General features: G+C 62.6%; 55 protein-coding genes and 1 pseudogene. 36 read left to right on the top strand and 20 right to left on the bottom strand.

The window, feature by feature from the left end; all coding sequences use genetic code 11:
- Positions 1-154: 154 nt before the first annotated feature.
- Both F759_RS0126725 and argS read right to left on the bottom strand, forming a co-directional pair.
- Positions 155-976 carry an SPOR domain-containing protein gene (locus F759_RS0126725; RefSeq protein WP_027802553.1) on the bottom strand — a complete coding sequence of 274 codons (822 nt, stop codon included), beginning with the start codon at positions 974-976 and terminating at the stop codon, positions 155-157.
- A gap of 61 nt (positions 977-1,037) precedes the next feature.
- Positions 1,038-2,840, bottom strand: a complete 1,803-nt coding sequence (gene argS, locus F759_RS0126720; protein WP_027802552.1) for an arginine--tRNA ligase — start codon at positions 2,838-2,840, stop codon at positions 1,038-1,040.
- A 429-nt stretch (positions 2,841-3,269) separates the two neighbouring features.
- Between argS and F759_RS0126715 the strand changes: the two genes are divergently transcribed.
- Positions 3,270-3,596, top strand: a complete 327-nt coding sequence (locus F759_RS0126715) for a DUF1840 domain-containing protein (protein WP_036025324.1) — start codon at positions 3,270-3,272, stop codon at positions 3,594-3,596.
- 193 nt (positions 3,597-3,789) lie between these two features.
- Here the strand turns inward: F759_RS0126715 and F759_RS0126710 are convergent, their stop codons facing one another.
- From F759_RS0126710 to F759_RS0126680, 7 genes are all read right to left on the bottom strand, one after another.
- Entirely contained in the window at positions 3,790-3,996 is a 207-nt protein-coding gene (locus F759_RS0126710) for a hypothetical protein (protein ID WP_027802550.1), read from the bottom strand.
- Between the two features lie 172 nt (positions 3,997-4,168).
- Positions 4,169-6,886 (bottom strand): methionine synthase, encoded by a 2,718-nt coding sequence (gene metH, locus F759_RS0126705; RefSeq protein ID WP_027802549.1) that lies wholly within the window; start codon positions 6,884-6,886, stop codon positions 4,169-4,171.
- A gap of 107 nt (positions 6,887-6,993) precedes the next feature.
- Positions 6,994-8,064: a homocysteine S-methyltransferase family protein gene (locus F759_RS0126700; protein WP_027802548.1), complete on the bottom strand. Its 1,071-nt coding sequence runs from the start codon at positions 8,062-8,064 to the stop codon at positions 6,994-6,996.
- Between the two features lie 346 nt (positions 8,065-8,410).
- Entirely contained in the window at positions 8,411-8,668 is a 258-nt protein-coding gene (locus F759_RS0126695) for a BTH_I0359 family protein (protein WP_013337859.1), read from the bottom strand.
- A gap of 118 nt (positions 8,669-8,786) precedes the next feature.
- Positions 8,787-9,575 carry an alpha/beta fold hydrolase gene (locus F759_RS0126690; RefSeq protein WP_027802547.1) on the bottom strand — a complete coding sequence of 263 codons (789 nt, stop codon included), beginning with the start codon at positions 9,573-9,575 and terminating at the stop codon, positions 8,787-8,789.
- Between the two features lie 194 nt (positions 9,576-9,769).
- A complete protein-coding gene (locus F759_RS0126685; protein ID WP_027802546.1) occupies positions 9,770-11,038 on the bottom strand; it encodes a DUF3108 domain-containing protein in 1,269 nt (422 codons plus the stop codon).
- A 64-nt stretch (positions 11,039-11,102) separates the two neighbouring features.
- Positions 11,103-11,990 carry an IclR family transcriptional regulator gene (locus F759_RS0126680; RefSeq protein WP_027802545.1) on the bottom strand — a complete coding sequence of 296 codons (888 nt, stop codon included), beginning with the start codon at positions 11,988-11,990 and terminating at the stop codon, positions 11,103-11,105.
- 163 nt (positions 11,991-12,153) lie between these two features.
- Between F759_RS0126680 and F759_RS0126675 the strand changes: the two genes are divergently transcribed.
- From F759_RS0126675 to rfaE2, 6 genes are all read left to right on the top strand, one after another.
- Positions 12,154-13,137 carry a fumarylacetoacetate hydrolase family protein gene (locus F759_RS0126675; RefSeq protein WP_027802544.1) on the top strand — a complete coding sequence of 328 codons (984 nt, stop codon included), beginning with the start codon at positions 12,154-12,156 and terminating at the stop codon, positions 13,135-13,137.
- A 154-nt stretch (positions 13,138-13,291) separates the two neighbouring features.
- Positions 13,292-14,593: an ABC transporter substrate-binding protein gene (locus tag F759_RS0126670; protein ID WP_027802543.1), complete on the top strand. Its 1,302-nt coding sequence runs from the start codon at positions 13,292-13,294 to the stop codon at positions 14,591-14,593.
- Positions 14,594-14,630: 37 nt separating this feature from the next.
- Positions 14,631-15,482: an enoyl-CoA hydratase/isomerase family protein gene (locus tag F759_RS0126665; RefSeq protein ID WP_027802542.1), complete on the top strand. Its 852-nt coding sequence runs from the start codon at positions 14,631-14,633 to the stop codon at positions 15,480-15,482.
- A 119-nt stretch (positions 15,483-15,601) separates the two neighbouring features.
- Positions 15,602-16,459: a PhaM family polyhydroxyalkanoate granule multifunctional regulatory protein gene (locus F759_RS0126660; protein ID WP_027802541.1), complete on the top strand. Its 858-nt coding sequence runs from the start codon at positions 15,602-15,604 to the stop codon at positions 16,457-16,459.
- Between the two features lie 591 nt (positions 16,460-17,050).
- Positions 17,051-17,923 (top strand): ferritin family protein, encoded by an 873-nt coding sequence (locus F759_RS0126655; RefSeq protein WP_006048129.1) that lies wholly within the window; start codon positions 17,051-17,053, stop codon positions 17,921-17,923.
- A 241-nt stretch (positions 17,924-18,164) separates the two neighbouring features.
- Positions 18,165-18,647 carry a D-glycero-beta-D-manno-heptose 1-phosphate adenylyltransferase gene (gene rfaE2 / locus F759_RS0126645; protein WP_027802539.1) on the top strand — a complete coding sequence of 161 codons (483 nt, stop codon included), beginning with the start codon at positions 18,165-18,167 and terminating at the stop codon, positions 18,645-18,647.
- 176 nt (positions 18,648-18,823) lie between these two features.
- Here the strand turns inward: rfaE2 and F759_RS0126635 are convergent, their stop codons facing one another.
- From F759_RS0126635 to F759_RS0126625, 3 genes are all read right to left on the bottom strand, one after another.
- Entirely contained in the window at positions 18,824-19,063 is a 240-nt protein-coding gene (locus F759_RS0126635; RefSeq protein WP_027802538.1) for a hypothetical protein, read from the bottom strand.
- 117 nt (positions 19,064-19,180) lie between these two features.
- Positions 19,181-20,023 (bottom strand): type III pantothenate kinase, encoded by an 843-nt coding sequence (locus F759_RS0126630; RefSeq protein ID WP_027802537.1) that lies wholly within the window; start codon positions 20,021-20,023, stop codon positions 19,181-19,183.
- On the bottom strand, positions 20,020-20,937 hold the full coding sequence (locus F759_RS0126625) for a biotin--[acetyl-CoA-carboxylase] ligase (RefSeq protein ID WP_027802536.1): 918 nt from the start codon (positions 20,935-20,937) through the stop codon (positions 20,020-20,022). The genes F759_RS0126630 and F759_RS0126625 overlap by 4 nt, the downstream gene beginning before the upstream one ends.
- 106 nt (positions 20,938-21,043) lie before the next feature.
- Between F759_RS0126625 and F759_RS0126620 the strand changes: the two genes are divergently transcribed.
- The 10 genes from F759_RS0126620 (at position 21,044) to F759_RS0126570 (ending at position 29,990) form a co-directional block, all read left to right on the top strand.
- Positions 21,044-22,177, top strand: a complete 1,134-nt coding sequence (locus tag F759_RS0126620; RefSeq protein WP_027802535.1) for an MlaE family ABC transporter permease — start codon at positions 21,044-21,046, stop codon at positions 22,175-22,177.
- On the top strand, positions 22,174-23,052 hold the full coding sequence (locus tag F759_RS0126615; protein ID WP_027802534.1) for an ABC transporter ATP-binding protein: 879 nt from the start codon (positions 22,174-22,176) through the stop codon (positions 23,050-23,052). Before F759_RS0126620 ends, F759_RS0126615 begins: the two co-directional genes overlap by 4 nt.
- A 25-nt stretch (positions 23,053-23,077) precedes the next feature.
- Positions 23,078-24,040: an MlaD family protein gene (locus tag F759_RS0126610; RefSeq protein ID WP_027802533.1), complete on the top strand. Its 963-nt coding sequence runs from the start codon at positions 23,078-23,080 to the stop codon at positions 24,038-24,040.
- Between the two features lie 30 nt (positions 24,041-24,070).
- Positions 24,071-24,712, top strand: coding sequence for an ABC-type transport auxiliary lipoprotein family protein (locus F759_RS0126605; protein WP_027802532.1), 642 nt, complete (start codon positions 24,071-24,073; stop codon positions 24,710-24,712).
- 31 nt (positions 24,713-24,743) lie between these two features.
- Positions 24,744-25,901, top strand: coding sequence for a VanZ family protein (locus F759_RS0126600; protein ID WP_027802531.1), 1,158 nt, complete (start codon positions 24,744-24,746; stop codon positions 25,899-25,901).
- Between the two features lie 310 nt (positions 25,902-26,211).
- The gene (locus F759_RS0126590) at positions 26,212-26,535 is read left to right on the top strand and encodes a (2Fe-2S) ferredoxin domain-containing protein (RefSeq protein WP_013337877.1); all 324 of its coding nucleotides are present in this window, start codon (positions 26,212-26,214) and stop codon (positions 26,533-26,535) included.
- Between the two features lie 8 nt (positions 26,536-26,543).
- On the top strand, positions 26,544-27,188 hold the full coding sequence (locus tag F759_RS0126585) for an alpha/beta hydrolase (protein ID WP_027802529.1): 645 nt from the start codon (positions 26,544-26,546) through the stop codon (positions 27,186-27,188).
- A 334-nt stretch (positions 27,189-27,522) separates the two neighbouring features.
- Positions 27,523-28,752 carry a D-alanyl-D-alanine carboxypeptidase family protein gene (locus tag F759_RS0126580; protein ID WP_027802528.1) on the top strand — a complete coding sequence of 410 codons (1,230 nt, stop codon included), beginning with the start codon at positions 27,523-27,525 and terminating at the stop codon, positions 28,750-28,752.
- A 13-nt stretch (positions 28,753-28,765) separates the two neighbouring features.
- Complete coding sequence (locus F759_RS0126575) at positions 28,766-29,671, top strand: D-amino acid aminotransferase (RefSeq protein WP_027802527.1); 906 nt, start codon at positions 28,766-28,768, stop codon at positions 29,669-29,671.
- Between the two features lie 49 nt (positions 29,672-29,720).
- Positions 29,721-29,990, top strand: a complete 270-nt coding sequence (locus F759_RS0126570; RefSeq protein WP_020067087.1) for an HP0495 family protein — start codon at positions 29,721-29,723, stop codon at positions 29,988-29,990.
- 19 nt (positions 29,991-30,009) lie between these two features.
- On the opposite strand, the gene F759_RS0126565 is transcribed toward F759_RS0126570, so the two are convergent.
- Positions 30,010-30,987, bottom strand: coding sequence for a transcriptional regulator GcvA (locus tag F759_RS0126565; RefSeq protein WP_027802526.1), 978 nt, complete (start codon positions 30,985-30,987; stop codon positions 30,010-30,012).
- A 98-nt stretch (positions 30,988-31,085) separates the two neighbouring features.
- Here F759_RS0126565 and F759_RS0126560 point away from each other — a divergent pair, with 98 nt between their 5' ends.
- The 4 genes from F759_RS0126560 to F759_RS42380 all read left to right on the top strand — a co-directional run bounded on the left by F759_RS0126560 (position 31,086) and on the right by F759_RS42380 (position 33,500).
- Complete coding sequence (locus F759_RS0126560; protein WP_027802525.1) at positions 31,086-31,412, top strand: DUF2917 domain-containing protein; 327 nt, start codon at positions 31,086-31,088, stop codon at positions 31,410-31,412.
- A 74-nt stretch (positions 31,413-31,486) separates the two neighbouring features.
- Positions 31,487-32,212 (top strand): lipoyl(octanoyl) transferase LipB, encoded by a 726-nt coding sequence (gene lipB, locus F759_RS0126555; RefSeq protein WP_027802524.1) that lies wholly within the window; start codon positions 31,487-31,489, stop codon positions 32,210-32,212.
- Between the two features lie 13 nt (positions 32,213-32,225).
- Complete coding sequence (lipA, locus tag F759_RS0126550; protein WP_027802523.1) at positions 32,226-33,233, top strand: lipoyl synthase; 1,008 nt, start codon at positions 32,226-32,228, stop codon at positions 33,231-33,233.
- Positions 33,234-33,500 (top strand): hypothetical protein, encoded by a 267-nt coding sequence (locus tag F759_RS42380; protein ID WP_027802522.1) that lies wholly within the window; start codon positions 33,234-33,236, stop codon positions 33,498-33,500.
- Positions 33,501-33,689: 189 nt separating this feature from the next.
- Here F759_RS42380 and F759_RS0126540 read toward each other — a convergent pair whose 3' ends face one another.
- Entirely contained in the window at positions 33,690-34,373 is a 684-nt protein-coding gene (locus F759_RS0126540; protein ID WP_027802521.1) for a histidinol-phosphatase, read from the bottom strand.
- A 208-nt stretch (positions 34,374-34,581) separates the two neighbouring features.
- Between F759_RS0126540 and F759_RS0126535 the strand changes: the two genes are divergently transcribed.
- On the top strand, positions 34,582-36,249 hold the full coding sequence (locus tag F759_RS0126535; RefSeq protein ID WP_027802520.1) for a Na/Pi cotransporter family protein: 1,668 nt from the start codon (positions 34,582-34,584) through the stop codon (positions 36,247-36,249).
- A gap of 31 nt (positions 36,250-36,280) precedes the next feature.
- Here the strand turns inward: F759_RS0126535 and F759_RS0126530 are convergent, their stop codons facing one another.
- Positions 36,281-37,051 carry a DeoR/GlpR family DNA-binding transcription regulator gene (locus F759_RS0126530; RefSeq protein ID WP_027802519.1) on the bottom strand — a complete coding sequence of 257 codons (771 nt, stop codon included), beginning with the start codon at positions 37,049-37,051 and terminating at the stop codon, positions 36,281-36,283.
- Between the two features lie 315 nt (positions 37,052-37,366).
- Here F759_RS0126530 and ugpQ point away from each other — a divergent pair, with 315 nt between their 5' ends.
- From ugpQ to F759_RS0126490, 8 genes are all read left to right on the top strand, one after another.
- Positions 37,367-38,131: a glycerophosphodiester phosphodiesterase gene (gene ugpQ, locus F759_RS0126525; RefSeq protein WP_027802518.1), complete on the top strand. Its 765-nt coding sequence runs from the start codon at positions 37,367-37,369 to the stop codon at positions 38,129-38,131.
- A gap of 163 nt (positions 38,132-38,294) precedes the next feature.
- Positions 38,295-39,407 (top strand): ABC transporter substrate-binding protein, encoded by a 1,113-nt coding sequence (locus tag F759_RS0126520; RefSeq protein WP_027802517.1) that lies wholly within the window; start codon positions 38,295-38,297, stop codon positions 39,405-39,407.
- A gap of 108 nt (positions 39,408-39,515) precedes the next feature.
- Positions 39,516-40,454, top strand: a complete 939-nt coding sequence (locus tag F759_RS0126515) for an ABC transporter permease (protein WP_027802516.1) — start codon at positions 39,516-39,518, stop codon at positions 40,452-40,454.
- Positions 40,451-41,242: an ABC transporter permease gene (locus F759_RS0126510; protein WP_027802515.1), complete on the top strand. Its 792-nt coding sequence runs from the start codon at positions 40,451-40,453 to the stop codon at positions 41,240-41,242. Before F759_RS0126515 ends, F759_RS0126510 begins: the two co-directional genes overlap by 4 nt.
- Before the next feature lie 61 nt (positions 41,243-41,303).
- Positions 41,304-42,374 carry an ABC transporter ATP-binding protein gene (locus F759_RS0126505; protein ID WP_027802514.1) on the top strand — a complete coding sequence of 357 codons (1,071 nt, stop codon included), beginning with the start codon at positions 41,304-41,306 and terminating at the stop codon, positions 42,372-42,374.
- A gap of 377 nt (positions 42,375-42,751) precedes the next feature.
- Entirely contained in the window at positions 42,752-44,032 is a 1,281-nt protein-coding gene (locus tag F759_RS0126500; protein ID WP_027802513.1) for a dicarboxylate/amino acid:cation symporter, read from the top strand.
- A 60-nt stretch (positions 44,033-44,092) separates the two neighbouring features.
- Positions 44,093-46,138 carry a sensor histidine kinase gene (locus F759_RS0126495; RefSeq protein WP_027802512.1) on the top strand — a complete coding sequence of 682 codons (2,046 nt, stop codon included), beginning with the start codon at positions 44,093-44,095 and terminating at the stop codon, positions 46,136-46,138.
- A gap of 18 nt (positions 46,139-46,156) precedes the next feature.
- Positions 46,157-47,509: a sigma-54-dependent transcriptional regulator gene (locus F759_RS0126490; RefSeq protein ID WP_209440517.1), complete on the top strand. Its 1,353-nt coding sequence runs from the start codon at positions 46,157-46,159 to the stop codon at positions 47,507-47,509.
- Between the two features lie 102 nt (positions 47,510-47,611).
- Here F759_RS0126490 and F759_RS0126485 read toward each other — a convergent pair whose 3' ends face one another.
- Positions 47,612-48,145, bottom strand: a complete 534-nt coding sequence (locus tag F759_RS0126485) for a TlpA disulfide reductase family protein (protein WP_027802510.1) — start codon at positions 48,143-48,145, stop codon at positions 47,612-47,614.
- Between the two features lie 246 nt (positions 48,146-48,391).
- On the opposite strand from F759_RS0126485, the gene F759_RS0126480 reads away from it, so the two are divergent.
- Positions 48,392-49,078, top strand: a complete 687-nt coding sequence (locus tag F759_RS0126480; RefSeq protein ID WP_244438920.1) for a hypothetical protein — start codon at positions 48,392-48,394, stop codon at positions 49,076-49,078.
- Between the two features lie 334 nt (positions 49,079-49,412).
- Here the strand turns inward: F759_RS0126480 and F759_RS38685 are convergent.
- Positions 49,413-50,792 (bottom strand): annotated as a pseudogene (locus F759_RS38685) (YifB family Mg chelatase-like AAA ATPase); the annotation flags it as partial.
- A 213-nt stretch (positions 50,793-51,005) separates the two neighbouring features.
- Positions 51,006-51,239, bottom strand: coding sequence for a helix-turn-helix domain-containing protein (locus F759_RS41335; RefSeq protein ID WP_084534355.1), 234 nt, complete (start codon positions 51,237-51,239; stop codon positions 51,006-51,008).
- A 188-nt stretch (positions 51,240-51,427) separates the two neighbouring features.
- Here F759_RS41335 and F759_RS42375 point away from each other — a divergent pair, with 188 nt between their 5' ends.
- From F759_RS42375 to F759_RS43710, 4 genes are all read left to right on the top strand, one after another.
- Entirely contained in the window at positions 51,428-51,853 is a 426-nt protein-coding gene (locus F759_RS42375; RefSeq protein WP_152530714.1) for a hypothetical protein, read from the top strand.
- Between the two features lie 140 nt (positions 51,854-51,993).
- Positions 51,994-52,779, top strand: coding sequence for a metallophosphoesterase (locus F759_RS0126470; RefSeq protein ID WP_027802508.1), 786 nt, complete (start codon positions 51,994-51,996; stop codon positions 52,777-52,779).
- Positions 52,780-53,568: 789 nt separating this feature from the next.
- On the top strand, positions 53,569-53,826 hold the full coding sequence (locus tag F759_RS0126465) for a hypothetical protein (RefSeq protein ID WP_027802507.1): 258 nt from the start codon (positions 53,569-53,571) through the stop codon (positions 53,824-53,826).
- Positions 53,827-53,829: 3 nt separating this feature from the next.
- Positions 53,830-54,885 carry a hypothetical protein gene (locus F759_RS43710; RefSeq protein WP_063829673.1) on the top strand — a complete coding sequence of 352 codons (1,056 nt, stop codon included), beginning with the start codon at positions 53,830-53,832 and terminating at the stop codon, positions 54,883-54,885.
- 17 nt (positions 54,886-54,902) lie between these two features.
- On the opposite strand, the gene F759_RS0126455 is transcribed toward F759_RS43710, so the two are convergent.
- Both F759_RS0126455 and F759_RS38670 read right to left on the bottom strand, forming a co-directional pair.
- Positions 54,903-55,121 (bottom strand): hypothetical protein, encoded by a 219-nt coding sequence (locus F759_RS0126455; RefSeq protein ID WP_027802506.1) that lies wholly within the window; start codon positions 55,119-55,121, stop codon positions 54,903-54,905.
- An 81-nt stretch (positions 55,122-55,202) separates the two neighbouring features.
- Positions 55,203-55,574: an alpha/beta family hydrolase gene (locus F759_RS38670; RefSeq protein ID WP_244438919.1), complete on the bottom strand. Its 372-nt coding sequence runs from the start codon at positions 55,572-55,574 to the stop codon at positions 55,203-55,205.
- Between the two features lie 408 nt (positions 55,575-55,982).
- Between F759_RS38670 and F759_RS41325 the strand changes: the two genes are divergently transcribed.
- Positions 55,983-56,247: transposase (locus F759_RS41325; RefSeq protein ID WP_161633335.1), on the top strand; the 265-nt coding region annotated here is incomplete at its 3' end.

Raw genomic sequence — 56,247 nt, 5'->3', positions numbered from 1 at the left:
TAAACAGTGGCGCCACGCAAATGCCCGTCACCGTTTTCAAATCGGCGTTGGACGGTTCTATCGTCCGTCGTGCTCAATCGTGCTTGCGATTCTTGTGACATGCGCCGCGCACCGATAGTTCGGCGGCGGCGCATGCAGGTGGATCACTCGCTGTTTATTGTTTGGTGAAACGGATTACGGCTGTGTCCACGCCCGCATCCGACAGACGCTGACGGCTCGCGTTCATGTCCTCGAACTTCGAGAACGGTCCGATACGCACGCGATAATACGTGACGCCGCCCGCATCGCGCTGCGTGACCTTCGACTCGAAGCCCTGGAACGCGAGACGCGCGCGTTGCTGTTCGGCGTCGGCGGCGGTCTTGTAGGCGCCCACTTGCAGGAAGTAGCCGGTGTTCGCGTCGCCGGGTGCCGGTGCTGGCCCCGAACCCGGCTTGCCGTTCGCGGCTGTAGCCGACGACGTGCTCTTCGGCGCGGAACCCGCAGCCGTAGCAGCCGGCGCGTTGGTGCCCTGCGGTTTCTTCGCGGGCGCTGCTGCCGCGGCGCTGCTGCCGTTATCCTGCGCGGGCTTCGGCGCGACCGCCGTGCCGTTGCCGTTCGAATTGTTGCCGATGGTCGGCGGCACTTCGATGATCTGCGGCTGCTCCAGCATGCCCGATTGCGTCTGCGAATTGGTCTGGCCAGGCGCGGTGTTCGGCGGCGCGGGTTGCGCGGCCTGCGGCACCGGCTGGCCCGGCGTCTTGCCTTGCAGCGGACGGTTCGGATCGTATTGCGCCTGGCTCGCGCTCGAATCGGACGCAGCGGGCGGCGCGACCTTCGACACGAACGGCGTAGGCGCACGGGTGATATACAGCGCCACCACTACCGCGATCGCAAGGCCGACGATCAGGCCCAGCACGATGCCGAGAAAAGTACCCCCGGTTTGTTTCGATTGCTTTGTTGTGCGGCGTGGTTTTGCCATCGTATGAATCACCTGCAAAAAGAATCCTGGAACGGCCGCCGATTATAACGACGGCCGCGTGCATGTTGCGCCGGAGGACTTACATTTTGAATGGAGCGGAGACGCCGATGATCGCAAGACCGTTGGCGAGCACCTGACGCGTAGCCGCGAGCAGCGCGACGCGTGCCTTGCGTTCGGTTGCATCGTCGACCAGCACGCGCTCGGCCCTGTCATTGTAGAACGAGTGGAATTCACCGGCGAGGTCGCGCAGATAGAACGCGACCGCATGCGGCGCGAGTTCGTCGGCGGCATGCTGGAGCATGTCAGGGAATTCGGCGAGCTTGTTCAGCAAGGCCATTGAGCGCTCGCTCGTGAGCGGCGCGAGGTCGACACTGGCGAGCGCGCTCTCGTCCGCGTTTTGATCGGCGCCATAGCGTGCCTTGCATTCGGCGATGACCGAGCAGATCCGTGCATGCGCATATTGCACGTAGTGCACGGGGTTTTCGTCATTTTGTTTCAACGCGAGGTCGATGTCGAAGACGAACTCCGTGTCGGCCTTGCGCGAGATCAGAAAGAAGCGCACCGCGTCGCGGCCGCGGCGAATCGTCTCTTCATCGATCAGATCGACGGCAGCTTCGGAGCCCGGCGTTGCGCCGCCTGACCATTCGATCAGATCGCGCACGGTCACATAGCTGCCCGCGCGCTTCGAGATCTTCACCTCTTCGCCGTTGCGCATGACCGTGACCATCTTGTGCAGCACGTAGTCCGGATAGCCTTTCGGAATGCCAACGCCGAGCCCTTGCAGGCCGGCGCGCACGCGCGCGATCGTGCCGTGGTGATCGGAGCCCTGAATGTTGATGACCTTCGTGAAGCCGCGCTCCCACTTCGCAACGTGATAGGCGACGTCCGGCACGAAGTACGTGTACGTGCCGTCGCTCTTGCGCATGACGCGGTCTTTGTCGTCACCGTCGTCGGTGGTGCGCAGCCAGAGCGCGCCTTCCTGCTCGTAGGTCTTGCCCGCGGCGATCAGCGCTTGCACGGTTTTCTCGACGCGGCCTTCGGTGTAAAGCGACGACTCCAGGTAGTACTGGTCGAACTTCACGCCGAACGCCTGCAAGTCCATGTCCTGTTCGCGGCGCAGATACGCGACCGCGAAACGGCGGATCGCCTCGAGATTTTCGACGTCGCCCGCGCCTGTGACGGGCTCGCCGTCGCTAGCGGATACCGTGACGCCGTTCAGATAGTCTTTCGCGATGTCGGCAATGTACTCGCCGTTGTACGCCGAAGCCGGCCAGCCTTCGTCGCCCGGAGCGAGGCCGCGTGCGCGCGCCTGGGTGGACAGTGCGAGTGTGGCGATCTGCACACCGGCGTCGTTGTAATAGAACTCGCGATGCACGTCCCAGCCTTGCGACGCGAGCACGTTCGACAGCGCATCGCCGAGCGCAGCCTGGCGGCCGTGCCCAACGTGCAGCGGCCCCGTTGGGTTCGCCGACACGAATTCGATCAGCACATGCTTGCCAGCGTCGCGTTGCGAGCGGCCATACGTATCTTTTTCGGCGAGCACCGCGGCGATCACGGCCTGCTTGGCCGCAGCGGCGAGGCGCAGATTGATGAAGCCCGGCCCCGCGACTTCGGCGGATTCGATGAGGCCTTGAGCCTGCGGCTGCGCGAGCAGTGCATCGACGATCTGCTGCGCCAGCTGGCGCGGATTGGCGCGCAGCGGCTTGGCGAGTTGCATCGCCACATTGCACGCGACGTCGCCGTGCGCGGCGACCTTCGGACGCTCCAGCGCGATGGTGGGCGACACGAACGCGGCTTCGGTCGCGCCTTGCGTGGCAAGAGCGACCTGCTTCACCGTGTCGGCGAGCAGTGTTTCGAGAGTATGTTTATGTGCGGGCAGCATGCTTGTTGCGAGTCCAGTGAGGCAATCCGGTGATGCAAAAGAGGCGCCGGCTGCGCGGCAGGCGCGGCCGATTCGTCGGAAGCGTGGAAAGCGGTTCGCTCGTCGATGCATCGGCATGACAGGCTCGCCGTTGGGCACGTTGCCTGCAACGCGATCAGCGCGCTGCGCGGCGTCCTGCGAAGGCATGGCTGCTGTGGCATGCAGGCGCGAACCGGCCGGGCTGGCCACGCCGCTTGTGCCTTTGCGCGCGGCGCAGCGAGGCGCGCTTTTCCGTCCAGACGGATTTTAGCAGGTGCTAATATGTTCAATGAGATGCCCAGCAAGGGCCGATGCCGCCGCGTCTCTTTGGCGAGCTAACGGAGCGCGCGCTGACGGCGGCGTTGAGCGCTGCTCGCGCGTCAACCCAACATAACGAAAAAGGGAACAGTCATGTTGATTACTTTCAAATGCCGCGCTTGCCCAGACGTCATGATGCTTGAGAACCTGGCACAGTACCTGGTCGGCATCGTCGGTAAACGCCTTGGGGAGCGGGGCGTCATTACTCACGACGAAACAGGCGCGGCCATCGAGAAACTGGAAGCGGCCATCACCTTCGACAAGCAGGAACGCGCCGAACACGACGGCCATTTCCACGAGAACGAAGAGGGTCACGAGCACCACGAGATTCCGCCGGGACTCGCGCAACGCGCTTATCCGTTCCTCGACATGCTGCGCGCCGCGCAAAAGGCGAACGCGGACATTGTTTGGGGACTGTAGTACCCGCGAGCTAGGCCCGGCCACTCGGCCGAGCCCTCGCGTGGCGTTTGCCGCGAGGTACTCGCCGGGCAGTATTTGCTGCGGCCTCGATGCCGGCGGCACGCGTGAAATGTGCCCATGAAAAAAGAGCCCGCTCAGATGACGCGGGCTCTTTTCGTTGCAAAGCCTAGAGCGGCTAGCGTCGCAACGTTGCTTACTGGCTGGCCGCTTCCGGAGCGACCGCGGGACCTGACGCACCTTTCTTCATTTTTTGCTTCTTCGGTTTCTTGACGTGTTTCGCCGTGGGCGGCGAATAAGAACTGACCGCGCTCGCGCCGGCCGGAGCGGCGGTTTGCGCGAGCGCCGCCGAAGCGCCCGCGGCAAGCGAAAGAGCAGTCAATAACAGCGCCAGCTTCTTCATAGGATTCTCTCCGTTGACGGTTGCAATTAGATGAGCCGACGCGTTTTGGTCGCGTCTGGCGGGTCAAGCCGCCTCAGTCTACAAAGCCGAAAATTACGTTGCCGCAAATATTCAGTCTTTCTCGCCCGATATAGTCGGTTTCCCGCCACGCCCGCTCATCGGCTGTTATGGCTCATAGCAACGGCGCCAACGCTCGCTCGGCATCCGCTTTGGAGAGCGACATGCGCTGCGCGTAGTTCTCCAGCTGATCCTGACCGATCTTGCCCACCGAGAAATACGTGCTGTCCGGATGCGCGAGATAAAAGCCCGAAACGCTGGCCGCAGGCAGCATTGCAAGCGATTCGGTCACGCTCATGCCGATCTCGCCCGCTTGCAGCACCTCGAACATGTCGCGCTTCACCAGATGGTCCGGGCACGCCGGATAGCCGGGCGCTGGGCGAATGCCGCGATACTTCTCCGCGATGAGATCCTCGTTCGCGAGGCTCTCGCCGTTCGCGTAGCCCCACAGGTCGCGCCGCACGCGCGCATGCAGTGCTTCGGCGAAGGCTTCGGCGAAACGGTCCGCGAGCGCCTTCAGCATGATCGCGCTGTAGTCGTCGTGATCCTTCTCGAACTGCTTTTCCTTCACGTCGACGCCGAGACCCGCCGTGACCGCGAACATGCCGATGTAATCGGCCACGCCTGAATCTTTCGGCGCAATAAAGTCGGCAAGCGACCGGTTCGGCCGCATTACGCCGTCGACCACCGGCCGCACGCTTTGCTGACGCAGGTTGCGCCATGTGAGCGCGACTTCGCTGCGCGATTCGTCCGTGTAGATTTCGATGTCGTCGTCATTCACCGTGTTGGCCGGCAACAGTGCGACCACGCCGTTAGCTTGCAGCCAGCGGCCCTGGATCAGACGCGCAAGCATCGACTTGCCGTCGGAGAACACGCGCCGCGCCGATTCGCCGACGATCTCGTCATTGAGAATCGCTGGATAAGGGCCAGCGAGATCCCACGTCTGGAAGAACGGCCCCCAGTCGATGTAGTTCGCCAATTCGCTCAGGTCAAAGTTCTTGAACACGCGACGGCCGATGAACTTCGGCTTGACCGGCTGATAGCCCTTCCAGTCGATCGGGGTCTTGTTCGCGCGGGCTTCGGCGAGCGTGACCATCGGCAGCGCTTTCTTGTTCGCGTGCTGACTGCGGATGCGGTCGTAGTCGGCCTTCAGTTCCTCGAGGTACTTAGTTGCGCCTTCGTCGGAGAGCAGGCTCGAGGCGACCGACACCGAACGCGACGCGTCCGGCACGTACACCACCGGGCCTTCGTAGTGCGGCGCGATCTTCACCGCCGTGTGCACGCGCGAGGTGGTCGCGCCGCCGATCAGCAGCGGAATCTTCTTCACGCGGAAGTAGTCGTCGCGCTGCATTTCCGACGCGACGTAGGCCATTTCTTCGAGGCTCGGCGTAATCAGCCCCGAGAGTCCGATAATGTCCGCGCCTTCCACTTTCGCCTTCGCGAGGATGTCGTTGCATGGGACCATTACGCCCATGTTGACCACTTCGAAGTTATTGCACTGAAGCACCACCGAGACAATGTTCTTGCCGATGTCGTGCACGTCGCCCTTCACGGTGGCAATCACGATCTTGCCCTTCGCGCGCACGTCGCCGCCCGCGGCCGCGAGTTGCTTTTTTTCTTCCTCGATGAACGGGATCAGGTGCGCGACCGCCTGCTTCATCACGCGCGCCGACTTCACGACTTGCGGCAGGAACATCTTGCCCTGGCCGAACAGGTCGCCGACGATATTCATGCCGTCCATCAGCGGGCCTTCGATCACGTTGATCGGACGGCCGCCTTCGGCCGCGATCCTCGCGCGTACTTCCTCGGTATCTTCGACGATGAAGTTCGTAATGCCATGCACCAGCGCATGCGACAGGCGCTTCTCGACCGGCTGGTTGCGCCACTCCAGGTTTTCTTCTTTCTTCGCGGCGCCGGTCTTGAACTTGTCGGCGATTTCGAGCAGACGGTCGGTACCGTCGTGACGGCGGTTCAACACCACGTCTTCGACACGCTCGCGCAGTTCCGGATCGAGGTCGGCATACACGCCGAGCTGCCCCGCGTTGACGATGCCCATGTCCATGCCGGCCTGGATCGCGTGATACAGGAACACGGTGTGGATCGCCTCGCGCACGGGATCGTTGCCGCGAAACGAGAACGACACGTTCGACACGCCGCCGCTCACTTTCGCGTACGGCAGGTTTTGCTTGATCCAGCGCGTCGCGTTGATGAAGTCGACGGCGTAGTTGTTGTGCTCTTCAATGCCGGTTGCGATGGCGAAGATGTTCGGATCGAAGATGATGTCTTCCGGCGGAAAGCCCACTTCGTTCACGAGGAAGTCATAAGAGCGCTTGCAGATCTGCGTCTTGCGCTCGAATGTATCGGCCTGGCCCTGCTCGTCGAACGCCATGACCACGGCCGCCGCGCCGTAGCGGCGAATCAGGTTCGCGTGATGGCGGAACGCTTGTTCGCCTTCCTTCAACGAAATCGAGTTGACGATTGCCTTGCCTTGCACGCACTTCAGGCCCGCTTCGATCACTTCCCACTTCGACGAGTCGATCATGATCGGCACGCGCGCGATGTCCGGCTCCGACGCAATCAGATTCATGAAGCGCACCATCGCCGCCTTCGAATCGAGCATCGCCTCGTCCATGTTGACGTCGATCACCTGCGCGCCGTTTTCGACCTGCTGACGGGCGACAGCGATCGCTTCGTCGAACTGGTCGTTCAGAATCATTCGCGCGAATGCCTTCGAGCCTGTGACGTTGGTGCGTTCGCCAACGTTGATGAAGAGCGTCCCGGACGTGACGTTGAACGGCTCGAGGCCGGCAAGGCGCATGGTGTGATCGGTCATGGCGTATGTGCGAGTCGGTTACGTGCGTTAGGTGCGGGCTGAATGCGTCTCAGGTGCGGCTCGTTTGCGTCTGAAGTGCGTCTGAAGTGCGTCTGCTTCGACGCCGCTTACGCGGCGTCGCGATATTGCGTTGGCCATTTGCGCGGCTTCACTTCGGCGAGCGCGCGGGCTATCGCCGCGATGTGCTCCGGCGTCGTGCCGCAGCAGCCGCCCGCGATATTCACGAGGCCCGCCTCGGCAAATTCCTTCAGCAGTCCCGACGTGTCAGCCGGCAATTCGTCGAAGCCCGTATCGCTCATCGGATTCGGCAAACCCGCGTTCGGATAGCACGACACATACGTGTCGCAGAGCTTGGCGAGTTCGGCGATGTACGGACGCATCAACGCCGCGCCCAGCGCGCAGTTCAGACCGAAGGTGAGCGGCTTTGCATGCCGCAGCGAGTTCCAGAATGCCTCGACCGTCTGCCCGGACAGGATGCGCCCGGAGGCGTCCGTGACCGTGCCTGAAATCATGATCGGCAGACGTTCGCCGGTGTCTTCGAATAGTTCATCCAGCGCGAAAAGCGCGGCCTTTGCATTGAGCGTGTCGAAGATCGTTTCGACGAGGAACAGATCCGCGCCGCCGTCCAGCAACGCCTTCGCCTGCTCGTAATAGGCGGCGCGCAGTTCGTCGAACGTGATGTTGCGCGCGCCCGGATCGTTCACATCGGGCGAAATGCTCGCGGTCTTCGGCGTCGGTCCGATCGCGCCGGCGACGAAGCGCGGCTTGTCGGGCGTCGAATACTTGTCGCATGCGGCGCGCGCAAGCTTTGCCGACTCCAGATTCATCTCGACTGCAAGCGCTTCCATGCCGTAGTCCGCCTGCGCGACTGTCGTCGCGCCAAACGTGTTCGTCTCGATGATGTCGGCGCCCGCAGCCAGATACTGCTCGTGAATCTCGCCGATGATCTGCGGCTGCGTGATGGACAGCAGTTCGTTATTGCCCTTGATGTCGCGCCCATAGTCCTTGAATCGCTCGCCGCGATAGCGTGCTTCGTCGAGCTTGTAGCGCTGGATCATCGTGCCCATTGCGCCGTCCAGAATCAAGATGCGCGACTTCAACAGCGCGGGCAGCGCCGCGCCGCGCGTGTAGGCGGGCTCGGGACGGACTGGCTTGGCGGTTTGGGCTGGCTGGTTCATGGCGGACAAGGGCTTGCGCCGGCTTTTTCGGGAGCCTGTCATTGTAGCCGCAGCCGGGCAATCTCGCCGGGCGCGGGCGCGGCAGCGCTGACGAATGCCGCGAGCGATGCCACGGTGCCCGGTGAACAGATGTAATGTGGAATGCGTCGTGAGATGCCGGATGCACCTGGCTGACGCGCGCCGCAAAAGAAAACGGTTCAGCAGGCCGAAGCCCGCTGAACCGCTTTCATTGTTGCCGACCGTCTTATAAAGGCCGCTGGCGAAGCCGGACGGCGCGGTCGATATATGTCGCCAAAAACATTGAAATCGCTACAAACACCGCAAACGCGGGGGTGCGACCTTGCGCTCAGTGAAGAATTACCGGTTGATGCATCAAACTGTCGAACTGGCCGAGGAATTCGTCCACTTCGTCGAGCGACGGTTCTTCTTCGATCAGCTTTTGCACGTTCTCGCGAAACCGCGCCGCCATTGCACCGTCGATGTAAATTTCGCGCTGCATGTTCTTGTCGACGATCTCATAGCCACCCGATTTCATGGCCAGCGGACCTTCCTGCGGCGGAAACTCGACGACACAATAGTTGGGGCTGTTATAGATCATTTGCATGGCGACACTCCTTATTTCCGTTGGCTCCTGGCCATTCCTGCGCCATACGTGGAGCTTATGGTGTGGAATTCAAGGGGTGGGTCCGGATTGACGCTTGTAAAAGTTCCGAACCTACCGGTTAGACCGGCCTTTCAAGAAACGTTTCAAGCAGTGCGGCAAAACGTTGAGACTGTTCGACTGGGGCAAGATGAGCGGCGTCGAGCAATTCGAAGTGAGCGCCTTCAATGTCATCTGCTATCGCCTGACTAGCAGCAGGCCGCGTGCCCGTATCGTGGCGCCCCGCCACGACAAGGGTTGGACAACGAATGCTTGCCAGCTTACCTCGTACGTCGAAGTCGCGCAGCGCTTCGCACGCCATTGCGTAGCCTTCTGGCAACGTGCGTATCAGCGCCTCGCGTATCGGCTCCACGGCTTCAGGATGGGCGGTCCTGAAAGCTTCCGTCAGCCAACGTTCGAGCGTGGCGGGGACGACCGACGCCATGCCGTCCTGGCGCGCGTTTGCGGCCCGCTGATCCCACATGCCGCGGGCCTCCGGCAGATTGGCGGCGGCGCTGTCCGCAATCGTCAGTGTGTCGACGCGCGAAGGATGGTCGAGCGCGAACTGCTGCGCAATCATGCCGCCCATCGACATGCCCACGAGGTGCGTGGTCGGTGCGCCCAGCGCATCGAGCAGCGCGGCGAGGTCGGCGGCGAGATCCGCAACGGCGAACGGCGCTTTCGACACGGCTGTCTCGCCGTGACCGCGCACGTCGTAGCGGAGAACCGTGTAGTCGTCGCGGAAATAGCCGGCTAGCTGGTCCCAGACCGACAGATCGCCGCCAAGCTGATGAATGAAGGTAAGCCAGGGGCCGCCGCCTTCATTGCTTAGCACGTAGCGCGTCTCGATACCGTTGATGTTTACTTGCATGAGGGCTCCTTCAAGGGGAACGCAGTGGAAGAATCCGTCGACGCGTGGCGCATGGACGTAGCATGGACGTAGCGACTCGCCAACGGCTGCATCAGATGATGCAGAGTCCGCGTCGAAAAGGAAGTTTCGTGGGAATGTGCGAGGCACTATTCGAGTCCACGCTGGCGTCGCCGGGGTTGTCCGCCAGCTTGTTATCAGGGCTTGATGATGCCGGAATTTTCGTCGGCGCCGGCCGGATCGACGGGCGGCCCTGGCGGCGAATTCAGCGGCGCGGCGTCGGACGCACTGGCCGGCGCAGCGGAAGGCGCTGTATTTGCCGATGCATCGGACGAACCCGCGCCGTTATCGGCGTCGAGCTTGCCGCGCCACACCAGTTCGAACTGCGTGCCGTTCGGCTCTGTCTGCACGAGTCTCGCGGGTAGCCAGCCGAGCGAAGGGGCGAGCCACACGTCGATGCGGCGCTGGTCGCCCTCGCGGCGGGGCAGGCGTTTGAAATGGCGCGTTTCGAGGAAGCCCTGTGCGGTGCGGATCGTTTCGTCGCCGATGGTCTCGACGGGCCACTCCTCGCCGCTGTCGCTGTCCACCACGAAGAACTGCCGCGTGACGCCCGGCTTGTACGCGGCGGGGTCGCCGCGCACGAGGCTCGCCAGTTGCATCACCATGCTGAAGCGGTCCTGCGCGCCGTCGGGCAAGGGCAGCGTGGCCGGCGTGCGCGTGAAAGCGATCTTCCTGTCGGCGCGATTGAAGATGGAAACGTCTTCCGCGCGATGACCGCGCTTTTCCACGTATTGCTCGGGAGCGAGACCGAATGCGTCGATACGGCCGTGGCTGGAATACACGAATGTGCCCACAAAAGGTAAGGGCACCGAAACCACCATGTCGTAACTTTGCGCACTGCTGGTCCAGTGAATCGTACCCGGCTGGTTGCGCACGCCGTTGTAAAACGTGTCGTATTGAAGGTCGCCGGACGGCGGAACCGAGAACTTCACGCCGGGCGCCGCTTGCGTCGCGTTTGTGTTTCCGCTTGCGCTTGCACTTGCAGACGCTCCGGCGGGAGAGCTCGCAGGCACTGCGTTTGCGACAGGCTCGCTGGCCGCGGCGTCCGATGCGGCGTTTGCCGTTTGCACGGTGGGTTCTTCGGCCGGTCGCAAGGCGGTCAATACAGGTTCGCGCGGCTTGCTGGCGGCGGGCTTGCGTTGTCGCTCCTGCGCGGGCGCGGCGGAGGCCGTGGGAGCCGGAGTGCGCTCGATCCGCTCTGGCTTCAGCAGCGCGACCTGCACGGGCAGGTGCTGGTCGTCGGATGGATTCAGCGTCGCGCGGTGGCGCTCGACCCATTGCGCGGCGATCCAGTGAAGGACGCCTACCACGAGCAACACGGCGACCCATCGCCACGTGCCCCAACGGGCGCGCGGCTCGTCTGCGAGCGTGAGGTCGGCATGGCGTGCGGCGGAAGGTAAAGCCATCGGCGAATGAATTCGTGCGGTGCGGTAGCAAACGGGTGAACGAATGGACGTTGGCGCGCGGGCTTCAACGTGGCGTCGGACTATACCCCAGCTCATACGAGAGCTTTTGCGCGCATTCCCGCAGCGCCGTGTCGATTTCGCCGCCCCAGCCGATGTCGAACGCGCCTTCGTGGCCGAGCGCGATGAGGCCGAGCGCGAGCTCGCCCGTCGAGTCGAACACCGGCATGCAGAAAGCGTGAATGGTCGGCAGCAGCATGCCTTCGACGCGCGCCGCCTGATGCTCGCGCACATCCGCCAGCATCCGTTCGACGTCCTCGCGCGTGCGCGGCACGCCGTTATGGGACGAGCGGCGCGTGTCGGCCAGCTCGCGCTCGAGCATCGCGGCGGTCTTGCCCGCCGGCAGATAGGCCGCAAACAGCAGGCCCGTAGCGGAACTGAGCAGCGGCATCACATCGCCGAGTTTCAACGACGCTTTCGCCGGATGGCTCGACTCCATCCAGTGGACGACGGTCGGCCCCTGATTGCCCCACACGGCGATGCCCACCGTCAGATCCAGCCGGTCGCGCAATTCGGCGAGGGCGATCCGTGCGAGCTTCACGCCGTCGACGCGAGCAAGCCGCGCGAGCCCCAACTGCAATGCAAAGCCGCCCAGCTCGTAGCGCCCGGAGAGCGGGTCTTGCGCGACGACGCCGAGGCGCAGAAAGCTCACCAGATAGCGATGCGCCTTTGCGGGACTCATACCGGCGCGCTGCGCGAGATCGCGCAGCATCATCGCGCGCGGTTCGTGCGTCAGCACGTCGAGCAGCCTGAAGCCGACTTCGATCGACTGGATGCCCGAGCGCAGTTTCTCTTCGCCGGACTCGGCGGTTTCGTCGTCGATATCGGAAGCGCCGAGTGCTTCGGCGGAGCCGGCGTGGTCAGGGATCGCGTCGGAGCGGGCAGTGTGCGGCATGAGCAAGGCGCGCGAAGCGCGTTCAAAGGCAATGTAAGAAGAACCGGCTGAACAGCATCTGCAATGCGTCTTTCACTGCGCACCTGCAAGAGGGCTTGGGCTGCGCCGATTCACCATCGTAGAATAGATTCCCTCTATCGTCACTAACACGGTTCATTCCTCCATGAAACTTGCCACGCTGAAAGACGGCACGCGCGACGGCCAATTGATCGTCGTGTCCCGCGACCTGCACACGGCGGCCATTGCCGACGCGATCGCGCCCACGTTGCAGCGCGTGCTCGACGACTGGACTTTCTACGCCCCGCAGTTGCACGATCTGTACGACGCGCTCAACCAGGGCCGCGCGCGCAACACCTTTTCATTCGACGCCGGCGACTGCATGGCGCCGCTGCCGCGCGCTTTCCAATGGGCGGACGGGTCGTCGTATGTGAATCACGTCGAACTCGTGCGGCGTGCGCGCGGCGCGGAAATGCCGCCGGAATTCTGGACCGATCCGCTGATGTATCAAGGCGGCAGTGACGACTTCATCGGCCCGAAAGACGATGTGGTGTGTGCGTCGGAAGCGTTCGGCATCGACTTCGAGGCAGAAGTCGCAGTCATCACGACCGATGTGCCGATGGGCGCTACGCCCGACCAGGCGCTTCGAAGCGTGCGCCTGATTACGCTCGTCAACGACGTCTCGCTGCGCAACCTGATTCCCGCCGAACTCGCGAAGGGCTTCGGTTTTTTCCAGAGCAAGCCGGCTACTTCGTTTGCGCCGGTCGCCGTGACGCCCGATGAACTCGGCGAATACTGGCGCGAAGGCCGTGTGCACCGGCCGATGATCGTCCATTGGAACGGCAAGAAAGTCGGTCAGCCGGACGCCGGCACCGACATGGTGTTTCATTTCGGGCAACTGATCGCACATGCCGCGAAAACGCGCAATTTGCGCGCGGGCGCGATCGTCGGATCGGGCACCGTCTCCAACAAGGACGCGAAGCGCGGCTACTGCTGCATTGCTGAAAAACGCTGCCTGGAAACCATCGACCACGGCGCGCCGCAGACCGAGTTCATGAAGTACGGCGACACGGTGAAGATTGAAATGTTCGACGAAGCGGGCAAGTCGATCTTCGGTTCCATCGAGCAGAGCATCGCACCGCTAGATTGACGCGGCGCGTTGCCCTCGCGGCGCTTCCCGTCGCGTCACGTTACGTCGCGCGAAAGGGTTTCGCCCGATGCCACTGCCACCGTGCGCCGCTACACTGACTGGCGCGGCGGCATAGGCGGTATATCAGAACGAAAAACTCATGTGAGGAGACACCATGCGGCGAGCTGGATCGTTTGACGCGGGATTGGCGAGCGCTTGCGCGCGTGCTCTGCATGCAGGCACGTGGGGCGTGCTGATGCGGCAACTGAAGCGGGCCAAGCGGCGAGAGCGACTAGGGCGAGTCGACGGGAAATGGCTCGCCCGCTCCGCGGCTCGCATCGCTGCGCTGTGCGCGGCGCTTGCATGCCTGTCACCCTCGATTGCGTTGGCTCAGGTGAAGATCGGGCTGGTGCTCTCGCTGACGGGGCCCGCCGCGTCGCTCGGCATCCCCGCGCGCGATACGGCGACGTTGCTGCCGAAGCAGATCGGCGGTCAGAGCGTCGAATACATCGTGCTCGACGACGCATCGGACACGACCCAGGCCGTGCAGGACACCAAGAAGCTGATCTCCGAAAATCACGTCGACGCGATCATTGGCTCATCCATCACCCCGAATTCGCTCGCGATGATCGACGTGGTCGCCGACGGAACCACGCCGATGATCTCGCTCGCGTCGTCGGCGAAAATCATCGAGCCCGTGGATGCCAAGCGCCATTGGGTATTCAAGACTCCGCAAACCGACGCGATGATGGCCTCGGCGATTGCCGAGCACGCAAGCACGCGCGGCGTGAAAACAGTCGCGTTCATCGGCCAGGCGGATGCGCTCGGCGAGACCTTTTACGCCGAAGTCGCGAAGTTCGCGCAACTGCATCACATGCAGATGGTGGCGAGCGAGCGCTTCAATCGCACTGATCCGAGCGTGACCGGTCAGGTGCTGAAGATCCTCGCGACGCATCCCGATGCGGTAGTAGTCGGCGCGGCCGGCACGCCCGCCGCACTACCGCCGAAGACGCTCAGGGAACGCGGCTATAAAGGGCTGATCTATCACAATCACGGCGTGGGCAACAACGACTTCCTGCGCGTGTGCGGCGCCGATTGCAACGGCACGTTTCTGCCGGCAAGTCCCGTGCTCGTCGCGGCGCAATTGCCCGCGGATCATCCGGCGAAGCGCCTCGCGCTCGATTACATCGCGCGCTTCGAAGCGCTGCGCGGACCGAACAGCGTGTCGGCATTCGGCTCATACACGTGGGACGCGGGCATGCTCCTCAACCATGCCGTGCCGATCGCGTTGAAAACGGCCGCGCCGGGCACGCCGGAGTTCCGCCGTGCGTTGCGCGACGCGCTCGAAGCCACGCGCGGTCTCGCAGATACCAACGGCGTCGTCAACATGAGCGCCGCGGACCATCTCGGGCTCGACCAGCGCGCGCGCGTGATGGTCGAAATCAAGAACGGCAAGTGGGTTTATCAGCCGCGTTGAACGGCGCACGGATTTACGGACACACGGACCTCTCACCATGTCTCAGCAACCTCACAGCAACGATGCGTTTTACGCGCATTACCAGTCGCTCAAGTTGCATCGCCGTCCGCACGGCGTGCTCGAGGTGGTGATGAGCGGCGAAGGTGCGAACAGAAGCGGGCTGGCCACCGCTGACGCGCGCATGCATTACGAACTCGCGGAAATCTGGCGCGACATCGACCGCGATCCGGATACGCGCGTCGCGATCATTCGCGGCGAGGGCAAGGGCTTTTCGGCGGGCGGGGATCTGCAACTTGTCGAGGACATGGCAACGGACTTCGACGTTCGCGCGCGCGTGTGGCGCGAGGCGCGCGACCTCGTCTACAACGTGATCAATTGCAGCAAGCCGATTGTCTCGGCGATGCATGGGCCGGCCGTCGGCGCGGGTCTCGTCGCTGGTCTGCTGGCGGATATCTCGATTGCGTCGAAGACGGCGCGCATCATCGACGGTCATACGCGGCTCGGCGTGGCCGCCGGCGATCACGCGGCAATTGTCTGGCCGCTACTGTGCGGAATGGCGAAGGCCAAGTATTACCTCATGCTGTGCGAGCCGGTGAGCGGCGCGGAGGCGGAGCGCATCGGGCTCGTGTCGCTCGCGGTCGACGAAAACGATTTGTTGCCCAAGGCATTCGAAATCGCGCAAAAGCTGGCTCACGGTTCGCAAACCGCGATCCGCTGGACCAAGTATGCGTTGAACAACTGGCTGCGCTCGGCAGGGCCCGCTTTCGATACGTCGCTTGCGTTGGAATTCATGGGATTCGCCGGGCCGGACGTGCGCGAAGGCGTGAATTCGCTGCGCGAGCGGCGTGCGCCTGATTTCGGCGGCGCGGACCCTTGGCGCGCACCGTAACGGATGCGGCGCGATGTCGGCGCACCGCGCGGTATGATCGGATTCAGGTGCGCTCCATGCGCTCTTTCTTTCGCGTTTTCCTTCCGCGCTTTTTTCGTTAATGCAGCGAGGCGACAAGCATGACCGACACACCTGGCTCAACACCGCCGTTTCCCGGCTTCCCTGGTTTTCCGCCTGCCGAAATGCTCGAGCGCATGTGGGGCATGATGCGCCTGTCGCCGTTCGGCTCTGCGTTTCCGGGGGGCGCACAGCCGGGCGCGGGCCTCGGACCGTCGCTATCGATGATGTCCGACATGATGGCGCCGCTCACCAACGTCGAGGAGCTCGACAAGCGCATCACCGACATGCGCGCAGTCGAGCAATGGCTCAAGCTGAACCTGAGCATGCTGCAGTCCGCGATTCAGGCGCTCGAGGTGCAGCGCGCGACGCTCGCGACGCTGCGCGCATTCGGCGCGTTCGCGCAACAGTCGATGGGGCAGCCGGCGGCCGAGTCGCCCGCGCCCGCGCCGAGCCCGTCGCCGACGAGCGGCTGGCCGCATCCGGAGCCGGCGGCTTCGACCGAAAGCCCGACTGCCGCCGACTCATCGAGCGACGAGGAAGCTGCGCCCGCGACACCGCCATTCGATGCTTCGGCATGGTGGAACCTGCTGCAATCGCAGTTCAACCAGATCGCCCAATTCGCGATGACCCAGCCGACGGCGGGCGCGGCGGGCGCGGATGCGAGCGGCGGCGCGCAAGCGGACGCTACGCAGGATCCTGCGGACGAGGCGAGCGAGGCAGTTGGCGGAGCGACCGATGTGCCGCGGCCATCGCCCGCTGACGAAGCTGCTGCAGGATTTGCAAAGTCGGCTGAACCGGCTGGATCTGCCCGGACTGCCGCGAAGCGCCCGGCGGCGAAGCGTGCGCCCTCAACGACCAGGCACCCGGCGACGAGCACGGCCAGCGGCGGTTCGAAGCCGCCGAAAAAATCTCTATGACGCGACAGTGAGTAGCGAGCGGCGCGGCGAGTCGACTGTCGGCGGCAGACAACAATAGAAAATCGCCGACTGTCACCGTTTTGACCCCGTCGCGAGCCACACTCCGCCGATCGCGCGATGCGTTGAGACAGGTCAGTCAGGCACTGCAATTGCGTCCGTCATCGCGCGGGTTTGAGGAAGTCAGCGTGCTATCATTGGAAGGACTTTGTTTGGCTTTTGGGCGTGCGCTGAAAACAACCAATCCAGCCGCCCTTGCTCCATTCACCGCCGGCACCACCGGCGCAGGGCTGGACGGTGCGGTTTTCATCGCAAACTGGCTCGACCTCAGGCATAGGGTATCCCTCACCCACGGTTGGCCGTGCAGCGCGTAACTTTGAGCGTGCAACTTTGCGTTAGCCGCTCTTCGCGCAAGCGCCCGGGCTTCTTCGCTGCCCGTGCATCCAGGCGCCCGGTTACCGCGTAAAATTTAAGGCTTGGCCGGCGAACGGCGCGGCACTCGGGCAGACCCCGCGCGCTTCGTTCGTCGTCAGGAAGAGTGCTACACGTAGTAATGACAGACACACACAGTATGTGCAGAACAGGGGTGGGACTATGAACACCATGCTTTATCCGGAACTTTATAAATCGCTCGAATCCGTTCGATGGGATATGGAGAAGGACATTCCCTGGGACAAGTTCGATGCATCGCTATTGACCGACGAGCAAGCCGCGACGATCAAGATGAACGCGATCACCGAATGGTCGGCGTTGCCCGCCACGGAAATGTTTCTGCGTGACAATCATCACGACAGCGATTTTTCCGCGTTCATGAGCGTGTGGTTCTTTGAAGAGCAGAAGCATTCGCTGGTGCTGATGGAATACCTGCGCCGCTTCAAGCCGGAAATGTGCCCCACTGAGGAAGAGCTGCACGCTGTGCGCTTCGAATTCGATCCGGCGCCGCCGCTCGAAACGCTGATGCTGCACTTCTGCGGCGAAATCCGCCTGAATCACTGGTATCGCCGTGCTGCCGAATGGCACACCGAGCCGGTCATCAAGCACATCTACGAAACCATTTCGCGCGACGAAGCGCGGCATGGCGGCGCGTATCTGCGCTACATGAAGAAAGCGATGGTGCAAACCGGCGACATCGCGCGCGCCGCTTTTGCAAAGATCGGCGTGCTGATGGCGTCAGCGCGCCGCACCGAAAAGCCGTTGCATCCCACGAACCTGCACGTGAATCAGGCGCTGTTCCCGCGCGACACGATCCAGTCGCGTTTGCCTGATCCGGAATGGCTCGAGCGCTGGCTCGACGAGCAGATCCGTTTCGACGACGGTTGGGAAAAGAAGGTGGTCGAGCGCATTCTGCACAACCTGTCGCTGCTGTTCGAGCGCACGTTCAACACCGCACAGGAACTGAACCGCTATCGCAAGGAAGTGGTGGCGCGGCTGCAAGCCGATCAGAAGTCGGCCGAACAGCCGGCTTGACGATTGAGCCTCGCGAATTGCGATTCGCGGCTCAGGGCATGACGCAAAGCTCGCGCCGTGGTCCGATTCGGCGCTTGAGAACGGTCCGGCAGGCGCAAGTCTGCCGGACCGTTTTGCTTGATCTTTGCGGTTGATCTTTGTACTTGATCGTCTGCTTCAGCTTCATCGTCTCGTTTGAGCGTTTTGCTCGCATTGCTCGCGCTGTATCGCGACGGCAATTTTTCTCTCTTCTACGTCCTTCATGGCTGCTATTTTCGAACGCAAGATTCTTACGCGCGACGTACTCGTTGCGCTGCGCCCTTCGCTGAAGGCGCCGGTCGTGTTTACGAACGGCGTGTTCGACATCCTGCATCGCGGGCATGTGACGTATCTCGCGGACGCGAAAGCGCAGGGCGCTTGCCTCATCGTCGGCGTGAACAGCGACGCGTCGGTGCGCATGCTCGGCAAGGGCGATGACCGTCCGATCAACAACGAAGCCGACCGGATGGCTTTGCTCGCGGCGCTGGAGAGCGTCGATTACGTGGTTTGCTTTGGCGAAAAGACGCCGGTCGAACTGATTTCGGCGCTGCGTCCGGACGTGCTCGTCAAGGGTGGCGACTATGACATGGATGCGTTGCCGGAGTCGGCCATCGTGCGAGGCTGGGGCGGCAAGGCGTTGGCGATTCCGTTCGAGCATGACCGCTCGACGACGGCGCTGCTCAAAAAAGTTCGTACGCAGGGCTAACTGTGAGCGCACCAGCGCGGCGCTGCGTCAGCCTGGCTTGATCCGCGCAGTTCGATACCTGGATGCATCGTTTCGATGCTGTGCCTGCGTCCACGGCTCTCATGTGCCGCCTTCATTGCGCCATTCGCATGCGCCGCTGCAATGCGCCGCATCTATCGTCTGCTTCGATTTCCGCTCTATTGCGGCAACGCTGACGCCGCGATTGGCGCGGCCGGTGCCGCCGCGCCAACAACAGCCTGATCGGCAGCTTCGGTCGCGGTGACAGGGCGCACCTTCAGCCAGTCAGGATGCACTTGGCGGCTCATGTGATTCGGTTCGCGTCCGCTCGCGGTGGGCGTCGGGCCGAACACGCCGCGCACTACGACGAATGCCAGAAGGTTGGCTAGAAACAGTATGGCGATCAGCCAGCGCAGCATCGTTTTATTTTCCCTTCGAGAAGTTGAGCCGCCGATGTCGTTCAGCCGTGGCGTTCGGCCATGACCTCCGCCATGACGTTTGACCATGAACTTCGGCTCATCGCATTCGGCCGTGCTTTACACGCGGTGTTCCGAAGCGCGCCCGGAGGCTATCAGCGCAAGCCCGGACAAGACCAGTGAATCGTGGCGAGTATGCGGCACTTTCAACGCGCTCGCCACTTCGTCCGCCGCGCCGCCGCCGACCACGAGGCGCACCGGCACCTGCCATTCGTCCTGCAAGTCACGCCATGTCCGCTCGACGAGACCGGCCTGGGCCAACGTGCACCCGGCGGACAACGAGCGCGGCGTGTCAGTTGCGAAGAACGGGCCGCGGGGGGGCGCGTCCTGTGTACCTGCGGCGCTTCCCAGGAGGCCGCGTGCGGCATTTGCGTCCAGCGTCGGCAATTGCGCCGTGTGCTCGCCGAGCGAGCGCATCATCAACGTCCAGCCTGGCGCGATAAGTCCGCCGACGAAGCAGCCGTCCGCGCGCAATGCCTCCAGCGTGGTCGCGGTCCCGAAGGTCGCGATCAGCAGATGCTCGCCGGGAAACGCCGCGTGTGCGCCGATCATGCCGGCCCAGCGGTCGCTGCCGAGTGCATACGGCGTCCTATAGCTGTTCGTCACGCCGCATTGGCGCTCGCACGCGCGGATCGTCGTGAGCGGCAGATGCGGCCATTGCGCGTCGACCATCGCGGCGATGCGCGCCGCTACCGCATCGCCGGCGACATTCGATAGCCATGCGCCGCGAGGCGGCGGCAAGTTTGCCCACTGAGTCGCCGAATGAGTGACCCACTGAGTCTGATCGGCGCCGCCATGTGCCAGCGCGCCGGCCGCGATGTGCGTGCCGTCCGGCTTCACCATCGCCCATTTGACACGGCTATTGCCGGCGTCGATCAGAAGATGAGGCGCTTCGCTCGTCATGCAGCACCGTCGGCGAGGCGCAGCGACACGTCGCCGGTCGCGATGCTCTCCCGGCCCGCGGCGGTGTCGAGTAACAACTGGCCTCGCTCGTCGACGCCCGCAGCGACGCCGCGCGTAATTTCCTGGCCCTGTTCGAGCAGCACGACCTCGCGACCTGCGTAGGCATGCATTGCGTTCCAGCGCGCCTGGAACGGCGCGAATCCTTCCGCGCCGAAGCGCTGCAACGCGGGCTCGAGCGCGTTGAGTTCGGCCGCGAGCGTATCGGTGAGATTGGCGTTGGGCAGCGCGCGTTGCAGTGCGGTCGGCAGCGTGCCGCGCGCCTGCGGCGACGCGTTGGCGTTCAGCGCGCCGATTTTCGCGGCGAGTTCGTCGGCGCCCTTCACGTTGGTGCCGATGCCGATCACGACAGCGCTCGCGTCGTCCGTGCTCCACGCCGTTTCGATGAGGATGCCCGCCAGCTTGTCGCCTTCGAGCAATACGTCGTTCGGCCACTTCAGCGCAATCTGGCCGGGCCCGCTAACAGGCAGCGAGCGCAATCCGTCGACGAGCGCGACGCCCACCGCGAGGCTCAATCCCGCCAATCCTTCCAGCGGACGCGGCAGCACACAGGCCACCGAAAACAGCAGCGCATTACCCGGCTCGGCATACCACGGACGGCCGCGGCGGCCGCGCCCGGCGGTTTGCAGGTAGGCGACCCGCACGATCGGCCGCGGCAGCGCGCCGGCCTTACGCGGCAGCGCCTTCACGCGGGACATGAGGTCGGCGTTGGTCGAGCCGGTTTCCTCGACGATTTCGATCGGCCAGTCATGCGCATGCGCGCCGAAAAGAGCGACGGCGCGTTCACGGTCGATGCGCCAGTCAGCTGCGTTCGCGGCAGCGGCCGGGCCTTGGGGCGGAGTGCGGGAGGCGTTCATGTCCCATATTGTAGCGACAGCGAACCCGGCGAGCCCGCCAGCACGGCTGATCCGCTGCGCCCTGGATACAATGGCCGCTAATCCGATAACCAGATTGCAGCGATCCTTGAACTACGACACCCCGCCCGGCCTTGAAGTCGCGGCCGGCAGCCAAGGCAAGATCGTCCGGCTCTCGGGCCAGTGGACGGCGCTCGCGCTCGCGCGCGATCGTGCAACCGGACACGTGATCCCGCAATTGCGCTCGCTGGAGGGCGCCGAAGGCATCGGCCAGTGGGATCTGTCGCGTATCGACCGGATGGATCATGTGGGCGGCCAGGCGCTGTGGCGCGTCTGGGGCCACAGAATGCCGCCCGACACCGAGCTCACCGACACCCAGCGCGATATTTTCGAGCGCATCGCGTTGCTCGACACCGTCCGCGAGACGGCCGAGCCGGTCGTCAGATTCGATCCGTTCACACGGCTCGGCCTCGCGCTCTTTTCGTTTTTCGAGCACCTGTACGGCGGCGTGGCGATGCTCGGACGCGTCGTGCTCGACCTGCTGGCGATCGCGCGCAAGCCGGCCATCACGCCGTGGACTGAAATCTCCGCGAATATCTACAACGCCGGCACCAAAGCGTTGCCGATCACCGCGCTGGTCGCGTTTCTGATCGGCATCGTGCTGAGCTATCTGTCCGCCCAGCAATTGCGGTTATTCGGCGCGAATCAGTACATCGTGAACATTCTCGGACTCTCGGTGATCCGCGAACTCGGGCCGGTGCTTTCGGCGATTCTGGTGGCGGGCCGCTCCGGTTCGGCGATCACCGCGCAAATCGGCGTGATGCGCGTGACCGAGGAACTCGACGCCATGCGCGTGATGGGCATTCCGCACGGCTTGCGGCTGATCCTGCCGCGCGTCGTCGCGCTCGGCGTGGCGATGCCGCTGCTCGTCATGTGGACCAACATCATCGCGCTGACGGGCGGCGCGCTCGCCGCGAAGATCGTGCTCGGCATCGACATGAGCTACTTTGCGCGCGCGTTGCCCGGCGTCGTGCCGGTCGCGAATCTGTGGATCGGTCTCGGCAAGGGCGTCGCGTTCGGCATGCTGATCGCCATCGTCGCCTGTCATTTCGGGTTTCGTATCAAATCGAATTCGCAAAGTCTCGGCGAAGGCACGACGACCTCGGTGGTCACGTCGATTACGATCGTGATTCTCGCGGACGCCGTATTCGCGATTCTGTTCCAGAACGTGGGGCTCGGATGATTGCGCCGCTCACTCAGGCCGTGCGCGGCCAGCCGATGCCTTCGATTGCCGAGCCGGTGATCGAAGTCATCGACGTGACGAAGCGCTACGGTCGCAACATCGTGCATCAGCATTTGAATCTGGACGTGCGGCGCGGCGAGATCATGTCGATCGTCGGCGGCTCGGGTTCGGGTAAGACCACGCTAGTGCGGCAGATTCTCGGGTTGGAGCGGCCGTCGTCGGGCACCATCAAGCTGTTCGGCGAAGACCTCGCGACCATTTCGCCGGAAACCGCGCTGCTGATGCGCAGCCGTTCCGGCATGTTGTTTCAGCGCGGCGCGCTGTTTTCGTCGCTGTCGGTGTTCGACAACGTCGCGCAGCCGGTGCGCGAACTCGGCAAGGTGCCCGAAGACCTGCTGCGCGATATCGTGATGCTGAAACTGGAGATGGTCGGGCTGCCGTGCAAGCACGCGTCCAAGATGCCGTCGGCGCTCTCAGGTGGGATGATCAAGCGCGTGGGCATTGCACGCGCGATCGCGCTCGAACCCGAACTGCTGTTTCTCGACGAGCCGACGGCCGGCCTCGATCCGCAGGCGTCCGACGAGTTCGTTGAGCTCATTTCGGCGCTGCATCGCGCACTGGGGCTGACCGTGGTGATGGTCACGCACGATCTCGACACGATGGTCGCGCTCTCCACGCGCGTGGCCGTGCTGGCGGACCGTAAGGTGCTGGTCGCCGCGCCGGTCGAAGAAGCAGCGGGCGTGGATCATCCTTTCGTCCGCGAATATTTTCTCGGCTTGCGCGGACGCCGCGCGTTGCAGGCGCTGCCGCCCGAGCGGCGCGCAAAGCTGCCGCGCGCGGCCCTCGAACCGGCATCGTCCGAGTTGCCGCTGTGAATCAGGGAAACTAGGGAACCTGGTAATGGAAAACAAATCACATGCGTTCTGGGCTGGGCTCTTCACGATAGTCCTGCTGGCCGCAATCGCAACGGCGGCTTTTTTGTTCAATGTCGACCGGGCCGTGCGTGTGCCGTACGATCTGATTGCGCGCACCAACGTAACGGGCCTTTTTACCGATGCAGCCGTGCGCTATCGCGGGCTCGACGTCGGCAAGGTGCAGTCGATCAAATTCGACCGCGATCATCCGGGGCAGATCCTGATCCGCATTCTCGTCGACACGCACGCGCCGATTACGCACTCCACGTTCGGCAGTCTCGGCTTCCAGGGCGTGACGGGCATTGCGTTTATCCAGCTCGACGACACAGGGCGCAATCCGTCGCCGCTGCCTTCGTCGGCGAAACAGGTTGCACAGTTGCCGATGCGTCCGGGCTTGCTCGATCAATTGCAGCAGCGTGGCGACGTGCTGCTGCGAAAACTCGAAAAGGTCACGGACGACGTCGACAATCTGTTGTCGCAAGAAATGGTCGATCAGTTGCACGGCACCGCGGCCAGCATCCAGAAAGCTGCGGACGGCGTCGCGACGCTCACGCAGCAGATGGCGCCGGTTGCCGGCAAGCTGCCCGCAACGATGGACAAGCTCGATACCACGCTTGCGTCGACCAATCAGTTGATCACGAGCCTGAATCGCGCGGACGGTCCGTTCGAGACCAATCTGAACAAGGTCGGCACGGCGGCGCAGCAAGCGGGCGATGCGCTCACTGCAATGAACGGCTCGTTGCAGGATCTGTCGGCGCGAGTGGGTTACGACACGCTGCCGCGCGTCAATTCGCTTGCTGAAGACGTCCGTTCCGCCGCGCGCTCGGTGGATCGCGCGGCCGATACGTTCAGCACCAGTCCGCGCAGCGTGCTGTTCGGCGCGCCGGCCGCGGCGCCGGGGCCCGGCGAGGCTGGCTTTACGTGGCCCGCCGCGCGCGCCGCAAAATGAATCTGAAGGTTTGAAGAAAGGAAGATTGTCATGTCACGCTCCATTCACCGCTTGTTGACCTCGCGTGCCGCGCGTACGGGCGCGGCTTGCGCGGCGCTCGTCGCGGTCAGTCTGCTCGCCGCCGGCTGCAGCAGTACGCCGGCCGCGCTTGCGGATATCCGCTACGACTTCGGCCCGCCGAAGCCTGCTTCGTCCGCAGGCACGCAATCGGCAGTGAAGGTGCTCGACGTGAGCGCGCCGGAAGTGCTCCAGTCCGACAAGCTCGTGTACCGGCTCAGCTATGCCGACGCGCAGCAGATGGCCGCCTACGCGAACAGCCACTGGACGATGCCGCCTTCGCAGTTGCTCACGCAGCGTCTGCGCGGCGCGCTCAGTTCGCGCGGCACGGTGCTCACAGGCGCCGACGGCGTCGCCGCGCCGGTGCTGAAGGTCGACTTGAGCGAGTTCGAGCAGGTCTTCGACAGCCAGTCGCAAAGCCATGCAGCCGTGACTGCGCGCGCCACGCTGACGCACAACGGCAAGGTGCTCGGCCAGCGCACCTTCATCTCGCGCGCGCCGTCCAGTACGGCCGACGCCGCCGGCGGCGCGCAGGCGCTCGCCACCGCCAGCGACGAACTCGTCGCGCAAATCGGCGCCTGGCTCGGCGTGCAGGCGCTGGTCGCCGCGCAATGACCGGCGCGCAGCGCACGCAACGGAGCGCTGCATGAGCGAAAGATCGTGGCTGCGCCGCCCCTCGGTGCTTTCGCGGCAAGCACTGCTGCTCTACACCGCGCTGATCGTCTACGGTTCGTGGTACCCGTTTTCGGGCTGGCGTTCGCTCGGCCTCGGGCCGTTCGCCTTTCTGTTCGATCCGATGCCCCAGTACCTGACGGCTTTCGATGTCGTCACGAATGTGTTGGGCTATATGCCGTTCGGCGGGTTGATGGTGCTCGCGCTTTATCCGCGCTGGCGCGGGCCGCTCGCGGTCGCGCTGGCTTTTCTGCTGGGCGGGCTGCTGTCGGGTGTCATGGAAGCCGTGCAAACATATCTGCCTACGCGCGTTGCGTCCAACCTCGATCTCGCGGCCAATGCGCTCGGTGCGCTGCTTGGTGCGGCGATCATGTCGCCGGCCACTGGCGCGCTGCTCGACCGCGGGTTGCTGCGGCGCTTGCGGCTCATGTGGTTCGAGCGCGACAGCGCGGCGCTTGCATGTCTCGTCGCAGCGTGGCCGTTCGCCACGATGTATCCGTCGCCGCGTCTGTTCGGGCTCGGCAACTGGCCACGCGCGCTGTGGACGCGTTTCGACTCCACGACGCAAGATGCGCTTTTCGCATGGACGCCGGTCGGCTGGCACGTCGGCGCATGGCCGGCATGGGTCGCCGCCTGGCTGCCTGATGATGCCTGGGAAGCCCTCATCACCACGCTCAATCTGTTTGCCGCGCTTGCGCTCGCGTCGTTGTCGGTGCGCCGTCATGCGCCGCGGGTGCGGCTGTTGTTGCTGTTTATCGTCGTGGCTTTGGGTGTGAAGGCGGGGGCGACGTTCCTTCAATCGCAATCCGGCCTCGCTTTCGACTGGGCGACTCCCGGCGCACTCGCGGGCCTCGGCTGCGGCGCAACGCTCGGGCTGTTCGCACTGCGTTTGCCGCGGAGCTCGCGCGCTGCGCTGGCGGCGGCTGCGCTAGTTGTCACGCTGGTGTTCGTCAACCTTTTGCCGGTGAATCCGTATTTCGACGTCGTGCTGGCCGACTGGCGGCAAGGGCGGTATCTCCACTTCAATGGCCTCGCGCGCTGGCTCGCGTGGGTGTGGCCGTACGCAGCGCTCGTGTGGCTCGCGTTTGTCGTCGAACGGGCGTGGCTCAGGCGGCGCACGAGGCGCGCGTGAGGTTCGGATCCGAACAGGCGAGATGCGATGCGCGGACGATCCGGCCGGATCGCCGCTGCGCACGCAACGTCGAACGGGCAAGGCTGAGCAGGCAGCGTCGAATGGGGAACGGCGAACGCGCGACGCTGGACATCGAACACGGCACACGCGCTTGCCGCGTCAGCGATCTTGGCCCCTGCTCGCTATAATCGTCCGCTACCGGCCGTCCGCTACCGAGGCCCGCCACGGTCCGCAAAAACCCGCGCGCCGCTGCGCCCGACCGCCTTCTGCTGCACTATTGCCCTTCTGACAGCCTCACTCTGCGCACATCATGGACTCCTTCTACAAGTACCACGTCTTCTTCTGCCTCAATCAGCGTGAACCAGGCGCGGAGCGTCCGAGTTGCGCGAACTGCAACGCGCAGGCAATGCAGGAACACGCGAAAAAGCGCGTGAAGAAGCTCGGCCTCGCCGGCCCCGGCCAGGTGCGTATCAACAAGGCGGGTTGTCTGGACCGCTGCGAGTTGGGCCCGGCGCTCGTCGTCTATCCGGAAGGCGTCTGGTACACGTATGTCGACGAGAGCGACATCGACGAAATCGTCGACTCCCATCTCGCGAACGGCAAGATTGTCGAGCGTCTGAAAATCGATCAATAAGTGCTGCCATGAACGTACACACGAAGAAGTATCTGATCGACGGCCCGGTTGGCAAGATCGAGATCGCGCTGGATCTGCCCGACGAGGCGCGCGAAAACGGCGCCGCGCCGCGCGGCATTGCGCTCGTCGCGCATCCGCATCCGCTATTCGGCGGCTCGATGGACAACAAGGTCGCGCAGACGCTCGCGCGCACTCTGGTCCAGTTGAACTACGTGACGTATCGCTCGAATTTTCGAGGAGTCGGCGAAACGCAAGGCGAGCATGACGCGGGCATCGGCGAGCGCGACGATTTGCGCGCGGTGCTCGATCACATGCGCGGGGAGCCGGGGCACGCCCGTCTGCCACTCGTGCTGGCAGGCTTCTCGTTCGGTACGTTCGTGCTGTCGCATGTGGCCGCCAGGCTGCGCGAAGAAGGTCAGGAGATCGAGCGCATGGTGTTCGTCGGCACTGCGGCGAGCCGCTGGGAAGTGGCACCCGTGCCGGAAAATACGCTGGTGATTCACGGCGAGACCGACGACACCGTTCCCATTCAATCCGTTTACGACTGGGCGCGGCCGCAGGAATTGCCGGTCGTAGTGATTCCGGGCGCCGAGCATTTTCTGCATCGCAAGCTGCATATCCTGAAGCGGATCATCGTCGACGCGTGGCGGTGATTAGCCCGGCCGCGCGCGTTTTCCGGGGTACAGGTACGCACAAACGCGTCACTAATCGCCGGCTATTGCGCGAAGTTCGAAGAATAGCGCGCGTATAATGAGCGCTCTTTTTTGGGCGCAGCACGGCCTGTCCGGCAGTTCGCGCGACGCGTGGCTTCTTTTCACGCGCGCAGCGGTGCCGGCTACGAGTGTGCTGCGCGAACCGATCGCGTGGCCGGAAGTCCAATGGGCGCTCATGCCGTTACGTTTAGTCGTTACGGCCAGTCGCTCGCCGACCGGCTCTTCCAAACTCTGCGCCCAGCGCGCGTTGTATCTTTCTGCACATACCGACCCTATGCGTTTTTCCACCTTCGGCCGCACGTCTTCCTCCTCTGTTGCATCCTTTGTTTCCCCCACGCTAAGCCGCGCAATTACGCTCGGCGTCGTGTTGCCCGCCACGCTCGCGGCCAGCACGGCGTTCGCGCAAGTGCCGCCGCCAGTGGTGAACGCACGCTCGTGGGTGCTCGTCGACGCGACCAGCAATCAGGTCCTCGCGTCGGGCAATCCCGATGAGCGCGTGGAACCGGCATCGCTCACCAAGCTGATGACCGCGTATCTGGTCTTCGAAGCACTGCAAACGAAGAAGATCGCGATGGACCAGACCGTCACACCGAGCGAAGCGGTACGTCGCGTGCGCACCGACGAATCACGCATGTTCGTCGAGGCGAACAAGCCTGTGACCGTGCACGATCTGGTGTACGGCATGATCGTGCAGTCGGGTAACGACGCCGCCATCGCGCTGGCCGAACTGGTGGGCGGCAGTGAAGCGCAGTTCGTCAACATGATGAACACCGAAGCGCAGCGCCTCGGCATGAAGCACACGCATTTCGCCGACGTGAACGGCATGCCCGACCCGCAGCACTACACGACTGCGGGCGATCTCGCGGTACTGTCGGCGCGCCTGATCCGCGACTTCCCCGACTACTACAACATCTTCTCGGTCAAGGATTTCACGTACAACAAAATCAAGCAGCCGAACCGCAACCGTCTGCTGTGGATCGATCCGACCGTCGACGGTTTGAAGACCGGTCATACCCAAGCCGCCGGCTATTGCCTGATCGCGAGCGCGAAACGCTCGCTGCCAGGTGTAACCGACGCATCGCGCCGTCTGGTCTCGGTGATGATGGGCGAGCCCAAGGAGCACGACCGCGTGCAGGACAGCCTGAAGATGCTGAACTACGGCTACTCCGCTTACGACACGGTGCGTCTCTACAAGGCGAGCCAGGTGGTCGGCACGCCGCGCGTCTACAAGGGTGCGCAGGACACGGTGCAGATCGGCGTGAAGAGCGATCAGTACATCACCGTGCCGAAGGGCATGGCCGACAAGGTGAAGCCGCAGATCGAGCAGATGGATCCGCTGATCGCACCGATCGCGAACGGTCAGCAGGTCGGTACTGCGAAGCTGGTCGCGGACGGCAAGGTGCTCGCGCAATTCCCGGTGGTCGCATTGCAGGCCGTGCCGCAAGCGGGCGTGGTCGGCCGCGTTTGGGATTCGCTGATGCTCATGTTCAACAAGAAAAAGTAAGCACCCGATCCTTATGACCGCTCTTCCTGACGTTTCGCTCGAGCCGATCGTTTATCTGAACGGCGAAGTAGTGCCTTTGTCCGAAGCGCGCGTGCCGGTGCTCGACCGCGGCTTTATTTTCGGCGACGGCATTTACGAAGTGGCGCCGCTGTACGCGCACGCGGGCGGCCGCACGGCTTTCCGCTTTGAACACCATCTCGCGCGCCTCGCGCGCTCGCTCCAGAAGATCGGCATTGCGAATCCGTTCGACAACGCCGGCTGGCGCGCGCTGATCGAGCGCGTCGTCGTGGCGAATGAAGCCGAGGCCGGCCTCGCCGCCGATCAGGACGCGATCGCGTATATCCAGGTCACGCGCGGCGTCGCAAAACGCGGCCACGCGTTTCCGGCTGGCATCGAGCCGACGGTGTTCGTGATGGTCACGCCGCTCCATCTGCCGAACGCCGCGCAGCGCGCAGAGGGCGTGCGCTGCGTGAGCGCGGAAGATCGCCGCTGGCTCAATTGCGACATCAAGTCAGTGTCGCTGCTCGGCAATGTGTTGATGGCGCAATACGCTGCGGAAAACGGCGCGTTCGAGACCATCCAGTTTCGTGATGGCGTGCTGACTGAAGGTTCGTCGTCGAATGTGTGGGTCGTGAAAGACGGCGTGCTGATCGCGCCGCCGCGCAGCCACAAGATTCTCGAAGGCATTCGCTACGGGCTGATCGAAGAACTGGCGGCCGAATGCGGCATCCGTCTGGACGTGCGTGAAATCGCCGAAGCAGACGTACGCTCGGCCGATGAGATCATTCTTAGTTCCGCGACCAAGGAAGTGTTGCCCGTCACGCAACTGGACGGCGCGCCGGTCGGCGCCGGCAAGCCAGGCGCGGTGTTTGCGGCACTGTATGCGGCGTATCAGCGAGCCAAGGGACAAGAGGCATAACGGGCACAACAGGCGTAAGGTGCCTAAGCGGCGCAGCAAGGAGCAAGGAATGAATCCGGCGAACGAATCACTCATTGAATATCCCTGCGATTTCCCGATCAAGATCATGGGCAAGTCGCACCCCGAGTTCACCGAGACGATCGTCACGGTGGTCCGGCAGTTCGACAGCGAAGTGGACGCCTCGCGTGTCGAAACGCGCCCGTCCAGCGGCGGCAACTACACTGGATTGACGGTGACGGTGCGCGCCACCAGCCGCGAACAGCTCGACGATATTTACCGCGCGCTCACCGGGCATCCGATGGTCAAAGTCGTGCTGTAAAGCTTCACGTCACAGCACATCACGGCGCGGCGCGCAATGCGCCCGCCGCCCGGGCCGCGCTTCCCGCATTTGCCGCGGGCCTCGTCTCGCAAGCCTGATCGAAAAGCAGCTTGAATCGCCCCACCTCCCCGAATACCCAGTCACGGAACGCCTTCACCCGCGCTGTCTCCAGCATTTGCGGCGGACAGATGAAGTAGTACTGCCAAGGGCTCGGCCCGTCCACGTCGAATAGCCGCACGAGGCGGCCGGCCGCGATTTCGTGCATTGCTAGCGAGCGGCGTGTGAGCGCGATTCCCTGGCCGTCGATTGCCGCCTGCAACAGATTCGACGAATCCTGATACAGCACGCCGCGCTTCGGCTCTGGCCAGTCCGTGAGGCCTGCGGCGTCGAACCACGGGCGCCATAGTTCGTCGTCGGAACGCAGTAGCGGAAGTTTCGCCAGTTCGGCCGGCGTTGCCGGCAGGTTGCCGCCGTTGAAATGCGGCGCGCACGCTGGGAAGAAGATTTCTTCAAGCAATAGCTCGGAGTGCAGCCCCGCATATTTGCCGTAGCCGAAACGGATTGCCACGTCGACGTCGTCACGCGCGAAGTCCGTCAGTGCGTTCGTGGAGAGCAGTTCGAGGTCCCATTGCGGATGTGCCTCGATAAAGCTGCCGATGCGCGGCGTCACCCAGCGCGCCGCGAACGACGACAGCATGGACACCACCAGCCGCCGCTCGCGGTCGCCGGCACGGAGATCGCGCGTGGCGTCGGACAGCGCCGTGAGCGCGGAGCGCACGTGGTTGGCGTAGCGCCGGCCGGTTTCGGTGAGCCGCACGCGCTTGCCGTCGCGGGCGAACAGCGACACGCCGAGTTCGGCCTCCAGCGCCCGGATCTGGTGGCTCACCGCGCCGTGAGTGACGAAGAGTTCGTCGGCGGCGCGCGAAAAGCTCTCGTGGCGGGCGGCGGCTTCAAACGCCTTGATCGCATTCAACGGCGGCAGGTGGCGCAGCTCCATCGTAGTATTTCTCACATAGAGGTGAAAATTGATCGTTTTGCGTAACCCCTTGCTACGTCTACGATTGTAGCCATGAAACGACTTTTGGCGAGGGCATTATGCGAGAAGTTTCCTCTAGCATCGCGTATGAAATTCACAGCGGCGAAACGCTTCCCCTGAAGGTCGCCCGCAGCACGAAGCTGGTGGTGCGTGGCGGCGCGGTCTGGGTCACGCGCAGCGACGATACCGAAGACTACTGGCTGCAACCCGGCCACACGCTGAGATTGCGGCGCGGCGAACGGCTGTGGATCAGCGCCGAGGGCACGCCCCGCGCGACTGTCGCGTTTTCCGTGCCGACGCGTTGCGACGAACGCGCGCTGAACTGGGTCGCGCGAGTCGGCGAACGTTTGGCGGCGTGGGTGCGCGGCGGCTGGCGCACCGTTTGATGGCGGGCGCCACGGTGCGCCGCACGCGGCGGCGTCCGACGGGGATTGCCAGATTTCGGTAAACTGCCGGGATCATGTCCGTTCCTCCGGTTGCCCTATCTCGATTGCCTGCTGCGGCGCCGCTCATGCTGCGCTGGCGCGGCAGCGAACTCTACGAAGCCAGTTTCGTGGCGATGCGCGCATTCACCGACGCGCGCACCGCCGATACTCCCGACGAAATCTGGCTGGTCGAACACCCACCTGTATTCACGCTTGGCCAGGCCGGCGATCCGGCACATCTGCTGGCCGCGGACAGCGCTATTCCTCTGGTGAAAGTCGACCGGGGTGGGCAGATCACGTATCACGGTCCCGGGCAGGTGGTTGCATATCTGCTGCTCGATCTGAGGCGCCGCAAGCTGATGGTGCGGGAAATGGTCACTCGGATCGAGCAGGCCGTGATCGACACCCTTGCGGCGTATAATCTCGCCGGAGAACGCAAGGCCGGCGCGCCCGGTATTTACGTCGCGCCGGGCCCGCAAGCCGGATTGCATGCCGGTGCGAAGATTGCCGCACTGGGCCTGAAGATCCGTAACGGCTGTAGCTATCACGGCGTCAGCCTCAATGTGAAGATGGATTTAAGGCCGTTTCTGGCCATTAACCCTTGCGGCTATGCGGGGCTCGAAACAGTCGACATGGCAACGCTCGGCGTTATGGCCGGCTGGGACGACGTGGCCCGCACCCTTGCAGCACGCCTCACCGCAAACCTCGACGGCAATCCCGCGGCCGTCGCCCAACCGCAGGCCGGTGCGCTCACCGCCTGACTGGACCGAACGAATGACTGACGTTACCGCGAACCTCGCAACTCCTTCCGCGCCTGAAGGCGTGCCGGCATCCGCCGCTGCCTATGACGCCACCGCGAAACAGAAGGCGCAAGCTAAAACCGCCCGCATTCCCATCAAGATCGTTCCGATTGAAAAGCTGAAGAAGCCGGACTGGATCCGCGTCAAGGCGGCGACCGGCAACTCCCGCTTCTACGAAATCAAGCAGATTCTGCGCGAACACAATTTGCATACGGTGTGTGAGGAAGCGAGCTGTCCGAACATCGGCGAATGTTTCGGCAAGGGCACCGCGACGTTCATGATCATGGGCGACAAGTGCACGCGGCGCTGCCCGTTCTGCGACGTGGGCCACGGCCGCCCTGATCCGCTCGACGCGGAAGAGCCGGCCAATCTCGCACACACCATTGCCGCGTTGAAGCTCAAATACGTGGTGATCACGAGCGTGGACCGCGATGATTTGCGCGACGGCGGGGCAGCGCATTTCGTGGAATGTATCCGTCAGACACGCGAATTGTCGCCTGACACGCGCATCGAAATTCTGACGCCGGATTTCCGTGGCCGTCTGGACCGAGCGCTTGGCATTCTGAACGCCGCGCCGCCTGACGTGATGAACCACAACCTCGAAACGGTGCCGCGTCTCTATAAGGAAGCGCGTCCGGGTTCGGACTACGCCCATTCGCTCAAGTTGCTCAAGGACTTCAAGGCGCTGCATCCGGATGTCGCGACCAAGTCGGGTCTGATGGTCGGCCTCGGCGAAACGGAAGAAGAGATCTTGCAGGTCATGCGCGATCTGCGCGAGCACGATGTGGACATGCTTACCATCGGCCAGTATCTCCAACCTTCGGAACATCACCTGCCGGTGCGGTCTTACGTGCACCCGGACACGTTCAAGATGTATGAGGAAGAGGCATACAAGATGGGCTTCACGCACGCAGCAGTGGGCGCAATGGTGCGTTCGAGCTACCACGCCGACTTGCAGGCGCATGGAGCAGGCGTGGTCTGAGTGTCCGGTACTCTGGTCTGCCAGTTTGAGAAAAACCCGCACATGCTGCGGGTTTTTTTGCACGTCAAGCAAGCGCCAGAGCGCTACGGTAGCGCCCTGGCGAGGCGCTTGCGCCTGCTAGCGGTGATACCGCGCGAGCAGCATACAGATAGATGCAAGCGTTTCGCCGACGATCGAAAAAGGAATGGTGAGTTCGACGAAGCGCTCACGCATAGCCTGATTTTCGATGGCGTAGGCGATGAGATTTTGGATCTGGATCTCCGGTAAGCTTTAGAAAAAATATATCTGATCAAGCTGGACTTAGTTAGGTGAGCGAATAACTGGACTTGGCAAACGAGGCCGCTACCCTCGCTGTCACGGCCACTTGCGGCCACATCAACATCCCTTCGTGTTTCGCATCGCGGCCGCGATAACCTCGGCTACGAGCGTGCCTGTGGTCGCACACCACCGCGTGTGTCACGCAAACAGTTCGATGACCGGCCAGCCTCGCTCGTTCGCGATCGCACGCAGTCGGGCGTCGGGGTTCGTCGCGACCGGATGCGTGACGCGTTCGAGCAGGGGAACGTCGTTGATCGAATCGCTATAAAACCAGCTTTGCCCAAAGTCCTGCAACCGGTGACCAAGCGACGCGAGCCAACTCTCCGTGCGCGCGATCTTGCCTTCGCGGAACGTCGGAATGCCCACCGACGTGCCCGTAAAACGCGCGAGCGGATCACCGCCTTCCGTGCCGAGTTCGATTCCAAGAAGATGCTCAAAGCCGAGCGCCTTGCCGATCGGTGCGGTCACGAACACATTCGTCGCGGTGACGATGCAGCACAGGTCCCCCGCCTCGATATGACGCTGCACGAGTTCGCGCGCAGCCGGCAGGATGGCCGGCGTGATGACTTCCTGCATGAATTGCGCATGCCATGCGTCGAGCTGTTCGCGCGAATGGCGCGCGAGCGGCGCGAGCGTGTAGTCGAGATAGGCCATCATGTCGAGCGTACCGGCCACGTATTGCCGGTAATACTCGTCGATGTCCTGCGCATGGCGCGCCGCGCCTTCTATTCCGAGTCCGGCGATAAAGTGAGCCCATGCCTGGTCGCTGTCGAGCGGCAGCAACGTGTGGTCCAAGTCGAACAGCGCGAGATTGCGGCTCATCCGTTGTCCTCGTCATCAGGTGGTCGAAGCGCCACATGAGCGGCACAGACGGCCACGCGGCGATTCTGATCGTTGCGCGAGCGTATATTTAAAAGCACAAAATTACAATAAGGCAAAAATATGCAACACTACTGTCATATACGCCCCGGGTGTCGTACGCGCGGCATACGGTTCGGGTCATGGCAGCAGAGAATAAGAGCAGTGCCTTATGTTGATTCTCCTTAACCTTCTCGCCGGCGTGGCACTGCTTGTCTGGGGCTCGCATATCGTTCGCACCGGCATCCTGCGCGTACTCGGCGCAGACTTGCGCAGCGTGCTCGGGCGCAGCACACGCAGCCGCTGGCGCGCGTTTCTGTCGGGAGTCGGCGTAACCAGCCTCGTGCAAAGCAGCAACGCCACCGCGGTGATCGTTACATCGTTCGCGGCGCAAGGGCTCCTGCCGCTTACCAGCGGGCTTGCCATCATGCTCGGCGCCGACGTCGGTACGGCGCTGATGGCACGGGTTCTCACACTCGATCTATCCTGGTTGTCGCCGATTCTTGTCCTGTTCGGCGTGCCGCTCTTCCTGTCGCGCAAGCAAACGCGCGTGGGCCAGATCGGCCGGACGCTGATTGGTCTTGGTCTGATCCTGCTTGCGCTGCATCTGATCGTGGAGGCCGCGCAGCCGATGATGCAAGGCGCGGGCGTGCGCGTGATGTTCGGCGCATTGACAGGCGACACGATGCTCGACGCGCTGGTCGGCGCGGCCTTCGCGGTGCTGTCGTACTCGAGCCTCGCGGCCGTGTTGCTCACGGCCACGCTGGCTTCGTCGGGCGTCATTTCGTTGAAGGTGGCGCTGTGCCTCGTGATCGGCGCGAATCTCGGCAGCGGCCTGCTCGCGTTGCTCGGTACGGTGGCGCAAAACTCGGCGGCGCGGCGCCTCGCGTTGGGCAGCTTCGCGTTCAAGCTGGCTGGCGCGTTGCTGATCCTGCCGTTTGCGTCGCTGCTCGCGCGCGGACTGCCGGTGCTGATCGCCAATCCGCGCGAAGCCACGGTGGGCTTCCACCTGATTTACAACGCGCTGCGGTGCTGCGCGTGTCTGTCGCTGATCGATCCGGTCGCGCGCATCTGCATGCGCGTGTTGCCCGACCGGCCGATGCCGAATGGCGAATTGCGGCCGCTGCATCTCGACGCGGCTGCGCTGTCCACGCCGACGCTCGCGCTCGCGAATGCCGCGCGCGAAGTACTGCGCATCGGCGATATCGTGCGCGCGATGCTCGACAACGTCGCCGAGCTGATTCATCACAATCATTTGGACAAGGCGCGCGAAACGATCCGCATGGACGACGACGTCGACGGACTGTACGCCGCGGTCAAGAACTACCTCACGCTGATTTCGCGCGAGCAGCTGGACGAAGCGGACAGCCGCCGCTGGACCGACATCATTTCGCTGACGATCAACCTCGAGCACGCGGGCGACATCATCGAGCGGATCGTCGGGGATATCGAGGAAAAGAAAATCGCTCACCGCCTGTCGTTTTCAGAAGAAGGACTCGGCGAACTGGACGATCTGCAGACGCGGCTCGTCAGCAATTTGCAGCTTGGCCTGTCGGTATTCCTGAACAACGATCTGCGCTGCGCCGAACTTCTCCTCGCCGAAAAGGAGCGTTTCCGCGATCTGGAGCGCGCCTATTCGTACCGGCATCTGGACCGGCTCGCCGGGCAGACTTTGCGCAGCATCGAAACGAGCGCATTGCACCTGGATCTGATCAGCGACATGAAGCGGCTCAATTCGCTGTTCTGCTCGACGGCTTATCCGGTACTCGACGCCGCGGGCGCGTTGCATGACACGCGTTTGCGCAAGCGCGCGCTCGATACGATGCATGTGAAGGAATGAGCGGCCGCATTGCTCAGCGCAACGCGGCGCTTCAAGCCAGTACCACTTCTTCCAGCTTCTTTTTCAGCGCGGTGAAATCGGCGGCGTCGGCGGCCTTCTTGTTGGTGACGAGCACGTCGATCCGCTCGACCGGGCAATACGAAATCCGGCTGCGCTGGCCAATCTTGCTGTAGTCAGCGAGGATCACGACACGGTCCGCATTCGCGACCATCGCGCGCGCCACTTCGGTTTCGGCGTGGTCGTAATTCGTCGCGCCGTGCCGGTGGTCGACGCCGACCGGCGACAGCAGCGCGAGGTCCGCTCGATAGCGTTGGATGTCGAGCACGGTGGTGGCGCCGGTGGTCGCCATCGCGCGGTCGCTGATCGTGCCGCCGAGCAGAATCACTTCGTTACCCGCATCCGCCTGTTCGGCCGCGCCGCGCAGTTTCAACGCAACGTCAATCGAATTCGTGACGATGGTCAGGTTGGCGAGTTTCGCGAGCTCTTCGGCGAGTGCTGCGGTCGTGGTGCCCGCGTCGATGAACAGCGTCTGGCCGCTCGCGATCAACCCGGTCGCCGCCTTTGCAATCGCCGTCTTGGATTTGACGCGCATGTGCGCGCGCTCGGCAATCGGCGCTTCGTCGGCGGGCCTGATCGCGCCGCCGTGCACGCGCCGCAATTCACCGAGCGCTTCCAGATCGAGCAGATCGCGCCGCACCGTTTCGCGCGACACGCCCAGGTCGGCCATGATCCGTTCGGTCGACACCCGATGCAGCGTGGACAGCAACGCGCGTATTCTCTGATGACGGTCTTCCTGCCACATGCATTTTCCCTTGGATGCGAAGGCGCTCGCACAACGTGTCTTAACGACGACATCGTGGACACGAATGTGTGTCCAGACGATGTCAAGCGTACTACTTTAGTCCCATCGTGTTGTATTTTTTTGGCAGCTTGCAAGTTTGTGTATTTGACTTTAGCCTTCGCAAATCGAAGCGCCGTACTATTCAATATCGAATGTTCGAAGCGAAAGTTTGATCTGTGCTTTCGCGCATTTGCCTGGCGCTTTTTGACAAGACCGCATGCGTTGGCGCAGATCCAATGCGCTCTCCGCTCTATTCAGGGTGAAAGGTGACGGGACGTGGCAAACGGGATCGATCGTGCATCACCTGCGAACTGGCCGTATCCGTCGCTTGTCGCGCATCGTTGCGGCGGCACCCTTGCGCCGGAGAACACGCTAGCGGGCTTCGACGCCTGCGTGCGCCACGGCTACCGCATGGTTGAGTTCGACGCCAAGCTTTCCGCCGATAACGAACTTTTCCTGCTGCACGACGACACGCTGGAGCGCACCACTAACGGCTACGGCGCGGCCGCTGTCCATCTTTGGGCGCAACTCGCTCAACTGGACGCCGGCGCCTGGTACGGGCCGCAATTCGCAGGCACTCGCCTGCCGACGCTTGCCGATGCGGCCGCGCGTTGTGCGCGCGCCGGCATTGCGGCGAACATCGAAATCAAGCCCTGTCCTGGCCGCGAAGAGATCACCGGCCGCCTTGTCGCAAGCGGCGCGCTCAAGCTGTGGGAAGGGCAAACGCCGCCGCTGGTGTCATCGTTTTCATTCGACGCGCTCGCGGCTGCGCGCGACGCGGCGCCTTCATTGCGGCGTGGCATGCTGTTCGAGGAAGTGCCCGCGGACTGGCTGCGCATCGTGCGCGAACTGGACTGCGTGTCCTTGCATGCGAGCCACCGATATCTGACCGAGCCGCTCGTCGCCGAAATTCGCGCGGCCGGACTGCACGTGCTCGCCTATACAGTGAACGATCCGGCGCGCGCGCGACTGCTAGCGCAGTGGGGCGTCGACATGATTTGTACAGATCGAATCGATAAGCTGCAGCACGACATGCTTTGAGCCGCGACGCCGCCTGCGGCATGGCGCGGGCGCGCAAGCAGGCACGCGAAGGCGGATGCAAAGGCGCACGCAAAGGCGGATGCAAAGGCGGATCTGTCGCGCCCTTGGAGTCGAACTAGAAATTTTCCAAACGTAGCAACTTCGGCAGAGGATGGGGAAAACTATGAACCGCACCGTGTTAGCTCGCATACTTTCGATGTCGGCCGCTGCGGGCGTCGCCGCCGCAGGCGCGAGCAGCGCTTGCGCCGCGCCGCTCGACACATTGATCGCCGCCGCGAAGCAGGAAGGCCAGCTCACCGTGATCGCGTTGCCGCACGACTGGTGCAACTACGGGCAACTCGTCGCGGGTTTCCAGAAGAAGTACGGCATCAAGATCAACGAGCTAAATCCAGATGCAGGCTCCGGCGATGAAGTCGAAGCGATCAAGGCGAACAAGGGCAACAAGGGTCCGCAAGCGCCCGACGTGATCGACGTGGGCCTGTCGTTCGGTCCGAGCGCGAAGGCCGAAGGGCTGCTGCAGCCGTACAAGGTCTCGACGTGGAACTCGATTCCGAAAGAGTCGAAGGACGCCGACGGCTACTGGTACGGCGACTACTACGGCGTGCTCGCGTTCGAAGTGAACGCCGACATGATCGACAAGGCACCGTCCGATTGGAGCGACCTGCTCAAGTCCGAGTACAAGAATGCAGTGTCACTCGCGGGCGACCCGCGCTCGGCGAATCAGGCGATCCAGGCGGTCTACGCAGCGGGTCTGTCGCAAAGCAAGGGCGACGCGAGCAAGGCCGACAAAGCCGGCCTTAAGTTCTTCGCCGACCTCAACAGGAGCGGCAACTTCGTGCCGGTGATCGGCAAGGCCGCATCGCTTGCGCAGGGCACGACGCCGATTGTCGTTCGTTGGGATTACAACGCACTCGCCGATCGCGACACGCTGAAAGGCAACCCGAAGGTTCAGGTAGTGATTCCAAAAACGGGCGTGGTCGCTGGCGTCTATGTCCAGGCGATCAGCGCTTACGCGCCGCATCCGAACGCAGCCAAGCTGTGGATGGAGTATCTCTATTCCGACGAAGGGCAGATCGGCTGGCTGACCGGCTATTGCCATCCGATGCGCTACAACGAACTGGTGGCCGCGAAGAAGGTGCCACAGGCGCTGCTCGACAAGCTGCCGCCGCCGTCGTCGTATAAGAACGTGGTGTTTCCGACGCTCTCGCAACAGGACGCGTACAAGGAAACCATCACGAAGCACTGGGACGAAACGGTCGGCGCGAACGTCAAGTAAGCGCGGTCTCAACGCCTCGCGCCAGGTCACGTGCGCCGTTGCCCGACGGACGGCGCACGCGGCGTTAGCAGAATGCCGCGAATGCGGGGAATGTCCAAAGGATGAGCTATGAGCGCTTCATCGGATGCTGGATCGATGCGGCCAGATTTGCTGGTTCCGCCTGTACCTACACCGACGCCTCGCGTCGACGGTCCGGGCCGCGCGTCGCAGATGCTGGCCTGGATCGGGGTCGTGCCGTTCTTTACCTTCGCGCTGCTGTTCCTGATTCTGCCGACCGGCTTTTTGATGATCGGCGCGTTTCAGGATTCGCAAGGTCACTTCACGCTCGCGAATTTGCGCGATCTGTTTCAGCCGTCGGTGCTCGACGCCTACTGGATCAGCTTCAAGGTGAGCGCGGCGTCCGCGGCGGGCGGCGCGCTGATCGGCTCGCTGCTTGCGTGGGCTGCGGTGCAAGGCAAACTGCCGGGCTGGATTCGTCCGACCTTGATGACGTTCTCCGGCGTCGCCTCGAACTTCGCGGGCGTGCCGCTCGCGTTCGCCTTCATCTGCACGTTGGGGCGTGTCGGCCTCGTCACCGTGTTGTTGAAGAAGTATCTCGGTTTCAATCTGTACTCGACGGGCTTCAGCATTCTCAGCTTTTCGGGGCTCACGCTGACCTACCTGTACTTCCAGATTCCATTGATGGTGCTGATCGTCACGCCCGCGCTCGACGGCCTCAAACGCGAATGGCGCGAAGCATGCGATTGCCTCGGCGGCACCGCATATCAGTACTGGCGCTACGTCGCGCTGCCGGTGCTGTGGCCGAGTGTGCTCGGCGCGACGCTGCTGCTGTTCGCCAACGCGTTCGGCGCCGTGGCCACCGCTTATGCGCTGACCGGCAGTTCGTTGAACATCGTGCCGATTCTGCTGTTCGCGCAGATTCGCGGCGACGTCATGCATAACCAGAATCTCGGCTACGCGCTCGCGCTCGGCATGGTGCTCGTGACGGGTCTTTCGAATGGCGGCTATATCTGGCTGCGCTCACGTGCCGAAAGGGGCCGTCGATGAAAAGCCAATCGCGCGTGGGAGCGTGGACCGCGATGGTGGTCGGTTCGCTGTACTTCCTGATCCCGCTCATCGCCACATTCGAGTTCAGCCTGCGGATGAAGCGCGGCACGTACAGCTTCGAAGCCTATAGCGTCGTGCTCAGTGATCCGCGCTTTCAGGCCTCGTTCGGCTATTCGATTCTGATGGCGCTGCTGACGATCGCCGTCGGGATATTGCTCGTTGTGCCGACCGCTTACTGGGTGCAGTTGCGTTTGCCGAAGCTGCGACCGGTCGTCGAATTCATCACGCTGTTGCCGCTCGTCGTGCCGGCCATCGTGATCGTGTTCGGCTATCTGCGCATTTACAACAGCAGTTCGATTCTGCCGCTCACGAGCAACGAGCGCACGACCGATCTGCTGCTCGTGTTCGGCTACGTGACGCTGTCTCTTCCGTATATGTACCGCGCCGTCGATGCGGGCCTGCGCGCTGTCGACGTGCGTTCGCTCACCGAGGCCGCCGAGTGTCTCGGCGCGAACTGGCCGACGATTCTGTTCAAGGTGATCTTCCCGAACATCCGCTCGGGCATTCTATCCGGCGCGTTTCTCACCTTTGCGGTGGTGATCGGCGAATTCACGTTGGCGAGCTTGCTCGATAGACCCGCGTTCGGTCCTTACCTGCAACTGATCGGCGCGAATCGCGCGTATGAGCCGTCGGCGCTTGCGATCATCGCGTTCATGATTACGTGGGCGTCGATGGGCTTGATCCAGGTATTCGGCTCGGCCCGCGCATTGAGCGGCCAGAAGGTTTGATGCAATGAGCTTGATCCACTGGGCTTGATCCACTGGGTTTGATCCACTGAGGCAGCGAATCATGGCATTTCTCGAGATCGAAAATCTGCACAAGTCCTTCGGGGCGAACATCGCGCTGCATCACTTCGACATGAAGATCGAGCGCGGCGAGTTCATCACTTTCCTTGGACCGTCCGGCTGCGGCAAGACGACGGTGCTGCGGATGATCGCCGGCTTCGAAACGCCGACGCGCGGCATCATCCGGCTCGATAACAAGGACGTCACGCACCTTCGCACGCGGCAGCGCAAAGTCGGCATGGTGTTCCAGTCGTACGCGCTGTTTCCGAACATGACGGTCGCGGAAAATATCGGCTTTGGGCTGAAGATCACGCATCGGCCGCAGGCGGAGATCAGCCGGCGTATCGAAGAGATGCTGCACCTGATCAAACTGCCGCAGCTGGGCGGCCGTTATCCGTGGCAACTGTCGGGCGGCCAGCAACAGCGCGTGGCGCTGGCGCGTGCGTTGGCGGGCAAGCCGCAGGTATTGCTGCTCGACGAGCCGCTGTCCGCGCTCGACGCCAAGATTCGCATTTCGTTGCGGCAAGACATTCGCGCGTTGCAGCGTGAGCTCGGCATCACGTCGATTTTTGTCACGCACGATCAGGAAGAAGCGTTGTCGATTTCCGACCGCATCGTCGTGATGAACGAGGGGCGCGTCGAGCAGATCGGCTCGCCGTCGGAGATTTACAACTATCCGCGCACGCGCTTTGTCGCGTCGTTCGTCGGCACGCTGAACATTCTGGCGGGGCACGTGATCGATCCGGCGACCGGCAAAATGGCCGTGGACGGTCAGGAGCTGACCACCACGCAGGAACTTCCGGCCGGCGATGCGGGCAAGAAGCGCCTGCTCGCACTGCGTCCCGAAGCGATTGTGCTCGAACCCGCGGCGCCGGGCCGCAACACGCTGAGCGCGACTGTCGAAGAAGTGAATTTTCTCGGCGCCGTGGTGCGGATCAGAACGCGCGTGAAAGACGCGGTGATTTCACTCGACGTGTTCAACGACCCGAATCGCGGTTTGCCCGAACGCGGGCAGCCGGTGTCGCTCGGTTTCTCGCATGAGAATCTGCTGGTGCTCGAAGAAGGCGGCGCTTAAAAAAGCGCGCAAAAGCCCGCCAGTCAAGGCTCCGGGTTTTCCCGGAGTCGCGATGACGACGAATTCCGGGTTTCCCGACGCGCGTTGTCCGGATTTCCGGAATTCCGGACGCTAAACGCGATGATTGCCGTAAAAATACATTTAAATCAATGCGTTGCGATCGACATCAAGCTGGCATCGACCTTGCGAAATAGATAACGCGGCCGCAACGGTCCGACAACTAAAGCAAGGAGACAACGATGTCTGATTTCCCTTCCCGGTATTTCTGAATTCGTCGTCTTGTCGCGGCCTAATGCCGTGCACAGGCGTGACGATCTTTCGTTCGCATGATGCGCAGCGTGGCAGGCCTTGGGCTCACCCACATCGCAGGAAACATCGTGAAGAAACCTATCCATAAAGTGCTGTACGTCCAGGTGATCGTGGCGATCATCATCGGTATTGCGCTCGGCCATTACTATCCGAACCTCGCCGTCGACATGAAACCGCTCGGCGACGGCTTCATCAAGCTGATCAAGATGGTGATCGGGCCGATCATCTTCTGTACGGTCGTGACCGGTATTGCCGGCATGGAGGACATGAAGAAGGTCGGGCGTGTCGGCGGCAAGGCGCTGCTGTATTTCGAAGTTGTCTCGACGTTTGCGCTGGTGCTCGGCCTGATCGCCACGCACGTGCTGAAGCCGGGCGTCGGTTTCAACATCGACCCCGCCACGCTCGACGGCAAGGCAGTCGCTTCGTACGCCGCCAAGGCGCACGGCCAGACCACGGTCGACTTCCTGATGCACCTGATCCCGGATACGCTCGTCTCGGCTTTTGCGCAGGGCGAAATCCTGCAGATCCTGCTGATCGCGCTGCTGTTCGGCGCTGTGCTGGCCACAGCCGGTGAGAAGGGCAAGGTCGTCACGAACTTTATCGAAGGGCTCTCGCAGGTGCTGTTCGGCATCGTGCGCATCATCACGAAGCTCGCACCGATCGGCGCGTTCGGCGCGATGGCGTTCACCATCGGCAAGTACGGCATCGGCTCGCTGCTGCCGATGCTCAAGCTGATCGGCACGTTCTATCTGACCTCGATCGTGTTCGTGGTGGTCGTGCTCGGCATCATCGCGCGTGCGGTGGGCTTCAACATTCTGCGTTTTGTCGCGTATATCAAGGAAGAGATGCTGATCGTGCTCGGCACGAGCTCGTCGGAAGCCGCGCTGCCGCAGCTGATGCTGAAGCTCGAAAAGCTCGGTTGCTCGCGCTCGGTGGTGGGTCTCGTGGTGCCGACCGGTTACTCGTTCAACCTCGACGGCACCAACATCTACATGACGATGGCGGTGCTGTTCATCGCCCAGGCGACGAACACCGACCTCACGTGGGCGCAGCAGCTCACGCTGCTGGCGGTCACGATGCTGACGTCGAAAGGCGCGAGCGGTGTGACGGGCGCGGGCTTCATCACGCTGGCGGCAACGCTGGCCGTGGTGCCGACCATCCCGCTGTCGGGCATGGTGCTGATTCTCGGCATCGACCGTTTCATGAGCGAATGCCGTGCGCTGACGAACATCGTCGGCAATGGCGTGGCGACCGTGGTCGTGTCGGCATGGGAAAAGGAACTGGACCGCAACAAGCTGAATGCCGCGCTGCACGGCGACGTGGCGGTCAAAGAGCCGGCCGGCGTCTAAGCCACGCATCGTCTCGTATTATCTGAAAACGCGTGACGTTTGCGGCCGCGGACACCAGACATGCAACCGGTGACCGCGCGCCCAACTGAAGTGCCGTCGGCAGGCGTTGCTCGCGCCGACGGCACTTCGCCTTATGCCACAATATCCGATCACAACCGACCGGATATAGCCAACGTGACGCGCCGCCTGCTGATCCTCTTCGCGCTCGTCGCCGGGCTCGTTGCGGCGTGCGGGCTCACTTATAGCATCGCGTGGCAAAGCGGAATCGACAGTTTGCGGCTCAATGCCGCGGGGCGTGTCGATCGTACCGCCAGTTCACTGAAGAGCACGCTCGAGCGTTACGAATCGCTGCCATATCTGCTCGCCGAGCATCCAATCGTGCAGGACGTGCTGGTCGATCCGTCGCCGGCCAACGTCAAGCGTGCGAATCTCTATCTCGAAGACCTGAACCGCCATGCGCGCGCGACGGTCACCTACATCATTCCGCTCGACGGCTTTTGTGTCGCCGCGAGCAACTGGCGCGGGCCGGGCAGTTTCATCGGCGCAGGCTATCTGTTCCGGCCGTATTTCGTCGATGCAATCAAGGGCCGCGTGGGCCGCTTCTTCGGCATCGGCACCATTTCGCAGGCGCCGGGCTATTACATCTCGCAGCCGGTGCGGCGCGAGGGCAAGATCGTCGGCGTCGCGGTCGTCAAACTTGATCTCGAATGGTTCCAGGGCGCGGATGCATCCGAGCCGCTGCTCGTCACCGACGATCACGGCGTGATCTTTCTGTCGTCCGTGCCTGCCTGGAAATACCACACGATACGGCCGCTGTCGGGCCAGGTCGCCGATTCCATCTACCAGGCGCGGCAATACGCGCAGCAGCCGATTGCGCCGCTGCCGGTGACGATCGAGCGCAAGCTCGAAGGCGACGCGCAGATCGTGCGCGTTGGCGGCGGGCACTACGCGCCGCGTTATCTCGCGTCGCGGCGCGGTATGGGCGAACCGGACTGGCATCTGATTACGATGGCGCCCGTGCGTCCGGTCGACGCGGAGGCGCGCAACGCGACCATTGTTACGGGCTTTGGCTACGTGTCGCTGGTGTTGCTTGCGTTCTACTTGAGAATGCGCCGTGCGCGTGTGCGCGAAGTGATGCGCAGCCGGTCGCTGCTACAAAAAGCGTACGCCGAGTTGAACCAGCGTGTTGCGGAGCGCACCGCGGACCTGTCGCAAGCGAACGAGCAACTGCAGAAGGAAGTCGCCGAGCGCACGCGTGCCGAGCAGGAATTGCGTGCCGCGCACGACGAGTTGATTCAGGCGAGCAAGCTCGCCGCGCTCGGTCAGATGGCGGCCGGCATCACGCACGAACTGAATCAGCCGCTCGCCGCATTGCGCGGGTTTTCGGACAACACGCGCGTGCTGCTGGAGCGCGGCGACCAGGCATCCGCGCGAGAAAATCTCGAAGCGATTGCAGCGCTTACCGAGCGCATGGGCAAGATCACCAATCAACTCAAGCTATTCGTCGGACGCGCGCGGCCACGCAGCGCGCGCGCGCCCGTCGTGCGGGCGCTGCGCAATGCCGTCGCGCTGTTGCAAAAGCGTTTGCAGGTTGTCCAGCTGGAACTTGCGTTATTCGATGCGGACAGCGGCGCGCGCGAGCCACTCGATCTCGCCGACGACCATCCCGATCTGATCGCTCATTGCGACGATCTGCGTCTTGAACAGGTGCTGATCAACCTGCTCGGCAATGCGCTCGATGCCACCGCCGGCATGGGCGCGCCGCGCATTTCGGTGCAGATCGAAGTCGCGGCAGAGAGCCTGTCGTTCGCGGTCAGCGACAATGGTCCCGGCATTCCCGAAGACGTCTTGCCGCGCCTCTTCGAACCGTTCTTCACCACGAAGGAAATGGGTCAGGGGCTCGGTCTCGGGCTGGCGATTTCGTCGTCGATCGCGCGCGATTGCGGCGGCACCCTGGTGGCGCGGAACGTGTCGAACGTGTCGGATTTGCCCCACGCGCGAAACGCGCCGGACTTGCCGGAAGGCGGTGCATTATTTGTGTTGACGCTGCGCCGCGCGCGCGTGCAGACAAGTCACACCGCGAACCCGCTCACCGCGGGTTCCTGAATCCATCCCGAGAACATCATGCTGAACGATGGCTTGCACGTGCTTTATATCGAAGACGACGAACTCGTGCGGCGCGCGAGCGTCCAGAGTTTGCAACTGGCCGGCTTTAACGTGGTCGGCCATGCGTCGGCGGAATCCGCGGCGAAGTCGATCAGCGCGGACTTTTCCGGCGTAATCGTCAGCGATATCCGGCTGCCCGGCGCGAGCGGTCTCGATCTGCTTGCGCAATGCCATGAACGCGCACCCGACGTGCCAGTGATCCTCGTCACCGGTCACGGCGATATTTCGATGGCCGTCCAGGCGATGCGTGACGGCGCCTATGACTTCATCGAAAAGCCGTTTGCTTCCGAGCGTCTGATCGAAACCGTGCGGCGCGCGTTGGAGCGGCGCAAGCTCGTGCTCGAAAACCTTGCGCTGCGCCGGGAGCTCGCCGGGCAGAACACGGTTGCGCCGCGCATCATCGGCCGTAGTCCGGCGATCGAGCAGGTGCGGCGGCTGATTGCGAATGTCGCGCCGACCGATGCGTCCGTGCTCATCAATGGCGACACCGGCGCCGGCAAGGAGTTGATCGCGCGTAGTCTGCACGAGCTTTCGCCGCGGCGTGACAAGCCGTTTATCGCGGTGAATTGCGGCGCGTTGCCCGAGCCGATGTTCGAGTCCGAGATGTTCGGCTACGAGCCGGGCGCGTTCACCGGCGCGGCGAAACGCCGGATCGGCAAGCTCGAACATGCGTCGGGCGGCACGCTGTTTCTCGATGAAATAGAAAGCATGCCGCTCGCGTTACAGGTCAAGCTTCTGCGCGTGTTGCAGGACGGCGTGCTGGAGCGCCTCGGCTCCAATCAGCCGATTCGTGTGAATTGCCGCGTGGTCGCGGCGGCGAAAGGCGATATGGCGGAGCATGTCGCCGACGGTTCGTTCCGTCGCGATCTGCTGTACCGGCTGAATGTGGTGACGATCGCACTGCCGCCGCTCGGCGAGCGTCGCGAGGACATCGTGCCGCTTTTCGAACACTTTTTGCTGGATGCGGCGGTGCGCTATCAGCGTCCGGCGCCGATTCTCACCGACCGTCAGCGTGCGGGCCTGATGCAGCGCGACTGGCCAGGCAACGTGCGGGAACTGCGCAATGCGGCGGATCGCTTCGTGCTCGGCGTCGCCGACGACCCCGTCATGTCTTTCGGCGACGAAGGCGGGCAGACGCAGCCGCTAAAGGAGCGCGTGGAGCAATTCGAGCGGGCGGTGATCGCGGAGGCGTTGGAACAGAGCGGCGGGGCGGTCGCCGTAGCCGCCGACAGACTGCAACTAGGCAAGGCCACGCTTTACGAGAAGATCAAGCGGTATGGCCTCGCGGCCAAAGGCGATGGCGACAAGTGAACGTAAAAACGCCGGCAATGCCGGCGTTTTCATGGATCGTGGCGAACAGACCGTTGCCGCGTTGCGCCCAGCCGGGGCTCGCGACGCTGGTCGTCACTGCGGTCAGGCAGCGTTCAGCGCCTTTTCCAGCAACTGGTCGAGTTCCGCGAACTGCGGCTCGCCGACATAGCGCTTCAGGATCTTGCCGTCCTTGTCGACCAGAAAGGTGGTCGGCGTGAGCTGGACGTTGCCGAATTGCTTCGCGGCCGAGCCGTCGTCCAGTGCGACCTTGAACGGCAACTGGCGCGTTTGTGTGTAGTTGGTCACGTACATGGGCGCGTCGTAGCTCATTGCCACTGCGACGAACTCGAGCCCCTTGCCTTTGAAGCGGTTGTAGGTCTGAACCATCTGCGGCATTTCCTTCATGCAGGTATCGCAGCTCGTTGCCCAGAAGTTGACGAGATAGACCTTGCCTTTCAGATCGGCGGTCGTGACTTTCTGGCCGGAGAGCAGCGTGAAAGTCGCGTCGGGCACGCGCTGCTGGCCGGCAAACGCAAAATAGCCAGCCACGCCAATCGCGACCGCCACTACGGCGATAATCAGGTAGCGAAGCGGATTCGTACGCGTGACGGCGGTGGTCGACGTTATGGTGCTCATGGACGGAACCTCGGAAGTCGCGCAAAGGCGCGGGACAGTGCGTCGGCTGGGGCTTTGCGCCCGTTGCAGCATAGCGTCGCTATTGTAGTCTTATTCCGGCGACGCGGCAGCGAGCGCCCCCGCGCGGGCAAGGCTTTGCGCAGCCAACGGACGGTCTCCCGGCAGGGCGTATGCGCCGCGTGCGCCCTATGCTCCGCTCGTGCTTCCGCGGGCGCTTACTCAGCTGGCAGCGGATAATGGCGCTTGATGCCCACGATATTTTCGACGCTTCCCGCGCGTCTCGTTCCCATGCTCCAGACAGTTCTTCGCGTTTTGCCCGTGTTCGCTCAAATTCTCGTGCGTCTCTTTTCCGGCTTCGCTCCCTACCGCAGTTCGGCGGATCACGCCCCGCGGGCGCATTCACCCGGCCGCGTGGTGGCTTGCGCGTTCGTCCTTGGCGCGGTGCTGAGCGGCTGTTCGCCGACCTTCGACTGGCGCACGATCATGAACAACGACAATGGTTACAGCATCGACCTGCCGGCTAAACCGGGCAACGATCAGCGCGCCGTGCAGATCGACGGGGCGCCGATGCAAATGGCCATGCAGACGGCCGAAGCCGGCGACGCCGTATTCGCAGTCGGCACCATCATGCTGCCGGACGAAAGCGAAGCGACGCAACGCAAGGCGCTCGACTTTTTGCGTACCGGCCTCGCACGGAACGTCGGGGTGGCTCCGCAGGCGCATGCCGTTCAGATTCCGCTGGCCGCAGGCGGTAAGGTGCTGGGGCTGGAAATGAAGCTCAGCGGCCAAGCCGGTTCCGACCGTGAGGCCCGCACCGTTTATGCGCGGCTCGTGGCGCGAGGTCGGCATGCGTATCAGGCGGCGATCATCGCTTCAAAACCGCTGCCCCAGGAGCAGGTCGATCAATTTTTTTCGTCGTTCCAGCTGTACTGAAAAACGGTAGTTTTGGCCGATCAGCGGCTGCTGGAGGTTCATCTGCGCAGTGAAGGTTCCTTCGCAGCTTCACACGCTAATTCCCGGTTTACGTTGAGGTTTTCCACTTCATCGCGCGCCCTGTGGATAACTCTGTTGAGAACTCCGTTTTTTTTTCGCGCGGATGCCCGTCCGGTGGGCATTGCGTCAGTTCGCACGCAGGCCGACCAGAATAAAAAAACGTTTTAAATCAATGCGCTTATTGCCGAGGCTTCGAGATACCTTTCAGATGTTTCTAAATTTATCTGGAACGCGCGCATGTGTATAAGTCAAGTCTTGACAGCATATTTTCTCCTCACATGGAGCCAAAAGCGCGCCGATACTGGATCGCCTCGCCGACTTGCACAGCACTCGGCATGCTGGCGCCGGCCAGATCTGCAATGGTGCGGGCGACCTTCAAAACGCGGTAATAAGCCCGCGCCGACCAGCCGAAGCGCTCGCCCGCCTCGCGCAACAACGCTTCGCCTGCGGGGTCGGGACGGCAGACATCGTCGACCTCTTTTCCGCTTAACTCGCGGTTGGTTTTGCCTTGCCGCGCCATTTGCCGCTCGCGCGCGGCATTCACCCGGCATGCGATAACCGCGCTCTTTTCGCCGGCGGCGTTTAATCGCGCGGACAGCTCTGCCGGCGTGAGCGCCGGCACGTCGAGCTGGATGTCGATCCGGTCGAGCAGCGGCCCGGACAGCTTGCGCAGGTAGCGCGCCGCAATCTCCGGCGTGCAGCGGCAACGTCCGTTGGGATCGCCGCGCCACCCGCACGGACACGGATTCATCGCCGCGATTAATTGGCAAGCCGCGGGAAAGTCGGCCTGCAGTGCAGCGCGCGAGATCGTGATGCGGCCGGCTTCGAGCGGTTCACGCAGCGTTTCGAGCACGTGGCGATCGAATTCGGGCAGTTCGTCGAGAAAAAGCACACCCAGGTGGGCGAGCGTGATCTCACCCGGTTGCGGGGGATTGCGCCCGCCGACCAACGCTGCCGCGCTCGACGAGTGGTGCGGCGCGCGAAACGGCCGTCGGCGCCATTGCGTGGGAGTGAAGCCCGCGCGGCTCGCCGACAGTAGCGCCGCCGAACTGAGCGCTTCGTCGTCAGTCATGGGGGGCAGCAGCCCCGGCAGGCGCGCGGCGAGCATCGACTTTCCGGCGCCGGGCGGGCCGATCAGCAGCACATGATGCCCGCCGGCGGCGGCGACTTCGAGCGCACGGCGCGCGCCGCGCTGGCCGATCACGTCGTCCATATCGGGCACCGGCGCAGGCGTGAACTGCGCGAGGTCAGGCGCGGCGACCGGATAAAGGCGCGCATCGGGCGCATCGGCGAGATGAGCGCACAACGACGGCAAATCGCTCGCGCCATAGACGTCGACGCCGGGTACGAGCGCAGCCTCGGCTGCGCTTGCCGCAGGAAGGTACAGCTGTGGATTGCGCCGCAGCGGTGTGTTTCCGGGGATGCATTCGGCGGACGTTTCGCAAGCTACCGCGCCGCGCGCGGTGCCGCAGGCCATCGCGAAAGCGCCGCGCATCGGACGCAGCGCGCCGGTCAACGATAGTTCGCCGGCGAATTCGCGATCAAGCAGCGATTCCACGGGAATCTGGCCGCTCGCCGCGAGAATGCCCAAGGCGATCGGCAGGTCGAAGCGGCCGGATTCCTTCGGCAAGTCTGCGGGAGCGAGATTGACGGTTTTCCAGACTGTCGTACGAATTTATCAAAACGAAGGGAATCGGTGTTTGGTCTGTACATTCATATGTAACAGACCCTACCGCGGCCTCGACAGTTACAAAACTATCAAAAAGCTTTCGTATAGCGCAGACAGTTGGTGATGTACGAGAAACGTAAGTGCCAAGGTTTAAGGCGCTGCAGAGACAGTTCGGAGGACTGCAACGAACCCGCCGTTTCAGAGGAAGAGCGATGCAACGGGAACGCTGAGCGCCGTTGCAATTTTCTCGACATTATCTATCGAGATATTTCTTGCGCACCGCTCAACATGCGCAATGAAAGAGCGGTCCAAGTGGCTCTGAGCCGCCAACTCTTCTTGTGACCAACCCTTTTCCGCGCGAAGTCGCCTAAGGTTGTCCGCGAGCAACGCACGTGCGGTGTGAGGATAAAGGGAAGAATCATCAGATGACATTTGCAGAATAGTGCAAACGCCGGTCTTTTCCGTCAGTAGCTTTTAAGTCACAATCTGCATCTGGCCATCGATCTCTCTGTCGACGTGAGCGAAAGGGCGTCGGGCGTTTCTAAAACGCGGAGTGGCCGTCAAGAAACGCTGTCTAGCTCTGGCAACCTAGCGAGTCCAGAAACGCAACGGAGCATTTGATGTTGGTGACGCACGAATCGTGGGAAGAATCTCATCCAGTAAAAGCCGCTTTGATGCTCCCGCATCAGGTATGGCAATGCGTAGGATGGTCAAACAAGATTTCAAACTTTTGGGTGCACGTCCAGAGAGAACCATCGCTGCCAAGAGTTGTTGATGGGTGGATGGTGGCGGATCCCGAAGCGATGCTGGGCATCGCCGCTACTTACACGTCTAAAGCGATGTCAGTCCACGTACTTGATGTAGGACCAAGCGGCGGTTTGCTGCCACATAAGGTGACCGCCCTATGGCGAGAGCCCGGGGAGCAGGGAGTCAAGGGAGATTTTTGGTATGAGATGGCAGAAGGAGGAATGAGGCGATGCCTGCGTGATCTTCAACAGACAAATGCGCGTCCGGAGTTGGTGCGCGAATTGGTATTCGGAGAATAGATCCGAGAGACTCAATGGGCTTGCATACAGAAATCACGCTGAAAAAATCAAGTGAATCACCGAATCAGTTCGAGCATTTGCTTGCCAAGCGAACTTGAAAGACATCGCCATTGATCATGTGGAGAAAAAAGGAATCTAGAATGCGCATCCAGGTTGCATCCGATCTCCACCTCGAAGTAGTCCACCAGTCCTTTCCAAGCTACAACCCGATTGTTCAGTCTGAGGCTGATTTGCTGGTCCTCGCAGGCGACATCGCGAAGGGCGCCGATGCAGTTGAGCAGTTTGCGCGCTGGCCGGTGCCCGTGATCTACGTGCATGGTAATCACGAAGCGTATGGCAGGAAGTACGACGCGCTCGCCGATACCATCCGCACGCGCGCGTCCGGCACAGCGGTGCATTACCTCGAACGCGACACGTTGGTCGCGAACGACGTGCGGTTTCTCGGCTGCTGCCTGTGGACGGACTATGCGCTCAATGACACGCGCGAGCAAAGCATGGCGCTGGCCGGGCGCATGATGAATGATCATCGTGTGATCCGCATTGGCGATCGAGGACGATTCCAGCCGGAGAATGCGCTCACCGAGCACGAAATTTCATTGAACTGGCTGCGGAACGAACTGGCAAAACCCTTCGACGGGCGCACGGTCGTGGTGACCCATCACGGTGTTGCGCCGCCCTCGGTACATGCGCGCTATGCGAACGATCCGATCAACGCCGCATTCGTGAGCGACCTGCGACCTGTGCTCGAGCTGGCCGACGTTTGGATACACGGTCACGTGCATGACTCGTTCGATTATCACGTCGGCCAGACGCGGGTGGTTGCCAATCCGCGCGGCTATGCAATGAACCGACTGGTGGCACGGAAGCCGGAAGACCTGATTTGGGAGAACGCCGCATTTGATCCAGCGTTAGTGATTGATGTTTAAGTCTTCGTGCAGTGGCGTGTTGGTGGGAACAGGGAGGTGACGGGCGCAATCCTGCTGCGAGGAAAAACGAGGTTGATGTCGCGCTGGATACAACGCCCGCTCGTCACTCACAAAGCACGTGCAAAAGACTGCGTTTATGAGGTGAGCGGGTTCTGTCTGAGTCAGAGGACTGCGAATATAGGAAACCAATTTCAATCGGGAGGTCGCCTGACCAAGGCGAACCGGCGAAAGAGACGGCGAAAAGCTATGCCGCCGTACGAAAGCAGCGAGCAGATTGAGGCACGCATGACGGCCATCGTGCTTCGCACTCGCGACTGGGCAATCAACGCAGCGAAGATACCGTTCCCCGACGAAAGCATCACCGTGATGGCTGGACCGCTACGACGACGCGTGCGCTCGAAGCCCGCGACGTCGGACGAATCGGTCGCTTCGACCGAAAGGACACGGACGAGCTCGAGGGGTTCCGCTAGCGGCTGTGTCCAACGTACCTTGCTGACTGAAGAGCGCGTTCAGTCGCGGCCTGTTGTCAGGGGGGCTGGCGCAACTCGGATCTGCAGCGAACCCGTGGGCGATTGCTGCCTAGTTTAACCTTTCCACAGCTGGATCGCCGAGAACGATAGCAGCTATCCGATCGCCGCAAACGGCGCGCTCGAAAACCGCGTCTGGGTTCTGGAAGCCGCACGCCGGTTCCGCGGAACGTTGGTGGCGTGACGCACTTGCCGATGTGATGAGGCTCTCACGCAGGCGCAGCACTCTAAGCATGCCGACTGATTCTCACAAAGGAAAACCATGGGCACCAAATCCACAGTCCGGTTTGAGGAAAAGACAGCCGATCTGCCCGGCTGGACGCTGTATACCGAAATGTTCGAGACGGAAGATGCCGTCTACCTAGAGCTCAGCGGCGTGCCGGCCGACGTGACCATGATCGACAGTGTTTGGGGGCATCCCCCTGGCACCGTACTACTTCGTCTGCCCACGGCCACTGCACGGCAGCTGGGGCTGGTTCCGAAAGAGTGGACAAGGGATCAGTGGTGGTTCGAGGAGTAAGGCATGCTCGAATTCCGGAAAAAATCGGTGTACGAGGTCTCGGGTTGCACGTGCGATCGCTGCGGACGACGCATGACATCGAATGACCCCGACTCGGAGTGGCACGAACGGATGTCGATCGAGTATCGCGGCGGATTTCATTCGATTTTCGGGGATGGCCACGCAATCAGTATCGATCTGTGCCAGCACTGTGTCCGCGACACACTGGGCGCGTGGATGCGGATCGTGCCAACGGGCGTCGATGACATCGAACCGTCTCCAGACTCACCTTCGTTGAGCTCCTCGCGGGGCATCATCCGGCGTGATGCCGACGACGCAGTCTCTGTTGAAGAGATGAATGGCGCGATTGCTGCTGGCGCAACCGCCGGGATGAATCGTGACTCTTCTCTGGATTCAGACCACCCTGCCGTCGAACGTGGATCGCACCGGGAATATCGCGTGTTCGAGTACGAGGAAGGCGGGGAAATCTGGAGAGAACTGCGGGAACTGCGCTATGTCACTGATCATGGGGTTGGCTGTTCCGACACCGCTGCCTGCATGCGGTGGACGCCTGAAGAAGGCGAGCAGGCTGGTGCATCAATCCTGGATCGCATGCGCGTGGCTTTGACCAGGCCCGTTCTGCGGGTGAGTCGTTCATGGCGCGAAGGCGATCGTCGATGGCCCGGGGCTGACCGCCTTGCCGATCCGATCCGGCACTCGGTATCTCTCAAAGCCGAAATGGAGGCAAGATCGCTTGCCGCCGTGCTTGACGGAACAACCTGGCTGATTCCTTGGGGAATGGCGATCGGTTGGGGGCAACAGGGCAAGATTTTTTGCGTCGAGCTGGCGGGACGGACCTTGTTCCCTGGATACGTTTTTGACGAGTTCGGCGATCCCATCCCTGAAGTGGCGAATATTCTGAAGATTTTTTGCGACTACACACCGATCAGGATCGCCTCATGGTTCGAGTCGACAAACGGCATGCTTCATGGCAAGCGGCCTCGTGAACTTCTGGCAATCGATCCTGCGGCTGTCGTCGAGGCTGCGCGGCATCATGCAGAAGGGCCGATCCATGGCTAGGGGTGTCCACGCTGGATTCATCCGTGGCTGTCGATCCAGGCACGTGCCCACGCAAGACCTGCTGCAACCGCATCATCATCGGAATCAAAGACCCCAAGAACGCCCCAGGCTTCGATGAATTTCGTTTCTCGGGTGATCGTGCCGCTCGTAGCAAAACGCTCGGCCTGAAGGAGGTCTTCCTGATCTGCGATTGCATGTCCCCAAAGGGCGTAGCCACGATATGATTCGCTTTGCACTAGAACCCGAACTCGTTGTACGCGTGCGTGTCGCGCACGCGAAGATTTTTGCCCTCAGAAGTCACCCGCCGCCGGTTGCATTCAAACGTCCGCTGAGATGGCTTGGGACTGCGAAGTCATGCGGCCGCGGAACGACCTGCCGCCCGGGAAGAGCGGCAGGGCAGGCAACCGCCGGCGGGCGTCTGCGACGGCTGCCTGCACGGCAGCATCTGCCACGGCCGGCGAGTCCGCCCGCTTGGAGCTCCGCTCCATGTACGGAAAGTGGTAGCGCAATGTGGCGACATTTGCCGCCGCAAGCGCGTCGGCCAATGACGACATGTTGGCGTGCTGCATGCCCGTCCCGGCACCGTGCGCGAAGACATACAGGGCGCGCGCGTCCTCCGGCGCCCGGAGGAGCGCAGAGACCTTGGTGCCGTCGGGCAGTGCCACGGAAAGCGATTCTGGATCGTCCAACGTATTTAGGTCGTGCCGTTGCGGCCTTTGCGCCAATCCTGCATTAATGAGGTATCGGAGAGCGTTTGTGGCGGGATCCGGCAAGGCATTGCGAAAGCGATCGATGTGCGCGCGCCCATCCTGAACAGCGCCGCAGTCGCGATGTGTCGGTTGACGACCGCAAGCCCGACCTGCAGTCCGCAACGTGATCCGCGCTTTGAGACGTCTGCGTAATAGCACGACTGCATCATTGTCGGCGAGCTGTTACGACACGGCAATCAGCGTCAAGGAATCTCAAGGGGAAGTTCCATTTGTCTAGCTCTCCGGAAAGCATGTCCAGCTGCAGAAGAGTCTGGGTTCGGCCCAGATTGTGTCAAAACGGTTTTTGGAGCGCTAAAATTTGCCATCCGACAGCGAGGGATAAGCAGGATGAAACGGTTCGTTCAAGGCGACAATCGTACGCAAAGCTTTCTCCTCCCTGAAGCGCTCGATGACTACGTGACGGACACAAATCCCGTGCGCGTAGTTGATGTCTTTGTAGATGAGCTTGATCTTCATAAGCTTGGGTTTGAAGGCGTCGAACCAGCGTTGACGGGTCGGCCTTCGTATCACCCCGAGGTGATGCTCAAGATCTATATCTATGGTTACCTGAACCGGATCCAATCGAGCCGTCGCCTTGAACGCGAGGCCCAGC

This window comes from Paraburkholderia dilworthii (assembly GCF_000472525.1).
GTDB classification, from domain to species: Bacteria; Pseudomonadota; Gammaproteobacteria; order Burkholderiales; family Burkholderiaceae; genus Paraburkholderia; species Paraburkholderia dilworthii.
This window is presented reverse-complemented; position numbering and strand designations above follow the sequence as displayed.

What these genes read in the sequence shown, in the direction of transcription:
- argS (WP_027802552.1), bottom strand. Translation starts at nt 2,840, where the DNA reads ATGCTGCCCGCACATAAACATACTCTCGAAACACTGCTCGCCGACACG.
- F759_RS0126715 (WP_036025324.1), top strand. Translation starts at nt 3,270, where the DNA reads ATGTTGATTACTTTCAAATGCCGCGCTTGCCCAGACGTCATGATGCTT.
- F759_RS0126710 (WP_027802550.1), bottom strand. Translation starts at nt 3,996, where the DNA reads ATGAAGAAGCTGGCGCTGTTATTGACTGCTCTTTCGCTTGCCGCGGGC.
- metH (WP_027802549.1), bottom strand. Translation starts at nt 6,886, where the DNA reads ATGACCGATCACACCATGCGCCTTGCCGGCCTCGAGCCGTTCAACGTC.
- F759_RS0126700 (WP_027802548.1), bottom strand. Translation starts at nt 8,064, where the DNA reads ATGAACCAGCCAGCCCAAACCGCCAAGCCAGTCCGTCCCGAGCCCGCC.
- F759_RS0126695 (WP_013337859.1), bottom strand. Translation starts at nt 8,668, where the DNA reads ATGCAAATGATCTATAACAGCCCCAACTATTGTGTCGTCGAGTTTCCG.
- F759_RS0126690 (WP_027802547.1), bottom strand. Translation starts at nt 9,575, where the DNA reads ATGCAAGTAAACATCAACGGTATCGAGACGCGCTACGTGCTAAGCAAT.
- F759_RS0126685 (WP_027802546.1), bottom strand. Translation starts at nt 11,038, where the DNA reads ATGGCTTTACCTTCCGCCGCACGCCATGCCGACCTCACGCTCGCAGAC.
- F759_RS0126680 (WP_027802545.1), bottom strand. Translation starts at nt 11,990, where the DNA reads ATGCCGCACACTGCCCGCTCCGACGCGATCCCTGACCACGCCGGCTCC.
- F759_RS0126675 (WP_027802544.1), top strand. Translation starts at nt 12,154, where the DNA reads ATGAAACTTGCCACGCTGAAAGACGGCACGCGCGACGGCCAATTGATC.
- F759_RS0126670 (WP_027802543.1), top strand. Translation starts at nt 13,292, where the DNA reads ATGCGGCGAGCTGGATCGTTTGACGCGGGATTGGCGAGCGCTTGCGCG.
- F759_RS0126665 (WP_027802542.1), top strand. Translation starts at nt 14,631, where the DNA reads ATGTCTCAGCAACCTCACAGCAACGATGCGTTTTACGCGCATTACCAG.
- F759_RS0126660 (WP_027802541.1), top strand. Translation starts at nt 15,602, where the DNA reads ATGACCGACACACCTGGCTCAACACCGCCGTTTCCCGGCTTCCCTGGT.
- F759_RS0126655 (WP_006048129.1), top strand. Translation starts at nt 17,051, where the DNA reads ATGAACACCATGCTTTATCCGGAACTTTATAAATCGCTCGAATCCGTT.
- rfaE2 (WP_027802539.1), top strand. Translation starts at nt 18,165, where the DNA reads ATGGCTGCTATTTTCGAACGCAAGATTCTTACGCGCGACGTACTCGTT.
- F759_RS0126635 (WP_027802538.1), bottom strand. Translation starts at nt 19,063, where the DNA reads ATGCTGCGCTGGCTGATCGCCATACTGTTTCTAGCCAACCTTCTGGCA.
- F759_RS0126630 (WP_027802537.1), bottom strand. Translation starts at nt 20,023, where the DNA reads ATGACGAGCGAAGCGCCTCATCTTCTGATCGACGCCGGCAATAGCCGT.
- F759_RS0126625 (WP_027802536.1), bottom strand. Translation starts at nt 20,937, where the DNA reads ATGAACGCCTCCCGCACTCCGCCCCAAGGCCCGGCCGCTGCCGCGAAC.
- F759_RS0126615 (WP_027802534.1), top strand. Translation starts at nt 22,174, where the DNA reads ATGATTGCGCCGCTCACTCAGGCCGTGCGCGGCCAGCCGATGCCTTCG.
- F759_RS0126610 (WP_027802533.1), top strand. Translation starts at nt 23,078, where the DNA reads ATGGAAAACAAATCACATGCGTTCTGGGCTGGGCTCTTCACGATAGTC.
- F759_RS0126605 (WP_027802532.1), top strand. Translation starts at nt 24,071, where the DNA reads ATGTCACGCTCCATTCACCGCTTGTTGACCTCGCGTGCCGCGCGTACG.
- F759_RS0126600 (WP_027802531.1), top strand. Translation starts at nt 24,744, where the DNA reads ATGAGCGAAAGATCGTGGCTGCGCCGCCCCTCGGTGCTTTCGCGGCAA.
- F759_RS0126590 (WP_013337877.1), top strand. Translation starts at nt 26,212, where the DNA reads ATGGACTCCTTCTACAAGTACCACGTCTTCTTCTGCCTCAATCAGCGT.
- F759_RS0126585 (WP_027802529.1), top strand. Translation starts at nt 26,544, where the DNA reads ATGAACGTACACACGAAGAAGTATCTGATCGACGGCCCGGTTGGCAAG.
- F759_RS0126580 (WP_027802528.1), top strand. Translation starts at nt 27,523, where the DNA reads ATGCGTTTTTCCACCTTCGGCCGCACGTCTTCCTCCTCTGTTGCATCC.
- F759_RS0126575 (WP_027802527.1), top strand. Translation starts at nt 28,766, where the DNA reads ATGACCGCTCTTCCTGACGTTTCGCTCGAGCCGATCGTTTATCTGAAC.
- F759_RS0126570 (WP_020067087.1), top strand. Translation starts at nt 29,721, where the DNA reads ATGAATCCGGCGAACGAATCACTCATTGAATATCCCTGCGATTTCCCG.
- F759_RS0126565 (WP_027802526.1), bottom strand. Translation starts at nt 30,987, where the DNA reads ATGGAGCTGCGCCACCTGCCGCCGTTGAATGCGATCAAGGCGTTTGAA.
- F759_RS0126560 (WP_027802525.1), top strand. Translation starts at nt 31,086, where the DNA reads ATGCGAGAAGTTTCCTCTAGCATCGCGTATGAAATTCACAGCGGCGAA.
- lipB (WP_027802524.1), top strand. Translation starts at nt 31,487, where the DNA reads ATGTCCGTTCCTCCGGTTGCCCTATCTCGATTGCCTGCTGCGGCGCCG.
- lipA (WP_027802523.1), top strand. Translation starts at nt 32,226, where the DNA reads ATGACTGACGTTACCGCGAACCTCGCAACTCCTTCCGCGCCTGAAGGC.
- F759_RS0126540 (WP_027802521.1), bottom strand. Translation starts at nt 34,373, where the DNA reads ATGAGCCGCAATCTCGCGCTGTTCGACTTGGACCACACGTTGCTGCCG.
- F759_RS0126535 (WP_027802520.1), top strand. Translation starts at nt 34,582, where the DNA reads ATGTTGATTCTCCTTAACCTTCTCGCCGGCGTGGCACTGCTTGTCTGG.
- F759_RS0126530 (WP_027802519.1), bottom strand. Translation starts at nt 37,051, where the DNA reads ATGTGGCAGGAAGACCGTCATCAGAGAATACGCGCGTTGCTGTCCACG.
- F759_RS0126520 (WP_027802517.1), top strand. Translation starts at nt 38,295, where the DNA reads ATGAACCGCACCGTGTTAGCTCGCATACTTTCGATGTCGGCCGCTGCG.
- F759_RS0126515 (WP_027802516.1), top strand. Translation starts at nt 39,516, where the DNA reads ATGAGCGCTTCATCGGATGCTGGATCGATGCGGCCAGATTTGCTGGTT.
- F759_RS0126510 (WP_027802515.1), top strand. Translation starts at nt 40,451, where the DNA reads ATGAAAAGCCAATCGCGCGTGGGAGCGTGGACCGCGATGGTGGTCGGT.
- F759_RS0126505 (WP_027802514.1), top strand. Translation starts at nt 41,304, where the DNA reads ATGGCATTTCTCGAGATCGAAAATCTGCACAAGTCCTTCGGGGCGAAC.
- F759_RS0126495 (WP_027802512.1), top strand. Translation starts at nt 44,093, where the DNA reads ATGCAACCGGTGACCGCGCGCCCAACTGAAGTGCCGTCGGCAGGCGTT.
- F759_RS0126490 (WP_209440517.1), top strand. Translation starts at nt 46,157, where the DNA reads ATGCTGAACGATGGCTTGCACGTGCTTTATATCGAAGACGACGAACTC.
- F759_RS0126485 (WP_027802510.1), bottom strand. Translation starts at nt 48,145, where the DNA reads ATGAGCACCATAACGTCGACCACCGCCGTCACGCGTACGAATCCGCTT.
- F759_RS0126480 (WP_244438920.1), top strand. Translation starts at nt 48,392, where the DNA reads ATGCCCACGATATTTTCGACGCTTCCCGCGCGTCTCGTTCCCATGCTC.
- F759_RS41335 (WP_084534355.1), bottom strand. Translation starts at nt 51,239, where the DNA reads ATGTCATCTGATGATTCTTCCCTTTATCCTCACACCGCACGTGCGTTG.
- F759_RS42375 (WP_152530714.1), top strand. Translation starts at nt 51,428, where the DNA reads ATGTTGGTGACGCACGAATCGTGGGAAGAATCTCATCCAGTAAAAGCC.
- F759_RS0126470 (WP_027802508.1), top strand. Translation starts at nt 51,994, where the DNA reads ATGCGCATCCAGGTTGCATCCGATCTCCACCTCGAAGTAGTCCACCAG.
- F759_RS0126465 (WP_027802507.1), top strand. Translation starts at nt 53,569, where the DNA reads ATGGGCACCAAATCCACAGTCCGGTTTGAGGAAAAGACAGCCGATCTG.
- F759_RS43710 (WP_063829673.1), top strand. Translation starts at nt 53,830, where the DNA reads ATGCTCGAATTCCGGAAAAAATCGGTGTACGAGGTCTCGGGTTGCACG.